Here is a 45,353-nt window from a genome sequence, read left to right as displayed (position 1 = left end):
CATCCCGAACTCGGAAGTGAAACGCAGCTGCGCCGATGGTAGTGTGGCATTGCCCATGCAAGAGTAGGTCACCGCCAGGGGCTTTATCCTAAAAACCCTCACCGTCTTCGGTGGGGGTTTTTTCTTGTGCGCCTGGGCGCACCCGCAACAGGTCACTGCCAGGGGCTTTATCCTAAAAACCCTCACCGTCTTCGGTGGGGGTTTTTTCTTTTTCGGGCTTGCCACATCGCGATGCCGATCAACCCGGAAATGCTTTATCAAGCCAGGCGGGAACAGGAATACCTTTCTCGCGCAGGAAGGTTGGATTGAACAGTTTCGCCTGATAACGCGTTCCCGCATCACTGAGCACAGTAACGATGGTGTGCCCTGGGCCCAATGCTTGAGCGAGACGGATCGCTCCAGCCAAATTCACACCACTAGAGCCGCCGACACACCACCCTTCCTCATGCAGTAGTTGGTGTAATAGCGGCACCGACTCCTGATCGGTAATTGACCAAGCTAAATCAATGGCAGCATCCTGGAAGTTCGTCGTGACTCGACTGGAACCGATGCCTTCACTGATCGAACTGCCTTCGGCGATCAGCTCGCCGCAGTTGATGTAATTGGCGAGCGCCGAACCGGCAGGATCGGAAAGTGCGATCTTCACCGCCGGGTTGCGCGCCTTCAACGCTCTTCCGACACCCGCGAGCGTGCCGCCGGTACCGGCGGAGCAAACAAAGCCATCGACCCTGCCTTGCGTCTGCTCCCAGATTTCAACGGCGGTAGTCGTCTCATGCCAGTCTCTATTAGCCGTGTTGTCGAACTGATTGCCGAACCACGCGCTACCCGTCTCGGCCTCGTTCAAACTTTCGCTGTAAGCGCGCGCGATGTGCACATAGTGGCGTGGATCCTTGAACGGAACCGCCGGCACCAGCCGCACCTCGGCGCCGGCTACACGCAGGGCGTCGATCTTCTCTCGGCTTTGTGTGTCCGGCATGAAAATCACTGATCGATAGCCACGGCTCGCCCCGATAAGGGCCAGCCCGATACCCGTGTTCCCCGCTGTCCCTTCCACGATCGTCCCGCCCGGCCGAAGCAGCCCACGACGTTCCGCATCTAGCACCAATCCCAGAGCGGTTCGATCCTTGATCGAGCCCCCGGGGTTGAGGAATTCAGCCTTGCCGAGCACCTCGCACCCGGTCAGTGCCGAAGCCTGGCGTAGGCGAAGCAACGGAGTCTGGCCAACTGCGGCGGAAAGGTCAGGTTTTACGATCATGGGGGCAGTTTGGAGTGAAATTGGCGTGAGAGTACCGGAGGGGCCGCTAGCCTGCCACTTATGGCCCTGGAATGCGTCTTGCACCATATGGCCATTTCACATAAGACAGCTAATACTCGGTTCTTTTGGGCTGTTTTTACGTTTAGACGTCTAAACGTCCATTGACGATGAAAAAAGGCGTGGGTATAGTCAACTCTACTCATCGAGACCGGCTGAGGGACAGGCCCACAGAAGCCGGGGCAACCTGCAGGATCAAACCTGCAACGGTGCCAACTCCTGCGGGGCGCTTAGGCGTCAACCGGTAGATGGGATGTCGTCAGTTCGTGTGTAGGCATGATTGACCCGACGACAACTCATCGCAGGTTCTCCGCAGGTCGATGTAAACGGAGAACCAAGATGCCGCACCTCGCCAATGCTTCCTCAGACGACCGCCACACTGCCGTGGTCGTATCACTGCACACACGACCCGCGCTCACTGAGCAGCGCAGCAGCCGTCGTCTGAATCTGCACCCCAAATACGGTAGCCGCGTCAGCGCAGTAGACGTGCGTTATCAATGGACCGGCGCTCCTGATGCACCCACGGTGGTTGTGCAAGGCGGTATTTCCGCAGATCGCTATGTCGCGCAGACAGAGCAGGGCGATGCCGGTTGGTGGTCAGAGCTGGTAGGTCACGGACAGGCGATCGATCTTGCGCATTGCCGTGTGCTAAGCATTGATTGGCTGACACCTGCCGATTTCGAAGAGTGCCCGCGCGCGATCTCCAGCGAAGACCAGGCCGATGCGCTCGCCGCTTTGGTCGATGCACTGGGCATCGGCCGTGTGGCGGCCTTTATCGGTTCGTCCTATGGTGCGATGACGGCGCTCGCGTTTGCTGCACGTCATCAAGACAAGGTGGAAAAACTTGTCCTGCTTGCCGGTGCCCATCGCGCCCACCCGCTGTCCACTGCGCAGCGCGCCATCCAGCGACAGATCTTGCGTTTGGGTCAGGCGTCCGGGCAGGTCGAGCAAGCACTTTCCCTGGCGCGCCAGCTGGCGATGACAACGTATCGCGGCAGCGAAGAATTCGCGCGTCGTTTTACGAGCACACCGGATTACCGCGAGGGCAGATTTCATTTTCCTGTAGAAGATTATCTTGAGCATGCAGGGCGTAGCTTTGTGAAGCGCTTCGATCTGGAACGTTTCCTTGCCCTGTCCGAATCCATCGATCTGCACGACATCGCGCCGGAAGCGGTTAGCGTGCCGGCCACGCTGATCGGTTTCCCTTCCGATCGCCTCGTGCCGCTGGCTGACTTGTGCGAGTTGCAGCGTCGCTTGCGTGGATCGGCCACGCTGGAAGTCATCGATTCGCCCTACGGTCACGATGCCTTCCTCAAAGAAACCCACCAATTGGCGCCGCTGCTGCGCCAGGCCATCTCTTGTCGTTGTGGAGCCTGAATCATGTGCGCTGATGTTGTGAATGAAACTGCTGCCAGCACCCGCGCCGTGCGCGCCGGTATCGAATCGGATACGCAACATGGTGCGGTGGTACCGCCGTTGCACTTGTCTACCAACTACAGCTTCACGGGGCTGGGTGGAAAGCGCGCGTACGACTATTCACGCAGCGGCAACCCCACGCGCGATCTACTCGGCAATGCATTGGCGGAACTGGAGCAGGGTGCCGGTGCGGTAGTGACGGCAAGTGGCATGGCCGCCGTGGCGCTGGCACTGGAGCTAGTCCCTGCAGGCTCGACCGTTCTCGCCGCGCACGACTGCTACGGTGGCACCTGGCGTCTGCTCGATGCTTGGGCAAAGAAGGGGCGCTTCAAGGTTCGCTTTGTCGACCTTACCGACAATCATGCATTCGCCGAAGGCTTGGCGGACAAGCCGTCGCTGGTGTGGATAGAGACACCTTCTAACCCACTGCTTCGTATTACCGATATTCGCCACGTGGCGCATGCTGCACACGCCATCGGTGCGCTGGTCGTGGTCGACAACACCTTCCTGTCTCCGGCGTTACAGCAGCCACTCACGCTGGGTGCGGATGTTGTAGTGCATTCGACCACCAAGTACATCAACGGCCACAGCGATGTGGTCGGCGGCGCTGTCGTAGCACGCGAGGCGGCCGTTGCCGAACAACTGAAGTGGTGGGCCAATTGTAACGGCCTCACTGGTGCACCTTTCGACAGCTTCCTTACCTTGCGTGGCCTACGCACGCTTGGTGTGCGTCTGCGCCAACATCAGGAGAATGCGGAACGCATTGCCGTGCTACTCGATCGTCATGCTGCCGTGCGCAAAGTCTATTACCCAGGCCTGGAGCATCACGTCGGCCATGCGTTGGCTGCACGCCAACAACAGGGCTTCGGTGCGATGTTGAGCTTCGAATTGCACGGTGACGTTGCACAGATCGAAGCTTTCGTCGACGGTCTGCATTATTTCTCGCTGGCCGAATCGCTCGGTGGCGTGGAAAGCCTCATCGCCCATCCGGCCTCGATGACGCATGCAGCGATGGCTCCGGAAGCGCGCCGCGCCGCAGGTATCGCCGATACGTTGCTGCGATTGTCGATCGGCATCGAAGACGCCGATGACTTGTCGCGCGACCTGGAGGCGGCGCTGCTACGCGCGCAGGCCGTAGCATCGAAACGTCGGGTGCTTGCATGAGCGCGGTGCTGGCCGAAGCACCCGCCGCCAAGTTGTCGTTTACGGCCAAGCCCGAAGTCGCGCTCGTCTTGCTCGGTACCGGGGTGGTCGGCGGCGCTTTCCTGAAGCTGCTGTGTACACCGGTGTCGGGCCGGCTACGCCTGGTGGGCGCTGCGAATTCCCGTAAGCAGCAGACTGATGCAGCGCAGCTTGCTGCACGTGACCTGCGTGACCGGCTTAAGCGCGAAGGTGCCGCCCGTGACGATGCGGCGTTGCTATCCGCGTTGGATGCTCACGGCGCGGCGCTGAAAGTGATCGTCGACGCCACCGCGTCGACCGAACTGTCGTCTCGACATTCGGAATGGTTGGCTCGCGGTTATCACGTTGTCACAGCGAACAAATCGTTGGCCGGCGGTCAGCTTTCTGGCTGGCGTGCGCTACAAGCGGCGCGCGCTGCAGGCGGTCGTTACGGTGATGCGGCGACCGTCGGCGCGGGCTTGCCGGTGCTCTCAACCCTGCGTCGCTTGTGCGATTGCGGCGACAGTTTGTTGACCCTTGAAGGTGTGTTTTCCGGCTCGCTCTCTTATCTGTTCAACCAGTACGACGGTAGTCGTCCGTTCTCCGCACTGCTGCGTGAGGCACGCAAGCTCGGCTATACGGAGCCCGATCCGCGCGCTGATCTTTCCGGTGAAGACGTGGCACGCAAGCTGTTGATCCTCGCCCGCAATGCCGGCTTTGCGCTGGGTAGTGATGAAGTGGCGGTAGAAAGCCTTGTGCCTGAAAGTCTGCGCGCCATTTCCGCCGAAGCATTTCTTGATCGTTTGGAAGAACTGGATGAACCATTGGCCGCACTGCACGAGGCAGCGCGCGCTCGTGGCCAGGTACTGCGCTTCCTGGCTCGACTCAATCAGCGCGGCCGCGCGCGTGTCGGATTGACGGAGGTACCGGTTACGCACCCTGCCGCACGCTTGTACGGCACGGACAACCAGTTCGCCTTGACCACCACGCGCTACCACACACAGCCACTGGTCATCCAAGGGCCCGGTGCAGGGCCGGAGGTCACTGCCCAGGCATTACTGGGGGACGTGCTGGCGTTGGAATGATGTTTCCCTGTCGAGCCAGCCAGCTCGCATCACTGGTTCGACACCATCAATGTTTGATCATGCGTTCTGCCGTCTCTTCGTCCGGTGGCACCAACGGCGCAGTCGGATCGGCAAGTGCTTCTCTTTCCGCGGCTTCGACCGATGGCGTGCGCCAGCCGGACTTCACACCCCAAACGTAGAACAAAAGTCCGAAGACCGCGACGATCGTCAGATCCCAGCCGTACGGCAGATAGTTGTGCCCCTTGAACTGCTCACTGCCCGCCCAGGAGAGCGCGGCAATCGTCGGAAGATACGTGATCAGCCACCATGCGCCACGCAGCTGACGACCAATGTCGTGCCAGTTGGCTTTTGCCTGGTAGTAGAGATAAACCGGCAAAGCGACGACCATCAGGAGAATGATTTCGCCGGTCAGCGGCCACGTGGCCCAGTAGAGCAACTCGGTCGCCATGATAAACGCGACGCCCGCCAGGATCGGCAAGCCTGCGATACGCAGCGGTCGGTGTAAATCCGGAGCCGTCCTGCGTAAGGTCATCGCGCTTACGGGGCCCGTCAGATAGGAGATCACCGTCGCGACGCCAATCACTGCCGCCAGCGAGTCCCAGCCGCGACCCCAATACAGAAAGAAATAAGCGACGAGCAGGTTGACCCACATGGCGGGCCGCGGAATTCCCCACTTGGGATGCAGCCGGCCGAGTATCTTCGGCAGCGTGCCATTGCGCTCCATCCCGTACAGCATACGCGCGGTGGTCGCTGTGTAAGTGATACCCGTGCCGCTTGGACTGATCACGGCGTCGGCGAACAGCAGCACGGCCAACCATTGCAGCCCAAGCAGCAGTGCAAGATCAGCGAACGGCGATGAGAAGTTGAGGCCATGCCAGCCGGCCTTGGCGAGCAGCTCGCGCGGCACGGCACCGATATAGGCGACCTGCAGAATCACGTATACGACCGTAGCGATCGCGATGGATCCGACCACGGCAAACGGAATGCTGCGGCCCGGATGGCGCGCATCCCCGGCCAGATTCACTGGACTCTGGAATCCGTTGAAGCTGAAAACGATGCCTGCAGTCGTTACGGCGGTCAGGATGGCCGGAAAATCGATGGCGTGCGCATCACCATGGATGCCGATCGAAAAGTTTTCGCGATGAAAGCCGCTCGCAATCAGGAGCAAGCCCGTTGCTGCCGGAACGATCAGCTTGAATGTCGTGATCGCCGTGTTGGAGTGCGCAAATAGCTTGACGCTCCAGAAGTTGAGCAGGAAATACACAAACACCAACGCGCCCGCGATCAACATCCCTGGCGCGGTCAGTTCGACATGGCCGTTGCCCAGTGGCGTGGACAAGCCATGTGCCCACTCCCATGGCCAGTGGTGCATGTATTGCACCGAGGCCACCGCTTCCACCGGAATCACCGAGACGATCGCAATCCAGTTCGCCCAGGCACCGATGAAACCCACCAGCGAACCGTGCGAGTAGTGGCTGTAGCGGACCATGCCCCCCGATTCGGGAAACATCGCCCCTAGCTCGGCATAGGTCAGTGCGATCGTCATGATGATCGCTGCGCCAAGCACCCAGGCCCAGACCGCCCCAGGACCGGCCAGACTGGACGCGCGTGCCGCGCCGAACAACCAGCCGGAGCCGATGATCGAGCCCAGGCCGGTCATCATCAGGGCGATGGGCCCGACGTCGCGGCGGATGGCGTTGGAAGAAGACATGAGAACTCCCTGAAGCAAGACGGATGGCTGCTGTATCCAGCACAAGCGGGCGATGATGACAGACCCACGCGGGCAGTGTCAGCCGCCAATAGTCCGATTCGACGTATAGGAATTCGCTTTCGACGGGCAGATAAATGAGTTGCATGGCCATATATCGCTTCATCCCGAATGAGAGATATATACTTAGGCAAACTGCCGCCTAGGGACCTGAGCAATGCCGGCCATCAGCTTCGAATTCTTCCCACCCAAAACCGATGAACAGCGCTCCCAGCTCGACCGGGCCGCGAAGGAATTGAAGGCGCTGAAGCCCGAATACGTGTCCGTGACCTTCGGCGCCGGGGGCTCCACGCTGAGCTACACCAGCGACACCGTGGCGCGCCTGCATCAGGAACACGGACTGGATGTTGCCCCGCACCTTTCCTGCATGGGTGGTACGCGCGCCGAGATCGCCGCCTTGCTCGACGCCTATCGCGCGGCAGGCTACCGGCGCATCGTGGCATTGCGCGGCGACCTGCCTTCGGGCATGGCCACGCCGGGTGACTTCCGCTACGCCGCCGAGCTGGTGCGCTTTATTCGCGAACACAGCGGCAATCACTTCCATATCGAAGTCGCGGCTTATCCGGAAATGCATCCGCAAGCCGAGGACGTCCATGCGGACCTGCGTCATTTCAAGACCAAGGTCGACGCTGGAGCGGATGGCGCGATCACGCAGTATTTCTTCAATGCCGATGCGTATTTTCGTTTCGTCGACGATGTGCGCAAAATGGGCGTAACGGTACCGGTGGTGCCCGGCATCATGCCGATCTCGAACTATGCCCAGCTCAAGCGTTTTTCCGACGCCTGCGGTGCCGAAGTGCCGCGCTGGATCGCCAAGCGCATGCAGGCTTACTACGACGATGTTGATTCGATTCGTGCCATGGGCGCAGAAGTGGTCGCGCAACTGTGTCGCCGTCTGCTGGAAGGCGGTGTACCCGGTTTGCATTTCTATACGCTGAATCGTGCGAAAGCGACTCGCGCGGTACTCGATCAGCTGCACTGATCCATTCGACATATCGGGCTATGCTTGCAGGATGCGTTTCATAGCCATCCTGCTGCTGTTCCTGCTACCGGTCGGCGCTGCTTGGGCGCAAGGCGATATTCATCGCTGCACGGGCGCGAACGGCGTTCCCGTTTTCACGGATCGAATCTGTTCCGACGTCAACGCTACGCCAGTCATGCCTGCGCCATCATCAAGCGCGCAGGCTCCGGTCGAACTTTCGCAACCTCCGCCGGTGCTTTGTGCCGCGGACATGGCGCATCTCAAGCAGGCGGTGATCGACGCTTTTGCCGCTCGCAACCCCAACCGCCTTGCCGGACTGATGCTGTGGGGCGACGATGGGGAGCAAGCAGTGGTGGCTGATATTCGCGTGCTGGGAAGGCTGATGGCGCACCCGTTGATCGATGTGAAGGTTGTGCCGGCTGACGACCCTCCCACGCCTTCAACCTCGGCCTTGCCCAGCCCAAAGACGGGGCAGGGTGAAGCATTGCTGGTACAGACCGAATCCGACGACGGCAGCGGGGCGACCCAAGAGACTCGATTCGAGGTGCTTCACCAGTCCGGCTGCCTCTGGTTGCAGCTCCAAAACTGAGCACTCCCAGGCGGTTGAAGCCTTCAGGCGGTATCATAGGCGGTCCCCAACGGAGAGCTCCCCATGGCCCAGCAGTACCCCGAATGGATCTGGCAGAACGGCGTCATCAAGCCGTGGAAGGACGCCACCGCACATGTGATGTCACACGCGCTGCATTATGGCTCGTCGGTGTTCGAGGGGATACGCAGTTATGCCACGCCGGAAGGCGCGGCTATTTTCCGTCTTACCGATCATCTCAAGCGCTTGTACCAGTCGGCCAAGATCTACGACATGGTGCTGCCGTATACGCACGACGATATCGCCACCGCCTGCCGCGACGTGATTCGCAAGAACGGCTTCAGCGCTGCGTATCTGCGTCCAGTTGCCTATCGTGGCCTGGGCGGTTTCGGTCTCTCCGCCGAAACACCGATCGATGTCGCAGTGGCCACCTGGCCAATGGGCCCCTATCTCGGACCGGAAGCACTTGATGTGGGCATCACCGCCTGCGTGTCGAGCTGGCAGCGTTTTGCGCCGAATACGATTCCCGCAGGTGCGAAGGCCGGCGGCAATTATCTTTCCGGGCAGTTGATCGCGCGCGAAGCGCGTCGTCTCGGTTTCGGCGAGGGCATCGCTTTGGCGGCCAGCGGCTTGCTTAGCGAAGGCGCCGGCGAAAACCTGTTCCTGGTGTTCGACGGTGTGCTGCACACCACGCCGGCGAGCGCGTCTATCCTGGCCGGCATCACCCGCGACACGTTGAAGGTGCTCGCGCGCGAAGACGGCATCGACGTGGTGGAGCGCGATATCCCACGCGAATACCTCTACCTCGCCGACGAGATTCTCATGTGCGGTACGGCTGCAGAAATCACGCCGATCCGCGAGATCGACGGCAAGCAGATCGGCAGCGGCAAGGCGGGTCCCGTCACACGCCGTCTGCAGCAGCTGTTTTTTGGTTTGTTCGACGGCAAGACGCAGGACAAGTGGGGCTGGTTGGAGCCGGTCTGAGCGTTCGCTGTCAATCGAACATGAAGAAGGGCGCAGCGATGCGCCCTTCTTCGTTTGTGGCTCCAAATGGCGTAAGCATGCAGCGGTGAGTCATGTAAGCCGTTTCGGCGTGCAGGTCCCGGCACTTGTGCCCGGTGCGCGCTGCCTCCATTGCGATATATCAGCCAAGGAGGAAACGCAGTGATCGATTTATACAAATTGCACTGGTCGCACTATGTGGAAAAGGTGCGTTGGGCGCTGGATTTCAAACGGCTGCCGTGGCGCGGCATCGACATCGTTGCGTTCACCAAGAAAGAAATGCAGCGCTTCGACTGTCCGCAAACAGTGCCGCTGATTCACGATACGGCTACCGGTGTGGCGATCAGCGATTCGTCGCCCATCATCCGATACCTTGACGAGACCTATCCAGAGCTCGCATTGCTTCCGAGCCATCCCGTCGAACGCGAGGCGGCCTGGCAATGGATGCTGCGGCTCGACTCCACGCTAGGGCTACACGCGCGCCGGCTGGGTTACACGCAAGTCATCATGGAGTGTCCAAACATTCTGTCGAAGCTATTCATGCCAAACGTCTGCGGCGGTTTGTTCACACGACCGGTATGGCGCGCTTTGGCGGCGCCGGTGCTCGGCACTATGTTGACCCTGCGCTTTCGCTTTCATCGTAACCGCGAGGACAGGGTGTATGAGGCGCTGGAAGCACAGTTGATACCGATCGCCGCACAACTCGAGCGCGATGGCTTCCTGGTGGGTGGCCGCTTCACCGCGGCAGACCTGACTCTTGCGTCGTTGTTGCGACCACTGCGCATCGTGCCTCACTTTGCGCACCATCCGCAGTTGCAGTCGTTGTTTGCATGGCAGGAACGCTTGTTCCGCGCGCACGATCGGGATGCGGCCTTTCCGTACGAAGAGCTGATCCAAGCACAGCGGCAACGTTGCGGAAGCATGCGCGGGCGGGTGAGCTGGATGCGGCCCAACACCAAGGTTGCAGTGGATACGGGCGAACAACGCACGCTTCAAGTGGCGCGGAATGACATCCACTCCATCAGTCGCTGGATGTTGCTGCCGGGGCTGCCTGCCTATTTGAAGCTTCGTTGGTTTGGGGGTGTATCGCGTGTACGCTACATGCCCGCAGCATTTGTATCGGGATGAGTTCCCACAAGAAAAAGGGCGCCGCAAGGCGCCCTTTTTCTTTGTGCGGAATGTCGCTAGATCATCCCCTCTCCGGAAGGGAGAGGGGATGATGAGGCTTAGTAGCGATAGTGATCCGGCTTGTACGGACCTTCCACCGGCACGCCAATGTAAGCGGCCTGTTCCGGGGTCAGCTTGGTCAGCTTCACGCCGATCTGCTCCAGGTGCAGGCGCGCCACTTCCTCATCCAGCTTCTTGGGCAGACGGTAGACCGTCTTCTTATACGTGTCCTTGTTCGTCCACAAATCGAGCTGCGCCAGCGTCTGGTTGGAGAAGCTGTTGGACATCACGAACGCCGGGTGGCCATGCGCGCAACCCAGGTTCACCAGGCGCCCTTCGGCCAGCATGTAGATGCTGCGACCGCTGGCAAAGGTGTAGCGATCCACCTGCGGCTTGATCGTTTCGCGGGTGACATCCTTGGCGTTGTTCAGACGATCGATCTGGATCTCGTTGTCGAAGTGGCCGATGTTGCACACCAGCGCGTTGTTCTTCATCGCGGCCATGTGCTCGAACGTGATGATGTCCTTGTTGCCGGTGGTGGTGACATAGATATCGGCAGTGCCCAAGGTTTCTTCGATCGTGGTGACCTGGAAGCCTTCCATCGCCGCCTGCAAGGCATTGATCGGATCGATCTCGGTGACGATCACGCGCGCGCCGAAGCCCTTCAGCGAATGCGCACAACCCTTACCCACGTCGCCATAACCGCACACCACGGCGACCTTGCCGGCCACCATCAGATCAGTGGCGCGCTTGATGCCGTCGGCCAGCGATTCGCGGCAGCCATACAGGTTATCGAACTTGCTCTTGGTCACCGAATCGTTGACGTTGATCGCCGGCACCAGCAGCTTGCCCGCTTCCATCATCTGGTAGAGGCGATGCACGCCGGTAGTGGTCTCTTCGGAGACACCCTTCCAATCGGCCGCGACTTTCTTCCAGAAACCCGGGCGCTCTTTGTGCACACGCTTGAGCAGATCCTTGATGACCTGTTCTTCGTGGTTGCCGCTGGGCGTGTTGACCCAGTTGTCGCCGTTTTCCAGATCGACACCCTTGTGTATGAGCAGGGTGGCATCACCGCCGTCGTCGACGATCAGCTCAGGACCCTTCATGCCCGGGTGGGTGAGCATGTCCAGCGTGCAGTCCCAGTACTCCTCGAGCGTCTCGCCTTTCCAGGCGAACACGGGAATGCCGGCGGCGGCGATGGCGGCGGCGCAGTCGTCCTGCGTCGAGAAGATGTTGCACGACGCCCAGCGCACCGACGCACCGAGCGCACTCAGCGTCTCGATCAGCACGGCGGTTTCTTTGGTCATGTGCAATGAACCGGACAGGCGCACACCCTTCAGCGGCTTGGCTTGCGCATAGCGCGCGCGAATCTGCATCAGGCCGGGCATTTCTTCTTCCGCCATGCGAATGCGGCGGCGGCCCAGCTCGGCCAGCGAAATATCGCGGACCTTATAGTCGTGCACAGAGGAATCTTGGGTGACAGCGTTCATTAGGGATGTTCTCCGAGTCTCATTGGGGAAATCCGGCGGGTGGCCGGATCGACGCAAATTCTTCGCGTCATGAGCGCCGTTGCAGTCGAAGCAACCACCGAGCCTGGCCGTTTTGATTGAAGAGTCTGCACAGGGATGTGCAGGCTCTTGCGGATGGATCCGCGTTCAATAAATACCGGTCGCAGCGCCCCTCGGCGGGCAGACCCCGATTCTAACGCCATACCCTCCCTTATGACGACTTGGAAAGGGCAAAATCCTCCAAATTGGGTAGGCTTAGAGGTTCCTCACCGGAGTCACCATGGAAGCCAGCCGCGATCCTGAATTCTTGCCCCACGACGGCCCATTGCGCGAAGACGTGCACCGCCTGGGCGCGATGGTGGGGCGCATGCTGGCCGAGCAGGGGGGCGAGGGCTTTTACCAGCGCGTTGAGCAGGTCCGCACCGCATCCATTCGCAGGCGACGCGAAGGACATACCGCGGACGATCTGGCCGAGTCGCTCGCGGGGCTGGATGCCGAAGCCGCCGAAGCGCTTGCCCGCGCATTCGCCGCGTATTTCCAGGCGGTGAACACCGCCGAGCGGGTGCATCGCATCCGCCGCCGCCGCGACTACCAGCGTGAAGGCGGTGCCGCGCAGCCGGAATCACTGCTCGATGTGCTGCAGCGATTGAAGGACCAGGGCGTCAGCGCCGACGAGTTGCTCGAATGGCTTTACCGTCTAAAGGTCGAGCCGGTGTTCACCGCGCATCCGACCGAAGCCATCCGTCGCTCGTTGCTCGAAAAAGAGCAGGCGATCGTGCGTGCCTTGATCGACAACTTCGATCCCACCCGCACGCCGCAAGAACGTAAAGAAGACGACGACCGCATCTTCATGGCCCTGTCAGCCGGATGGCAGACCGCAGAAGCATCGCCGGTCCGTCCCAGCGTGCAAGACGAGCATCATCACGTCGGCTTCTACCTCGCCAATCCCATCTACCGCATCGTGCCTGCATTTTACGAAGCACTCGCCGATGCCTTGCAGACGGTCTACGGCGTTGCGGTGCCATTGCCCCGTCTGCTCAGCTTCGCCACCTGGGTCGGCGGCGATATGGACGGCAATCCGAACGTCGGTGCCGAAACCATCGCCAACAGCCTGGCTACGCAACGCGCGCATGTGCTGGAGCACTACATCGCCGATGTCGACGGTCTTTCACGGCTGCTCAGCCAGACCGACGATCGTGTCAATTTCGACTCTGCGCTGCTGCAACGTTTAGCCGTCTATCGCGAGCAGTTTCCGCGCGCGGCGGCGAAAATTCGCCCTCGTCATGCCGACATGCCTTACCGCTGCCTGCTCACGCTGATTCGGGCGCGTCTCGAGGCCACGCTCGAAGAAGGTCACGACGAAGGCTATGCCTCCGCGGATGAGCTGCTCGACGATCTGCTGCTGATCGTGCACGGGTTGGTCGATCATCGCGGACTGAATGCAGGTGCCTATGCAGTGCGCCGCCTGATCTGGCGCGTGCGCACATTCGGCTTTCATCTGGCACGGTTGGATGTGCGGCAGGATTCGCGCGTGCACGACGATGCGCTCGCTGCACTGCTCGGCGACGAAAGCTGGGGATCGCGCCCGCCCGCCGAACGCATCGCAAGACTGCGGCCCTATGCCAGCGGCGAGCAGGCATTGTCGCAAGTCGACGATACACAGGCTGAATCCTTGCGCGCAGTCTTTGCCACGCTGAACGAATCCCGCGGTCATTACGGCAGCGATGCCATCGGCCTTTACATCATCAGCATGGCGCGTTCCGCCGCGGACGTGCTCGCCGTGCTGGCGCTAGCACGATATGGCAGTTTTGCAGCGCTTGCGCATGCATCGCAAAAAGGCGAAAGCGAAACAGCCGTCCCGTTGGATATCGCTCCACTATTCGAAACCGTCGATGACCTGAAGAATGCTCCCGATACGTTGCGCGCATTGCTGGATGACCCGGTCTATCGCATCCATCTTCGCGCGCGAGGCGATCGCCAATGGGTGATGCTGGGCTATTCGGACAGCGGTAAGGATGGCGGCACGCTGGCCTCACGCTGGGGCCTGCAGCGCGCGCAAGTGGAGCTGCTGGAAGTGGCGCAACAAGCTGGCATCAGCCTCGCGTTCTTCCACGGTCGCGGCGGGTCGGCTAGCCGCGGCGGCGCGCGCATCACTCCCGCACTGTTGTCCTCGCCGCGCGGCTCGGTAGCTGGTGTATTGCGCGTGACCGAACAAGGCGAAGTGATCCATCGCAAATATGGCATTCGCGCGTTGGCACTGCGCAACCTCGAACAAACCGTGGGTGCAGTATTGCGCGCGAGCCTTCGTCCGCGCGAAGATGAACCGCGCGAGGCAGATTGGCGCGACTACATGAATGCGCTGGCTTCCGATAGCCGGCGCGCTTACCGGGAGCTGGTCGACCGCGAAGGTTTCGTCGACTACTTCCGCGCCGCCACACCGATCGACGTGATCGAACAAATGGCGCTGGGTTCGCGCCCATCGCGTCGACGCAGCATGCGTGGCGTGGAAGATCTGCGCGCCATTCCCTGGGTGTTCGCCTGGACGCAATGTCGCTCCATCATCACCGGGTGGTACGGCCTGGGTGCCGCGCTCGAGCGTGCAGTAGCCAGTCGCGGCGAGGCGGCCTTGACGGACATGGCGCGCGACTGGCCGTTCTTCGCCAACGTGCTCGACGACGTTGAGATGGTGCTTGCCAAATGCGATCTCGATATCGCCGAGGCGTTCTCCAAGTTGGCCGGCCCGCTGCACGACAGCTTCTTTGCAATGATTCGCGACGAGTTCGCACGCACCCGTTATTGGCTGTTGCGCTTGAAGGGCAGCGAGGAGTTGCTGCGCGGCGATCCTCGCTTGTCGCTGTCGATTCGCTTGCGCAATCCCTACGTCGATCCGATGAGTCTGTTGCAGGTGGACCTGCTGCAGCGCTGGCGCGCCACCGACCGTAGCGACGAGCACCTATTGCGGGCGCTCGTCGCGTGCGTCAACGGTGTGGCGCAAGGTCTGCAGAACACGGGTTGAGGTTTAGCCGTCCAGTTCGGACCAACGAGCATAAGCAGCTTCGAGCTCGCCCTGTAGTTTGGCAAGCGCTTCGTTGGCCTTGATGATGGCGCCGCTGTCCTGCTGGAAGAAGGCTGGGTCGTTCATGGCTTCGCTGCGCGTAGCGATGTCGGTTTCCAGCTTTTCGATGCGCACGGGAAGCTCCTCCAGTTCGCGTGCTTCCTTGTAGCTTAGTTTGCGTTTTGGCTTTTGTGGTGCGCCGGCTGGTACAGTCGATTCGCGCGGTTGCATGGTCGCGCTTTCGGCCGTTCCGGTGGCGGTGCGCGGCGAGGATCTTTGCCGCAGCCAATCGCTATAGCCGCCCACGTATTCGCCGACCTGGCCGTCGCCTTCCAGCACTAGCGTGCTCGACACGACATTGTCGAGAAATTCGCGATCGTGCGAAACGAGCAGCAACGTGCCTTTGTATTCGGTCAACAGCTCTTCCAGCAGTTCCAGCGTCTCGACATCGAGATCGTTGGTGGGTTCGTCCATCACCAGCAGGTTGGATGGCTGCGCGAATAGCTTGGCCAGCAACAGACGGTTGCGTTCGCCGCCGGAGAGTCGCGTGATCGGCGCGCGTGCGCGTTCGGGCGAGAACAGGAAGTCCTGCAGGTAGCCGATGATGTGTTTGCGCTGACCGTTGAGTTCGATGTATTCGCGTCCCTCAGCCACGTTGTCCAACGCGTTGAGCGAATCGTTGAGTTGGGTGCGATGCTGGTCGAAATAGGCGATCTGCAATCCGGTGCCGAGCGTGACCTCGCCGCGTTGCGGTTTCAACTCGCCGAGCAGGATCTTCAACAGCGTGCTCTTGCCTGCACCGTTGGGACCGACGATGCCGACACGATCGCCGCGCATGATGGTGGTAGTGAGGTCGTCGATCAGCACGCGGCCGTCGTAGGACTGGTGCACGTGTTCGACGTCGATCACCTTCTTGCCCGACGCCTTGGCATCGGCCAGCGCCATCCTGGCATTGCCGCCCAATTCGCGTCGTTCGGCACGTTCGCGGCGCAATGCCTTCAATGCACGCACACGACCTTCGTTGCGAGTGCGGCGTGCCTTGATGCCTTGGCGGATCCACACTTCTTCTTGTGCCAGTTTTTTGTCGAACAGTGCGTTGGCCTGCGCTTCGGCATGCAGGCGCTCTTCACGGCGGCGCAGATAGTTGTCGTAATCGCCGGGCCAATCGGTGAGCTGGCCGCGATCGATTTCCACGATGCGTGTGGCAAGCGCACGCAGAAAGCTTCGATCATGCGTGACGAACACGATGCTGCCGGCGAACTGTTTGAGAAAACCTTCGAGCCAGCCGATGGCTTCGATATCCAGATGGTTGGTCGGTTCGTCGAGCAGCAGTACATCCGGTTTGCGCACCAGCGCTTGCGCCAGCAACACACGGCGCTTCATGCCGCCGGAAAGCGCGGCGAAATCGGTGTCGGCTGGCAATTCCAGTTTGGTGAGTACTTCGGTGACGCGGCGATCAAGATCCCAGCCATGCTGCGCCTCGATCTGATGTTGCACGTCGCCCAACGCATCGAAGTCGCCTTCGGCAAGCAGATGGTGATAACGCGCCAACAGATGACCGAGATCGCCCAGGCCATCGGCGACGACATCGAACACGCTGCCGGCCGTGCTCTGCGGCACCTCCTGCGCCATACGCGCCACGATCACGCCGTTTTGCACGCGGACTTCGCCATCGTCGGCATGCAGCTCGCCGGCGATCAACTTCATCAGGGTGGATTTGCCTTCGCCGTTGCGACCGACGATGCATACGCGCTCGTTCGCCTCGATCGACAGATCGACGTGTTCGAGCAGGAGGGGGCCGCCGATGCTGAAATCGACGCGTTGAAGTTGGATCAGGGACATGTGCGTATTCTAAGTGATGCGTCGAGGCGCTCGGCGCGCCGTGAACGGTTGTGTGCGGGCCCGCACATCGTTCATGTGTTTTCCGGTGTATTGGTTACACTAACGGGGTGCTTGAAATGACGTTCGGCAATGGATGTAACGTCAAACCGAGCATGTTTGATACAGCGGGGCATTGAAGCAAATCCTAAGGAAGGATACCGACCGCGCCGATAGCTATGGAGCGGGGGTGGAGGCGTTGTTCGAATCCAAGCTGTCCATCTGTGTAATTACGTAAAAATAACATAGACTTAGCCTAGTTACTTCAAGTATTGTCTGGTTGCGACTGCGGTACTCCAACGTCGCGTAACGCGTTGTCGTGCTGGGTGAAGGCGCAAGGAGACCGGTTTGGCCATCAATTCCATAAGGCTGAGGGGGGTGACCCGGCTGTTTGGTTTGCTCGCAGCGCTAGCGCTGGGCGGGCTCGTGAGTGTTGCACATGCCGGCTACGCGGCGATTGTGGTCAACGCGACGAACGGTCAGACGATCACCGAGGTCAACGCCGACCAGCAGAACCATCCGGCTTCGCTGGCCAAGATGATGACGCTCTACATCACGTTCCAGCAGCTGCAAAGCGGCCAGCTGAAGCTCGATCAGTCACTTCCCGTATCGGCCTGGGCCGCCTCCAAGTCGCCGACCAAGCTCGGCCTGCGTGCCGGACAGTCGATCTCGGTGCTCGATTGCATCCTGGGCATGGTCACCAAGTCGGCCAACGACGCGGCTACCGTGACGGCCGAACAGCTCGGCGGTTCGGAGGATCACTTCGCCGACATGATGAATGCCCAGGCCGTACGCCTCGGCATGACCCACACGCATTTCACCAACGCCACGGGCCTGCCTGACGAGGATGACGTGACGACGGCGCGCGACATGGTGACCCTGGCCATGGCGCTTTATCGCGATTTTCCGCAGTACACCCAGTATTTCGCCACCAAGGAATTCGTATTCCGCGGACGGCTCGTGCGAGGCCACAACAGTCTGATGAACCATTACCCGGGCATGGACGGGCTGAAAACCGGTTATACCCGCGCTTCTGGCTACAACCTTGCTTCCACGGCCGAACGGGATGGCCAGCGTCTTTTTAGTGTGGTCATGGGCGGCCGCACGGCGGCGGTACGCGACAGATTGATGGCGCGCCTGCTGGATGACGGTTTCTCCAATCAGCAGACACCCGCTGTGCTTGTCGCGCAGGCTGGCGTCAACGAAAGCCCAGGCACAGCACGCCGGTTGCTGGCGGCCCTGTCGCCTATCTCGACGGCCGATGCAGAAACGCTGCCGCCAGCGGCGCCGCATTGCCGCCATTGCCGCAAACGACACCCGGCAGCTGCCCACAAGACTTGTACTGCGCGTAAGAAAGGCACGGCAGCCTGTCCGGCCATCGCCAAGCGCCGTTCTAACAAGGACGAATAGTCGGTTACCTCGCAGCTATCGTTCGATGCTGCAAAAGAAAACGGGCCGCTTTCGCGGCCCGTCGTTTTTCTAGCAAGCAATAAGCGCGGCTTACTTCAGCTTGGCATCCGCGCGCAGTGCGTCGGCCTTGTCGGTCTTCTCCCAGGAGAACGCCGTGAAGGTCTTGCCGTCCGCACCCTTTACTTCATACGGAGTGCGGCCGAAGTGGCCGTAGCTGGCGGTCTGCTGGTACATCGGATGGATCAGGTCCAACATCTTGATGATGCCGTACGGACGAAGGTCGAAATGCTTGCGGATCAGTTTCTCGATCTTGTCGTCGCTGATCTTGCCGGTACCGAACGTGGTCACCGAGATCGAGGTCGGCTCGGCCACGCCGATGGCGTAGCTCACCTGCACTTCGCAGCGGTCGGCAATGCCGGCGGCCACGATGTTCTTGGCGACATAGCGCGCGGCGTAAGCAGCCGAACGATCCACCTTCGACGGATCCTTGCCCGAGAACGCGCCACCACCGTGACGGGCCCAGCCGCCGTAGGTGTCGACGATGATCTTGCGACCGGTCAGGCCGCAGTCGCCCACCGGACCGCCGATCACGAACTTGCCGGTCGGGTTGATGTGGAACTTGGTGCCCTTGTGCAGGAGCTTCGACGGCAGCACCGGCTTCAGGATGTGCTCGCGCACGGCCTCGACCAGATCCTTCTGCTTCACATCCGGATCGTGCTGGGTGGACAGCACCACCGCGTCGATCGCAGTCGCCACGCCATTTTCATAGCGCAGGGTGACCTGGCTCTTGGCGTCCGGGCGCAGCCACGGCAGCGGCGACTTCTTCGCCTTGCGCACCTTGGCCTGCTGCTCCACCAGACGGTGCGAGTAGTAGATCGCCGCCGGCATGAAATCCTTGGTTTCGTTCGTGGCATAGCCGAACATCAGGCCCTGGTCGCCAGCGCCTTGTTCTTCCGGCTTCTTGCGGTCCACGCCCTGGTTGATATCCGGCGACTGCTTGCCGATCAGGTTCAGCACGCCGCAGGTCTCGCCATCGAAGCCGACGTCGGATGAGTTGTAGCCGATATCGATGATGACCTTACGGGTCAGCGCTTCCAGGTCGATCCAGGCGCTGGTGGTGACTTCGCCGGCGACAATCGCCACGCCGGTCTTCACCATGGTTTCGCAAGCCACACGCGCCCGCGCATCCTGCGCAAGGATCGCGTCGAGGACGGCGTCGGAAATTTGGTCAGCGACTTTGTCCGGATGGCCTTCGGAGACCGATTCGGAGGTGAAGAGGTAATTGCTCATCGTGGCTTATATCCTTCTTTACGGATAAAGAGATGGAAGAGGGGAAAGGCGCATGATACACGCCCCTGGCCTCAGTTTCACCGCCAAGTCTGGCATATCCATGTGACGGTGAGGTCGGATTCAGCTGCGCAATTCAGGGACGGGGCAGCCGGACCGGGCAACGCCTGGTCCGGCCGGATATTCCGCGGGGCCGCAGGCCTCAGGCCAGCGTTCGCCGCACCGCCTTGGCCGCACCCACCATGGCGACGAGAGCCGGCTCGGTTTCCGCCCAGCCGCGCGTCTTCAAGCCGCAATCGGGGTTGACCCATAGCTGGCCCGGATCGAGCACCGCGAGCGCGCGTTCAAGCAGATTCACCATCTCCTCGTGCGACGGCACACGCGGCGAGTGGATGTCGTACACGCCGGGACCGATGCTACCCGGATAGCTGAACGCTTCGAACGCCTGCAGTAATTCCATGCGCGAGCGGCTGCTTTCGATCGAGATGACGTCCGCATCGAGCGCAGCGACGGCTTCGATGATGTCGTTGAACTCGCTGTAGCACATGTGCGTGTGTATCTGCGTCGTGTCGCTGGTTCCGCCAGCCGTGATGCGAAAGCAACGCACGGCCCAGTCGAGATACGCGGCATGTTCAGTGCGACGCATCGGCAGGCCTTCACGCAGTGCGGGTTCGTCGATCTGAATGACGCGGATGCCGGCCGCTTCCAGGTCGTGCACTTCATCGCGCAAGGCGAGGGCGAGTTGCAGACATACCTCTTCGCGCGACAAGTCATCGCGTACGAACGACCACTGCAGCACAGTCACTGGTCCGGTCAGCATGCCTTTCACCGGCTTGTGGGTGAGCGATTGTGCATAGCGCGACCAGCGCACCGTCATCGGTTTGGGGCGGGCGACGTCGCCCCAGATGATCGGTGGCTTTACGCAACGCGAGCCATAGCTCTGTACCCAGCCATGACGCGTGAAAGCGAAACCGTCGAGCTGCTCGCCGAAGTATTCCACCATGTCATTGCGTTCGGGCTCGCCATGCACCAGCACATCCAAGTCGATCGATTCCTGGAAGCGAATCACGCGCTCGATTTCCTCACGCAGCACCATCTCGTACGCATCATCGTCGATGCGACCAGCGCGGTGGTCGGCGCGCGCGCGTCGTAGCGATTCGGTTTGTGGAAACGAACCGATGGTGGTGGTAGGCAATGGCGGCAACGCGAGTGCGTTTGCCTGCACGCGGAGTCTGTGCGCGAGGCTGGATCGACGTAATGTCGCTTGCGAGCTCAATGCATGCATGCGCGCACGCACGTCCGGCCTTTTCACGCCAGGTGCGCGCTGGCGTTCGGCGCAATACATGGCCTGCTTATCCAAGGCATGCGTCGCATTGATGTCGCCGCCCAGTGCGTCGGCGTAGAGGCGCAGTTCTTCCAGTTTCTGCTGCGCGAAGGCCAATCCGTTGCGCAAATCACTCGGCAACGCGGATTCATGGGTCGCGTCGATCGGCACGTGTAGCAGCGAGCATGACGGTGCCAGCCAAAATCGATCGCTATGGCGTCGCGCGGGAATCTTTGCCAGCAATGGCCGTACTTGTGCGGGGTCGCTGCGCCAGATATTGCGCCCATCGATCACGCCAGCGCTCAGCACAACGTGTTCGGGAAGTGCCGACAAGACGGCATCGAGTTGTTCCGGTGCGCGCACCAGGTCGACATGCAAGCCATCGATCGGCAATCCTGCCACCAGTGAAAGATTGTCACCGAGGCTGCCGAAGTAGGTTGTCAAAAGGCGGCGCGGCGAAGGCCCGATGGCGAGCGCCGTATAAGCCGTTACATAAGCATGCTGTGTCGCGGCGTCCAGATCCTGGACGAGGCAAGGTTCGTCCAGCTGTACCCATGGCACGCCTGCTTGCGCTAGTTCCTCCAGCAACGCCACGTACGCCGGCAGCAGCGCATCGAGCAAGGTCAGCGCATCACTGCCGTCCACGGTTTTGGACAAACGCAGGAACGATATCGGCCCAAGCAGCACCGGGCGTGCATCCAGGTTTAGCGCCTGCGCTTCCATCCATTCTGCAAGTGGTTTGTTGTGAGTAAGCTGAAAGCGCTGGCGGGCGTGGAGCTCCGGCACTAGATAGTGGTAGTTGGTGTCGAACCACTTGGTCATCTCCAGCGCATGCAGCTCTCGGTTGCCACGAGCCATTGCGAAATAGCCGGCCAGTGGATCGCTGCGCAACAACGAACGGTAACGCTCAGGCACGGCGTCGAACAGCAACGCGGTATCGAGCACGTGGTCGTAGAGCGAAAAGTCGTTCACGGCCACCGTATCGATACCCGCGGTTTTGGCTTGTTGCCAATGTCGCTGCCGCAGTTCGCGCGCCGTGTCGAGCAAAGACGTGGCGTAGCCGTTGCGCCAGTAGGTTTCCAATGCGCGCTTCAACTCGCGGCGCTGGCCGATGCGCGGAAAGCCCAGATAGGTCGTGCGTGTCATGTGTATTCCTCTTGCCATGGAGAGCGAAAGAGGAACGAAGGGCGGCGCGCCGCCGGTGAGGGCCGGTGGCGTGAACCGTCGACCTTCGCCCCCGCGGGCGAACCGGTTTCACCACGGGCACACGACGCCACCACATCGAAGTGATGCGCGCCGGGTTCCCCCGCGGGATCCCAGGTCGGTCGAGCCGCTCGCATGTGCGGGCAGCTCGGCTGGGGCAGGTCTTCGGGCTCGTGGACTCGACGCCATGCGCGTCGCCTACTGTCCGTCGCTTCCCGGGTTACAAACCCAGTGCCGTTGACGGAGATCGTTTCCACATACCGCTGCGGGGCAGCGCCGGAATCCCACCGGCTTCCCTTTTAATTCCATCTCTTCATTCGCATGAAAAGATGAAAACCTTCAGCGCGGAGGAAATTAGCTCTCTGGACCGACTAAGTCAATGCGACGCCACCAGGCTGGCGGAGGGATGGGCGTGGATAAACGGCAGGGTGTCGGCCAGCGTTGGAGCATCGCCATGCAACGGCCGGGAGAGCGCAAACACCAACGCAATATGGCCCACGCCGGGATAAAGCTTTAGCGTGACCGGCTCGTGATGCGCTTGAAGTGCATGGGCGAGCGATATCGCATTGGAAGGGTCGACCTCGTGATCCGTCGTGCCCTGCAGCAGCAACATCGGCGGTTCCTCACCCCGCACGAAACGCACCGGCTGAGCGCGCGCCTGCGACGCTTCATCGCGACCAAACATGCCAAGCATGTCCTTATCGGACGGGTCGATCGGCATAAAGTCGTAACAGCCCGCCAATCCGATGAAGCCCGCCAGATCCTTCGGCCGCAAACCATAAGGCGCCAACCAAGAAGGATCGGTCGCCAGCAACGCGCCGATCTGCCCGCCCGCGGAATGGCCCATTACAAACAGATCGTTCGGATTGCCGCCCAGCTCACTCGCATGCTCGTGCGTCCACGCCACGGCTCGCGCAGCATCTTCCATAAAGCCGTCCATCTTCACTTGCGGGTATTTGCGGTAATCCGGAATCACCACCATCACACCATGCGAAGCGAATGCGGTACCGACGAAGCGATACCAGGCACGCTCGCCACGCACCCAGCTGCCGCCGTAAAAGAACACCACCACAGGCGCATGTTCCACGCCGACGGGCCGATACACATCCAGCTTTAACTGATGCGGTGCGTCGAACACGATGCCCTTTTGCGTGTCGATGCCAGCGCGGCGATCAGTGGTATTCAGCCCGGCGAACAGGCTGGCTTCGCAGCCGTTGAGTAGAAGAATTGTTCCCAACAAAACCACTTGGGACAAAAGCTTGCGCCAGCAGCTGTGGTGTCGCATGAAGGTTGTTGGCACACAAGCGAAGAAGTGCCGATGATGCCTAAATCGCCGCCGCAAGGGCTTGCGACGTACCATGACGCCCAGGCGTCGTCGCGCTAGCTCGGGATCAATGGCCACGGACATAACGAATCGCCCGTGGCCGAGTGGACTATTTATTGAGGAAGTTGGCCTATTCCGTGGCGCGCATAGACAAGTTTCCGCTAACGCGCGAAACCATGACTGCCCTGTTTGGTCGGCTCTTGCTGTTGCACGACGTGCTGCACTGGCGACTGTTGCACGTGCTTTTGCTGCATGGCCTGCTCCCACGCTTTGCTGCTCTGCTCGATAGGCGTATTAAGAGCCTTGACGGTAGGCACACCAACCATGCCGTCGAGCCGGTGCGCCTTACCCTCTTGATATCCCACCACACGGCTGGCATCGGCGTTGAGGTACACCGTATCAATGTGATCCAACCCCTTCTCGCGGGCGGCGACCGTCAAGGCGGCGGCAAGTTGGAGGCTGCGCCCATCGGGGATGCGCCCACCGCGTCAGCATGGTCTTCAACGTGCCATCCATCGGAGTAGCGAAGAAGACATAGGTCTTTGCGAGAGGAATTTGGGTTGTCGTGGTCGCGTAACGATTCACCGGCTTCCATTTGCCGTGGTAGTCAGGCGCAGATGGCGTTGCGCACCCTGTAACCAGCAAAACAGCTAAAGTGCAGATGCCTGCCTTGGCGCGAGATAAAGCTGATTCCATTCCGATTCCTTGCCCAACGGGCTACTTGTTGTGCTGCTTTTAACCCCATGCGACGGCGCGCTATCCGGAAGCCATACAAGCAGTAAACAGCTTGCTTGAGTTTCGAAAGGATTGGCATGTGGAAACATGCGGAGCCGTACGGCCAAATGCTGGTCCAAGATTGTCCACGCGGACTGTGGAAATAGCCTCAGAAAGGCGCTTTTCTTCGCGTGGTCCTTGTCCGACAACAATGAAGTCGAAATGATGTCGAATGCCGATTTTGACAAAGCTTAGGCTCGATGTCGCAAGGCAATTTCGCCTTCCGACAACTGCATGTTGTTCACCTAACTAGGATTCCCAGAGCAGCGATGAAGCGTCGAGGACGCACGCATGCAGTAAATAGGAATGGCAAGGATTTTTCCCGCGTCGCATTTGCATTGCTTGCAAACGACTGTGTGGATACGTGCTAAGGCTTGCCTGAGTTTGAAGTAAAAATCTGGTCGAAAAACGACATGTCCGTCGAATGCTTAATGCAGAGCGTTCAAGCCGCCTGGGTTTCGATCCAGGCATTCTCCTGGAAAGCATCGAAATAATGGCGGGTAAGCGCAAGCTGTTCCATAGCGCTTTCCGCACGATTGATCACGTGACGGAAAGCCGTGCTTTCGGGATGATCCTTCACGTACCAGCCTAGATGCTTGCGGGCAATGCGGACGCCGGCCTGCTCGCCATAAAACGCGTAGAGATGCTCAAGATGACCGAGCAGGATCTTCGCGATATCTGCGGGCGACGGCTCAGAAAGAAGTTCGCCGGTAGCGAGGTAGTGCGATATTTCGCGGAAGATCCAAGGGCGGCCTTGCGCACCGCGGCCGATCATCACCGCATCGGCACCTGTTACATCGAGCACGTGTTTGGCTTGTTGCGGCGTGACGATATCGCCATTGGCCAGCACAGGAATGCGCACGGCTGACTTCACCGCGGCAATGGTTTCGTATTCGGCTTCACCGTCGTATTTGTCGGCGCGCGTACGACCGTGCACGGCTAGTGCGGCGATGCCGCTGTCTTCGGCAATGCGTGCGATCGTCAGCGCGTTCTTGTGTTGCCGGTCCCAGCCGGTGCGGATTTTCAGCGTTACCGGTATGTCGACGGCATCCACGACGGCTTTCACGATGCGCGCGACCAACGGCTCATCTTGCAGCAGTGCGGAACCGGACCACACGTTGCACACCTTCTTGGCCGGGCAGCCCATGTTGATGTCGATGATCTGCGCGCCGTTGGCGACGTTGAAGCGTGCGGCTTCGGCCAGCATCGTGGGGTCGTAGCCGGCGATCTGTACGCTGATCGGTTCTGGTTCTCCTGCGTGATCCATGCGTTTGATCGATTTGCGTGTCTGCCACAAACGCGGATCGGCGGTGGTCATTTCGGACACGGCAAGGCCCGCACCCAGCCGCTTGCAGAGCAGGCGGAAAGGTTTGTCGGTGACGCCGGCCATCGGGGCTAGCACCACGGGCGGGTCAATGCGGTAGGGGCCGATTTGCATCCGGGCATTGTAACCGTTCACTGCCAGGACTCGTGTAAAGCGCCTGGGGCCGCATGGTGGCCTTAAAAAGCGTTCAGTGCGCCGGAAGATTCCGCAGCGTTTCCGGTTGATGCTTGTGCCGGAACAGGAGCACGAACAGCACGGCAATGATCAGTGAATAGGTGGCAAAGCTCATCCAGATGCCATGCCAGTCCAGGCTATGGTTGGCACGCGTGAAAAACCGATCGATGACGACGCCGCTGATCGAGCTGCCAAGCACCGCGCCGATGCCATTGGTCATCAGCATGAACAAACCTTGCGAGCTGGCACGGATCGCCGGGTCGCTTTGGCCTTCCACAAACAGCGAGCCGGAGATATTGAAGAAATCGAACGCCATGCCGTAGACGATGCAGGAGAGCACGATCATCCACAAACCCGGCCCGGGATTACCGAAGGCGAACAATCCAAAACGCAACGTCCACGCCAGCATGCTGACCAGCATCACCGTCTTGATGCCGAAGCGTTTGAGGAAGAATGGAATGGCCAGGATGAAAAGTGTTTCGGAGACCTGCGAAATCGACATGATAATGGCGGGGTAGCGCACCGCGACCAAATCCTTATAAGCATCGACTCTCGCGAAGTCCTGCAGGAACGTGTCGCCATAAGCGTTGGTCAATTGCAGGGAAGCGCCTAGCAACATCGCGAAGACGAAAAAGATCGCCATCTTGCTGTTCTTGAACAGAGCGAAGGACGTAAGGCCCAGCACGTCCAACCATGAACGGTGGTCTCTTCCTCGCAGGCGCGGCGGACAAGGCGGCAGGGTAAAGGCATACAGTCCAAGCACCAACGCGGCTGCAGCCGCGATATAGAACTGGCCGGTGGTGGTTTCCACATGCAGCAGACTCACCGTCCACATAGCGGCGATAAATCCCACCGTTCCCCACACGCGAATCGGCGGATATACGCGTACTACATCCACGCCGTCACGCTTCAAAGCGTTGTAAGCGACGGTAATTGCCAATGCGATAGTCGGCATGTAGCACATCATGTTGATCAGCATGACCCAGAACAACGTGCCTGGATCGTCGATCATAGGCACGATGCATAGCACCGCCGCGCCGGCGATGTGTAGACAACCATAAAGACGCTCCGCGCGAATCCACTTGTCGGCGATCACGCCCACGATCGAAGGCATAAACAGCGAGGCGATGCCCATGGTCGAGAAAATCGCACCGAACTGTTCGCCCGACCAATGCCGGTTCTGGAACCAATAGGCGCCGATGGTGATGAGCCAGGATCCCCAGACGAAGAACTGCAGGAAGTTCATCGCGATGAGTCGCAACTTCAGGCTCATGGACCGGCTTCTCGCATGTGCTATCCCCGTGTCAGGCCGGGGACAGTCCCTGGGCCAGAAAGCGAGGAGCAGCGTAGAGGAAGCTCTAGCTGACCGGCAAGGCGTACTAGTGCCTCGGTTGCGTCTCGCCGCTACACTGCCGGCTCATCCCCGGAGCGCCCACATGAGCCTGTTCATCACAATCGCGATCATCCAGATCATCGCCTTGGCGATCCCTGGGCCGGACTTCTTTTTCGTCTCACAGACCGCGATCAGCCGTTCTCGCTACGAAGCGATGGCCGGCGTGGTTGGCATCGCATTGGGCGTGGCCGTGTGGGCAGCCCTGGCGCTGCTCGGTTTGCAATTGCTGTTGCAGAAGCTGATCTGGCTGCAACGCCTGATCGCCATCGGTGGCGGACTTTATCTGTGCTGGATGGGTGTGCAGATGCTACGCGGTGCGTTCGCCAAGCCGGTTGATAGCGCGACGGAATCGCAGGCGGTGCAGACCACTTCGGGCGCAGGGCGTTCTTTGACGCGCGGGCTGTTTACCAACCTCGCCAATCCCAAGGCGGTGATCTATTTTGCCAGCATCTTTTCGGGGTTTGTCGGCGCAGGCGTGAGTCCCGCGGCCCGCTGGGGCTTGTGGGCGCTAGTGGTGATCGAAACGCTGTTGTGGTTTTCGTTCGTGGCGGTGTGCTTCGCGTTGCCGGTGATGCGTCGCGGCTATCTACGTATTCGGCGTTGGATCGACGGCTGCGCGGGTGCGGTGTTCATGCTGTTTGGGCTGCATCTGATCTTCTCGCAGCGCAGCGCCTGATCGTAAGTTAGGCTCGCAGCACCTGCATGACACGTTGACGCAATACCGGCAGCAGATCCGACTCAAACCACGGATTGCGTTTCAGCCATAGCTGATTGCGCGGGCTGGGATGTGGAAGTGGTAGCACGCCATGAGCAAGATGGCTGCGCCAGCCTTGCACAGTGTCGGTTAGCGTGCGACCGCGGTGTGCACCGAGTATGCCTGCCTGGGCGTACTGTCCAATGGCCAGCGTCAATTGCACTTGTGTAAGGCGCGGCAGCAGGCGGGGATGCCAGGTCGGTGCGCATTCCGGTCGCGGCGGAAGATCGCCGCCGCGGCTGCTGCCTGGAAAGCAAAATCCCATAGGCACAATCGCGATACGCGTCGCGTCGTAAAACGTAGCGCGATCGATGCCGAGCCAGGTGCGTAGGCGATCGCCGCTCACGTCATCGAAGGGAATGCCGCTTGCATGCACTTTGCGTCCGGGCGCTTGACTCACGATCAGCAGACGTGACGATGTGGTTGCCTGCACTACGGGTCGCGGCCCATCGGGAAGATGTGCAGCGCACAGGCGACAGGTACGGATCTCCGCCAACAACGGTTCCAGCGGATCGTGCCGACTCACGGCAGCAACTTGCCGGGATTCAGAATGCCATCCGGATCGAAAGCAGCCTTTACGCCATGCATCAAACTCAATGTGCTTGGCTGCAGTGCCAGCGACATGAATTCGCGTTTCACCAGGCCGATGCCGTGTTCGCCCGAGAGCGTTCCTTGCAATGAAATCACCAGCGCAAAGAAGTCGGCGAGACAGGCATGAGCACGCTCGCGTTCGGCGTCGTCGCGCGGAAGGAGATTCACATGCAGATTGCCGTTGCCGGCGTGACCGAACGTGACGATCAACACGTCATGCTTTTTGGACAGTTGACGGATGCCATCGACAAGCTCGGGCAAACGGCTTACTGGGACTACGACGTCTTCGTTGATCTTGTTCGGCGAGATCGTGCGTTGTGCGGGCGATAGCGCCTTGCGCGCCGACCACAGTGCCTGGGTTTCCTCAGCACTCTGTGCCACGCGTAATTCTTCCAGGCCATCGCCGCGTGCGGCGCGCGAAACGGCGTCTACTGCAGAAGCTAGGGTATCGGGTTCGCCGTCGACTTCGATCATCAACATGGCGCCGGCTAGCGGCACGCTATCGCCACCATGATCGTGCGCAAGCTTCAATGCGACGTCGTCGATGAACTCGAGTGCACAGGGTGTAACCGGTTGCGCCATGATGCGTGCCACGGCGTGTGCGGCACTGCTCACATCGCGATATGTGGCACGTAATGTGCGCAAGCCGGACGGTTTCGGCGTCAGCTTGAGCGTGGCTTCGGTGATCAGCGCGAGCGTGCCTTCCGAGCCGATCAGCAAGCGGGTGAGGTCATATCCCGTTGCGCCCTTGCTGGTGTAGGTGCCGCTGCGAAATCCTTCGCCAGTGCCTGCTACGGCGCGCAAGCCCAGCGTGTTCTCGCGAGGGCTACCGTATTTCACGGTGCGTGGGCCGGCCGAGTTGCAGGCCAGGTTGCCGCCGATACTGCACCACGGCGACGAGGTCGGGTCGGGTGGCCAGAAGAAACCGTGCGGCGCCAGCGCGCGCTGCAAATCACCGTTCAATACGCCGGGCTCGACTACCGCGAGACGATTGTCTGGATCGATGCGCAGGATGCGGTTCATGCGCTCGAAGCTCACCACGATGCCGCCATCGACCGGAACGGTAGCGCCGGTAGTGTTAGTGCCGCGGCCGCGCGCGATTATCGGTACACGATGCTCGCGGCAAGCGAGTACCAGCTTCTCGATCTGCGCATGCTCCTGCACAAACACCACGGCGTCGGGCAACGCATGGCGACGCGAGTTGTCGTAGGCGTAGGCAAGTCGTTCGGCGTCGTCGGTGGAGCACGCGTGGGCGCCGAAGATCGTGTGCAATGTGTCGAGCAGAGAGGCAGGGAGTTTCATTGCCGGCAGTATCCCACCACAAGACCTTCTTGCGTCAGGCAGCGTCGAAAGCGCTGCGCAGCCAGTTCATCTGTGCGCTGTCGGCTGGGCCGTCGTAGCTGACCACATCGAAGCGGCATGCCCGGTGCGCATGTTGCGGATGAGCAGCAAGCCAGAGTTCCGCAGTCTGCACCAGTTTGGCTTGCTTGGTGGCGGTAATCGAAGCGATGGCATCGCCGTGGCCAGCGCGCAGCCGATGGCGTACTTCGACGAACACCACCGCGTCGCCGTCGCGCATCACCAAATCAAGCTCGCCAAAGCGCGTGGTGTAGTTGCGGGCTAGCAGCTTGAGTCCGGCGTGTTCGAGCGCGCTGCACGCGCGCTGTTCGAATACGGCGCCTGCCGCACGCATCAACCGTTGGCCGGTTGTGCCGCCGGTGCCGATGTACCGTCGGTGGGCTTGGAGTCCGCCGGTGCGTTGTCCATCTGCAGGCTGCCGTTCATCGGGCGGGCTATGCCGTCCTGGAATTTCAGCCAGCTCATCACACGATTGATGTGTCCGAACGTATCGGCGGCCAGCTGGCCGGTGGCGCCCGGTAGATAGCTGCCAGGATGGTTGCGCAGCCAGTCGACATACGGCACCAAGCTCCATGCATCCATACCGAACGCGAACAACTGCGCGGTCGCACCGCGCGCGGAGGGTAATTGCGAGGCAATGCTTTGGTAATTGGGCAGACCAGTTTGCGCATCGAACAACCACGGTGCGTCGCAGAATTCGACACCTTCCAGATCGCGATCGGCGGTTGCGTTGTCGTTGCCGCTATAGACGTGCGATGTGGCGAACACCGGCAAGGTGATGCGCGCCACGCGCAACTGCGGCAGCAGCAGACGCGCTTGTTCGGAGCGCACGCTGATGAAGATGCCGGCATCGGTGCCGGCGCCACCCGCATTGAGCGCAGCGATGGCGCCGCCGTAATTGACGCCGTCTGACCCGACCTGTGCGTTGCCGGCAATCTGGCCGCCTTTCGCCAGCAGCTCGGCCTTGAAGGCAGCCGCCGAACGCTTGGCGAAATCATCGTTCGAAGTCACGACATAGGCATTGTGGATACCGCGCTCGATCATATGATCGGCGACCTGCGCACCTTCGTCCTCGGGCAACAGAGCGAATTCACTGGTGGTTCCGACAGGCAGACTTTTGTTTTCCGAACGGTTGAGCGCAAGCACGGGGACAGGCAGTGACGACTGGCCCAGCACGCCCATCACTTCGTTGCGCGTCAGCGGGCCGACCACCAACTGCGCGCCGTCGATGACTGCCTGGTTATAGGCCTTGATGGCGCTGGCCGCGTTGCCGCCACTGTCGTAGACGCGGATGGTCGCGCGCGGAGCATGCGTATCGGCTGCCTGGAAATAGGCCGCGAAAAAGCCATCGCGAACCGCCGAGGCGGCCCCCACCAAGCCATCGCTGTTGGGCAGCAGCAGTGCGATATGCGCAGGCATCTTGTAGCCTTCGCGCACGCTTGCGTTGCTGCCGGGCACCAGGGTGCCGACAGGCTGTTCGAGGTTGGGTTGCGCTTGCGCGACGATGACGCCGAGACGACCCAGCGCTTCATTGACCCACGGCAACATGGTGTCGCCCGGCTGCATGGCCGCTGAGCGTTGTTTGAGTGGCGTAACCCCGAGTCGCGCCAGCAGGGAGAGTGCCTGATCGCGGTTCTGCGAGCGGTCGATACCTTGCAAGAAGTTGTCCATCTCTACGCGAGTGCGTGCCGCGCCCCAGAGATCCCCGGTATCGGCCATGGCCTGTGCGCGCAGATTCAACAGGCGCGGTCGCAGATTTTCAGGCGCATTGATATCGGGTTGTGTCGTCAACTGCAGCGCGGCTGGCGCATTGTGTTGCTGCAGTGCTATCTCCGCACGCAGCAAGTCCAGGCGCAGCGGTTCGTCGTCCGTAAGATCTTTGCGTTGAATGCCCGCGACGATCGGTATGGCCCGGTTCAGCGCATTCTCTTGGCGATAGGCTTCGGCGGCGAGCAGGCTGTAATGATCGGCGCGACTTGGCGTTTGCGCGGCGAGCGCCAGATACGCTTGCGCGGCCCGGTCGAACTGCCCCTGGTCGGCCAGGGCGGCTGCGTTCTGCACCGCGGCGATCTCGGCTGGCGATCTCGGTACCGCCGAGGGTACGCAGGCACTCAATGCCAGTGAAATCAGCAGTCCAGACGCTGCAAGACGACACAGGCGCATGAATATTCCTCGATTCTTGTCGACAAGGGTGGTGGTTGCGCGATCATAGCCGATCGTATCGACACGTCGTCGCGAAAGGATATTCAGCATGTCAACAAACCAGGCCGGCTGCTTGTGGGTCGTGGCGACACCGATCGGTCATCGGGATGATATTTCCGCACGCGCCATAGAGACCCTGCGCAAAGTCACGGTAATTGCTGCGGAAGACACCCGGCATAGTCGCCCTCTTTTGCTGCAACACAATGTCGGTACACCGTTGATCGCCTTGCATGAACACAACGAACGTGAGGCCGTCGCAGCTATCGTGCGGCGACTGGAGCAAGGCGAATCGGTGGCGCTGATTTCCGATGCGGGCACGCCGCTGATCAGCGACCCGGGTTTTCGGCTCGTGCGTGCAGTGCGCGAAGCGGGTATCCCATGTGTGCCGGTGCCTGGGGCGTGCGCGGCGATTGCCGCGCTTTCCGTAGCTGGGTTGCCCAGCGACCGTTTCGTTTTTGAAGGATTTTTACCGCCCAAGTCAGCTGCTCGTCGCAGTCGACTGGAAGAACTTGCGAGCGATCCGCGTACGCTGATTTTTTACGAATCATCGCATCGTGTCGCGGAAAGTCTTGCCGACATGCGCGATGTCTTCGGTGCGGAGCGCGAAGCAGTGCTCGCGCGTGAACTCACCAAGATGTTCGAGACGGTCATCGGCGAACCGTTGGCACAATTGGTTGCGCGCGTCGTAGAAGATCCAAATCAGCAGCGCGGCGAATGCGTGATCCTGGTCGCCGGACGCGGTGAAGATGCAGATGCGAAGCTGGCCGAAGGGCAGCGCGTGTTTGCGATTTTGCGCGAGGAGTTGCCGCCGGCGAAAGCCGCCAAGTTGGCGGCGGCGATCACGGGAGCGCCGAGGAAGATGCTGTACGGAGAAAAGGGTGAAGGGTAAGGATGTCCTGCAGGTCACCTGCCGAGCGCCGCGGCCGCTATAATTCCCGATGGAGTCGGCCGGACAGTCGCGTCGCGCGCAAGCGCATCGAGGAAAGTCCGGGCTCCGCAGGGCAGAGTGCCAGGTAACTCCTGGGCAGCGTGAGCTGACGGCCAGTGCAACAGAAAGCAAACCGCCGATGGCCCGCAAGGGCACAGGTAAGGGTGAAACGGTGCGGTAAGAGCGCACCGCGCGCGGGGACAACGTCGCGTGGCACGGTAAACCCCACTCGGAGCAAGACCAAATAGGGGAACGATAACGCGGCCCGCGTTGTTCCCGGGTAGGTTGCTGGAGCCAGGCGGTGACGCCTGGCCGAGAGGAATGACTGTCGCGCCGCAAGGCGTACAGAACCCGGCTTATAGGCCGACTCCACCTCTTTCAGCCGTCGGCGGGGTCCATCTTCATGCACGAGATGGATGTCGTCGGAGGGTGGCGCCTCGCATGAACATCGGTTCATGCGGGGTCCGCCCGAAGGCTCGTGTGAGAGGCGCATTGCAACGGTTTTGTGAACAAAAAATCCACAGCGATCAAGCACCTCGGGCTGCTTCCTAGAAATCGCTGGAAATTTGGCCACACTATTGCCTTTCTCATTGATTCACAAGCAAAAATCCCTTGACAGTCTCAAGGGGCGAGACTATCGTGGATTCCTGTGTGAAATCGTGGGATTTCGTGGAGTTCACGGGCCGTGTTTCAGGGCGAGACCGCCATCACCGTCGATGACAAGGGCCGGCTGGCTATCCCGACTGCGTATCGGGAGCTGGTGGTGGGCGCCTGTGCTAATCGGCTGGTGATCACCTACAACCCCTTCGAGTCGGGCTGCCTCTGGCTGTTCCCGCACGCCGAATGGGAGCGGGTGCGCGACCAAGTGAACGCGTTGCCGAGCGTCAAGGCCGTACACCGCGCCTTGCAGATGAAGCTGGTCGGTGCGGCGGCGATGGTCGAACCGGACAGTGCGGTGCGGATTCTGTTGCCGGCCAGCCAGCGCATGGCAGCGGGCATCGAGAAAAAGGCGGTTTTGTTGGGCATGGGCAATAAGTTCGAGCTGTGGAGCGAACAGGCTCACCTGGCCAAGATCCGCCAGACCATCGGCGAAGACGAGATCAGCGACGACATGACGGACCTGCGGCTCTGACCGGTGACGGTTAGGCGCGGGGTGAATACGGACAGAGAGCGGGAGTGCGGCATGGCCGATCAGTTGCGGCACATCCCGGTGATGCTGAATGAGGCGGTGGAGGGTCTCGCCGTGCGGGAAGGCGGGCGTTATCTCGATGGCACGTTTGGACGCGGCGGTCACGCCCGCGCCGTGCTGTCGCGCCTCGGCCCCGACGGCCGGCTGTTGCTGATGGATCGCGATCCGCAGGCTATCGCCGCCGCGCAACAAGAATTCGCTGGCGATCCGCGCGTAGCGATTCGTCACGCCAATTTCTCCACGCTGGCGGAGTGGGACGAAACGGATGCAGGCCTCGATGGCGTGCTACTCGACCTAGGTGTCTCCTCTCCCCAGTTGGACGAGGCCGCACGCGGTTTCAGCTTCATGGCCGATGCGCCGCTGGATATGCGCATGGACACCACGCAAGATGAAAGCGCGGCGGACTTTCTGGCCCACGCCGACGAGCGCGACATGGCCGATGTGCTGTGGACCTTCGGCGAAGAACGTTTCAGCCGCAAGATTGCCCGCGCCATCGTCGAGCGTCGCGCCGAATCGCCGATCACCCGCACCGGCGAGCTGGCTGCGCTGATCGAGCGCGTGGTCGGTCGTCGCGAGCCGGGCAAGCATCCGGCCACGCGCAGTTTTCAGGCGCTGCGCATTCGGGTGAATGGCGAGCTCGATGCGCTGCAGCGTGGCCTTAACGGGGCGCTCGATCGCCTCAAAGTCGGTGGCCGTCTCTCGGTGATCAGCTTCCACTCGCTGGAAGATCGCGCCGTAAAGCTGTTTATCCGCGATCACTCCGGACGCGTGCAGGGCAGTCGCCGAGGCCCGCCGGTGGTCGCCGCGCCGGCGCGTCTGGCGGCCGTAGGCAAGGCGCAATTTCCGTCCGACGCCGAGCAGGCGGCGAATCCGCGCGCGCGCTCGGCCGTGCTGCGCGTGGCTGAAAAACTCGCCGAAGGGAACGCATCTGAAGGGGGGCTGGCATGAAGGCGATCGGCGTCTTCTGTCTGCTGCTACTGCTGGGTGCGGTCATGGTCAGTGCCATTGCGGTGGTCTGGACCCGGCACCAGAGCCGCGTGCTGTTCGTGCAACTCACTCAGCTGCAAGGACAGCGCGACGATCTGAATATCGAATACGGCCAGCTCGAACTGGAGCAGGCGACCTGGGCCGAGCCGCGCCGCATCGACAATGAGGCGCGCACCAAGCTCGGTATGTTCATGCCGCGTCCGCAGGACGTGCGGCTGGTGCAGCAATGAAGCCGCATCCGCGCATCCCGGCCAAGTCAGCTGCGCGCCGTCAGGGCGCCGGTCCCAGTGCGCGTCGACGCATGCTGCTGGTGATCGGTGTGCTTGGCGCCGCATCGGTAGGTTTGGTGGCGCGTGCGTTCGATTTGCAGGTGGTGCGCAAGCAGTTCTATCAGGATCAAGGCGATGCGCGCTTCCTGCGCGAGGTGCCGATCGCGGTGTCGCGCGGCACCATCTTCGATCGCAACGGTGAGCCCCTGGCCGTTTCCACACCCATGGTGTCCATCACGGCCGTGCCATCGGAAGTGCTGGACAACGCCGATCGCATTCCCGCGCTGGCGCAGGCGCTGGGCACCAATGCCGACGATCTGAAGGCGTATCTGGAGCAACGCTCCGATCGCGAGTTCGCTTACTTGCGTCGCCAGATGAGTCCGGACGCAGCGCAGGCGGTACTTGCGCTCGGCGTACCGGGCGTGAATGGGCAGCGCGAATTCAAGCGTTACTACCCGTCCGGCGAAGTGACGGCGCACGTGCTCGGCTTCACCAATATCGACGACCACGGTCAGGAAGGCCTCGAACTGGCGTTCGACAGTTGGTTGTCCGGCAAACCGGGCGCCAAGCGCGTGATCCGCGATCGCATGGGCCACATCGTGGAAGACGTCGAGCAGGTGCGTGCGCCGCAGCCTGGTCAGAACCTCACTCTCAGCATCGACCGGCGCATTCAGTTCCTCGCCTATAGCGAACTGAAAAAGCAGCTCGATGATTGTCAGGCCGATTCGGGCGAGATGGTGGTGCTCGATGTGCGTACCGGTGAAATTCTGGCAATGGTCAGCTTGCCGACGTACAACCCGAATGCCGTGACGGGAACGACCGGCTCGCAGCGCCGCAATCGCGCCGTGACGGACGTGGTCGAGCCGGGCTCGACGATGAAGCCGTTCACCTTGGCCGCCGCACTGTCGAGCGGCAAGTTCACGCCCACCGGTCCGGTGATCGATACCGGCAACGGTCATTGGATGTATTACGGCCATGACATCCGTGACGATGATCCCAACGGTTTGCTGACCCCGACCGGCGTGCTGACCAAGTCGAGCAACATCGGTGCCGCCAAGATCGCGCTGCAGCTCGATACGCAATATCTGTATGACTCATATCGCGCGTTCGGTTTCGGCGACAGCACCGGCAGCGGCTTTCCGGGCGAATCCTCCGGTCTGTTGAAGGTCGGCCATACCTGGCGTCCGCTGGAAAAGGCGATCATGGCCTTCGGCTACGGTCTCAACCTCACGCCGCTGCAGTTGGCCAACGCCTACGCCACCCTGGCGGACGGCGGCGTGATGCATTCACCCACGTTCATCAAGGACGGCGATAACTCTGGCAAGCAAATTGTCTCGCCGCAGATCGCGGGCAATCTGGTCACCATGCTGGAGACCGTCACTGCGCCGGGCGGTACGGCCACTCGCGCGCAGATCGCCAACTACAGCGTGGCTGGGAAGACGGGCACCGCTCATCTAGCGGCGCTCGGCGGCTATTCCAAGAACAACTACAACTCGCTATTTGCCGGCATTGTGCCGGCGACTGACCCGCGGCTGGTCGCGGTGGTGGTGATCAACAATCCCAAGAAAGGTTATTTCGGTGGTGCCGTCTCCGCGCCGGTGTTTCAGCGTGTGATGGATGGCGCACTGCGCCTGCTGGATGTACCGCCCGACAACATTGGCCGTTGGTATGTCGGCGGTCCCATACAGGCCGGCGGTGGACTGGCCGGCAACGCGCCGCCCCCCAATCCGCAGGACGATGCGGCGGCTGCCGAGGTGGCGGAACCATGAGCGGCCAGCGCCTCGACCACTTGCTGCAAGGCATCGCCGAAACAACGGCCATAGGGCCGATTGTCGTATCCGGGCTTGCTCTTGATTCGCGCCAGGTGCGCGCGGGAGATGCATTCTTCGCGCTGCGTGGTACGCGCGGGCACGGTATCGAATTCGTGACTGGCGCCGTGCAGCGCGGCGCCAGCGTCGTGTTGGCGGAAGCGCCACCGTGTGCGCTGGATGATCCCGGCGTACCTGTGCTGTGGATCGACGGTCTGCACACCTTTGTCGGTGAAATTGCTTCGCGCTTTTTCCAGCGGCCGTCCGAGTCGATGCGCGTGATCGGCGTCACCGGTACCAACGGCAAGACCTCAACCGTGCAGCTGCTGGCGCAGGCGTTGGAAAAGCTTGGTCATCGCGCCGCCACGATCGGCACGCTCGGAGCGGGTCTACATGGCCAGCTGCGTGAAGGCGAGCGCACCACGCCGGATGCCATCGCCGTGCAACGGTTGTTGGCTGAATTCCGCCAAGAAGGTGCCACGCATGTCGCGATGGAAGTGTCCTCGCACGCGCTAGAGCAAGGGCGCGTTGCCGCGACGGCGTTCGACGTGGCGGCGTTCACCAACCTCACGCGCGATCACCTTGATTATCACGGCAGCATGCAGGCCTACGGCGCGGCCAAGGCGAGGCTCTTCGCATGGCCCGGTCTTACTGCGGCGGTGATCAACACGGACGATGCGTTTGGTCGCGAACTCGCCGGCAAGCCGGCCCCTGGCGTGCAAGTCCTACGCCTGAGCAGCACCGGCGACGTACACGCCGAGATCGCCGCGAGCGATATCGTCACGTCCGCCGAAGGCGTTGCGTTCCAGTTGCGCACGCCCTGGGGCACGCGATCGATTCGCAGTCATCTGCTCGGGCGTTTCAATGTCGCGAACCTGCTCACCGTGGTCGGCTGCCTTGGCGCGCTGGGTGAATCGTTCGAGCGCATCGTGGATGCCGTCGAAGCGCTCGATCCGGTCAATGGTCGTATGAATCGCATCGGCGGCGTGCAAGGGCTGCCGCTGGTAGTGGTCGATTACGCGCACACGCCGGACGCACTGGAGCAGGCCCTGATGGCATTGCGCGCTCATTGTGCCGCGCGGCTGATTTGTGTCTTTGGCTGCGGTGGCGAGCGCGACGCGGGCAAACGTCCGCAGATGGGTGAAATCGCCGAACGGCTGGCGGATATCGCGATCGTCACCGATGACAATCCGCGCGGCGAGAATGGCGACCTCATCGTGTCGCAGATCCTGGCCGGCATGGTGAAACCGCTGGCGGCGACTGTGCTACGTGACCGCGAAGCAGCGATCCGTGCAGCGCTGGACATGGCGCGCCCAGGCGATGTGGTGCTCGTCGCGGGCAAGGGTCACGAGACCTATCAAGAAGGTGCCAGTGGCAAGCGCGCCTTTGACGATATGGCCGTGGCGCGCTCCATCCTGGAGGGACACGCATGATGCAGCTGAGCGCCATCGCCTTATGGACGCACGGACGCATGCTTGGTGTCGATGCTGGGATTGCCGGCGTTGCGATCGACTCACGCAAGGTCAAGCCCGGCGATCTGTTCGTCGCGTTCAAGGGCGAGCATGTGGACGGTCACGATTATCTCGCCGATGCAAAGACGCGCGGCGCAGCCGCCGCTTTGGTGGAGCGGCGCGTCGAGAGCGATTTGCCGCAGGTGCAGGTGGCCAACGCAGAGCTCGCATTGGGCGATCTCGCCAGCGCCGTGCGTGCGCAGCGTAATGCGCGCGTTATCGGCATTACCGGCTCCAATGGCAAGACCACCGTGAAGATGCTCACTGCGGCGATTCTTTCGCGGCACGGCCGCACGCATGTCAACACCGGCAGCTACAACAACGAGATTGGCTTGCCGCTGACCTTGCTGTGGATGCCGGAAGACACCGAATATGCGGTGCTCGAAATGGGTGCAGGCAAACCGGGCGATATCGACTATCTTGCTGCCATCGCACGGCCCGATATCGGCCTCGTGAATCTCATCGCGCCGGCTCATCTTGAGCGGATGGGTACGATCGAAATGGTGGCGGAAACCAAGGGCGCGCTTTACCGCGCATTGCCTGCCGACGGCGTGGCAGTGATCAATGCCGACGATGCGTTCGCGAGCTTTTTCAGCGGACTGGCCGGTGGGCGCCGGGTGTTGCGTTTCGCCCTGGACCACAAGGCGGATGTGGGCGCAGACATCGTGGAACAGCGCGTCGACGGCTCGCGTTTTGTGTTGAGTACGCCGCATGGTGACGCGGAAGTGTCGCTGCCGTTGCCCGGCCGCCACAACATCGCCAATGCCCTCGCGGCCAGCGCGATCGCGCTGGCGCTCGATGTGCCGCTGGACACGATCGTGGCTGGCCTTGAGCACGCGTCAGCGGTCGAAGGACGCCTGAAGCGCATCGCCATGCCTGACGGATGGACATTGATCGACGATAGCTACAACGCCAATCCGAGTTCGATGCACGCAGCTATCGACACGCTCGCCCTCGCCGAAGGCGAGCGCTGGCTGGTGCTTGGCGATATGGCCGAGTTGGGCGCAGATGCCCGTGCGCTACACGCCGGTGTGGGTCGTCATGCGCGCGAGCAGGGTATCCAAAAATTGTTCGCTGTGGGTCCGTTGAATGCGGCCGCCGTCGAGGCATTCGGAGCGGGTGGCGTGCATTTCGCAGACAAAGCGGCGTTGATCGACGCACTACGTGCGCAACTGCATGCCGGCGTTACTTGTCTGGTGAAGGGCTCGCACTCAGCGGGTATGGAACAAGTCGTCGCCGCGCTGAAGGGCGCGCGGCCAGGGGAGGGCGCACCTCATGCTGCTTGAACTAGCGGATTGGATGGCACGGCATTTCACCGCCCTGCATCTTTTTCAGTACATCACCTTCCGCACGATCATGGCGGCTTTGACCGCGCTGGCGATGTCGCTGCTGTTTGGTCCGGCATTGATCCGCAATCTGGCCGCGCTCAAAGCCGGGCAGGTGGTGCGCAAGGATGGTCCGCAAACACATTTGTCAAAAGCGGGTACGCCCACCATGGGCGGCGTGATGATCCTGCTTGCGGTGGCCGTCGCTACGTTGCTGTGGGCCGATCTCGCCAATCGCTATATCTGGCTGGTGCTTGCGGTGTTGCTGTGCTTCGGCGTGATCGGTTTCTACGACGACTATCGCAAGCTGGTGTTGAAGGACAGTCGCGGCTTGGCTTCGCGCTGGAAGTATTTCTGGCAATCGGTGTTCGGCGTCGGTGCGGCGTGGTTCCTGTATCACTCGGCGACGCTGCCGGCGGAGACTGCGCTGTTTGTACCGCTGTTCAAACATGTGGCGGTGCCATTGGGCGTGTTTTTCATCGTCATCGCGTATTTCATGATCGTTGGCTTCTCCAACGCCGTGAATCTCACCGATGGGCTGGATGGTCTCGCGATCATGCCGACGGTGCTGGTCTCCGGCGCGCTGGGCATCTTCGCGTACCTGGCCGGCAACAAGGTCTTTTCCGAATATCTCGGTATCCCGGCGATTCCGGGTGCAGGCGAGCTCGCTATTTTCTGCGGGGCACTATCAGGTGCGGGCCTGGGCTTCCTCTGGTTCAACACGTATCCCGCGCAGGTGTTCATGGGCGATGTCGGCGCGCTGGCGATTGGCGCTGCGTTGGCTGCCATCGCGGTGATCGTGCGCCAGGAAATCGTGTTGCTGATCATGGGCGGCGTGTTCGTGATGGAAACCGTCTCGGTGATGCTGCAGGTCGCCAGCTTCAAGATGACCGGCAAGCGCATCTTCCGCATGGCGCCGATCCACCATCACTTCGAATTGAAAGGCTGGCCCGAGCCACGGGTCATCGTGCGTTTCTGGATCATCAGCGTCGTGCTGGTGCTTATCGGTCTTGCAACGTTGAAGGTACGTTGATGTTTGGTTTCGGCACATCGCAGGCAAAGCGGCGGCAGGGCCCGCGCGGCAAGTTCGACTTGCCGCTGCTGGTGGCCCTGGTCGGCCTTGCCTGTCTTGGTGTCGTGATGGTGGCGTCGAGTTCGATCGCGGTGGCCGATAGCTCGCACAAAGGCGAGTTCTATTTCCTCAAGCACCATCTGATGTATCTCGGGTTGGGCGTCGTTGCGGCCGGCATGGCGATGCGCACCGAATTGAAGGAAGTGGAAAAGCACGCATTCTTCCTGATGCTGGTGGCCTTCATCATGTTGCTGGCGGTATTCGTGCCGCATTTCGGCATGAAGCTCAATGGCGCACGGCGCTGGATCAATCTTCTCGTTACCACCTTCCAGCCGGTAGAGGCGGTCAAGCTGATCCTGGTGGTGTATATCGCCAGCTATCTGGTGCGTCATCGCGAAAGCATCGAGACCCGCTTTCTCGGATTGATCAAGCCGATTGCCGTATCGGGCATCATCGTGCTGCTTCTGCTCGCGCAGCCCGACTTCGGTTCGGCCACGTTGGTCATTGCCGTGACCATTGCCATGGTCTGGCTTGGCGGCGCGCGGCCGATCTTTCTGTTCCTGATGGGCTTGCCGTTGATGCCGCTGCTGGCGATTGCAGCGACCAGCGAAAGCTATCGCATGAAGCGGCTTACCTCGTTCATGGATCCGTGGAAGGATCCGTTCAACGATGGCTTTCAGCTCACTCAATCGCTCATGGCGATCGGCCGCGGTGAGTGGACCGGCGTAGGTTTGGGTTCGAGCGTGCTGAAGCTGTCGTACCTGCCCGAGGCGCATACGGATTTCATTTTTGCGGTGATCGGCGAGGAACTGGGCCTGTTCGGCATCGTTGCCGTGATAGGCATGTTCGCGCTAGCGGTCTGGCGCGGCCTGCATATGGGCTTGAAAGGCGTGGAAGTAGGGCAGCGCTTCGCCGGTTACATCGCCTTCGGCATTTCGCTGATGATCGGTTTGCAGACCATGGTGTCGGTAGGCGTGAATCTCGGTGCGCTGCCGACCAAGGGTCTGACGCTGCCGCTGATCAGCTACGGCGGCTCCTCGATAGTGTTGACGTGCGCGATGGCGGGCGTGCTGTTGCGCGCGACGTTCGAAATCAACCGCGCACTGGATGCACGCCATATGGCGACACGCCTGCCGGCCACCGCCGTGCCCGACGCGAATGCAGAGACGACGCGCGAGCGCGAGGCGGTGGCGGCATGAGCACGCAGGCGCCCGTGCTGATCATGGCTGGCGGAACTGGCGGCCACATTTTCCCAGGCCTGGCGGTGGCCGAGACCTTGCGTGCGCAAGGTGTACCCGTCGTTTGGCTCGGCGCTGCCGGCGGCATGGAAACCAAAGTGGTGCCGGCGCATGGCATCGAGCTGCATACAGTTGCCGTGGGCGGTCTGCGCGGCAAAGGTTTGAGGACGCGTCTGCTGGCACCGTGGATGTTGTTGCGCGCCTTGTTGTCATCAGTTGCCGTGCTTCATCGCTTGAAGCCGCGCAGCGTGCTGTCGATGGGCGGCTATGTGGCAGGCCCCGGCGGAGTCGCGGCGCGTTTGCTGCGCCGTCCGCTGCTTGTGCATGAGCAGAACCGAGTGGCCGGTTTCACCAATCGCAAGCTCGCAGCGCATGCGCGGCGTGTGATGGCTGGGTTTGTCGATAGCCTGCCGAATGCTGAGTGGGTAGGTAATCCGGTGCGCGCCGCGATCGCGTCGCTGCCGTCGCCTGCGCAACGCATGGGCGAGCGCAGCGGTAAGCCGCGGTTGCTGGTGCTGGGAGGCAGTCTGGGTGCGCGCGCGTTGAACCTATCCGTTCCGCAGGCGCTTGCAAATTTGCCGACCGATCAGCGGCCCGACGTGCTGCACCAATGCGGCAACCGGGGCATCGACGAAGCACGCAAGGCGTATGCCGATGCGGGCGTGGAAGCGCGCATCGTGCCGTTTATCGAGGACATGGCCGGCACGTACGCGTGGGCCGATCTGGCGGTATGTCGTGCCGGTGCGTTGACGCTGGCGGAACTGACCGCGTGTGGATTGGGCGCGGTGCTGGTGCCGTTTCCGCATGCGGTCGACGACCACCAGACGCGCAACGCCGAAGCGCTGGTCGCTGCCGGTGCGGCTGAATTGATACAGGAGCGCGATCTGAATACGAAAGACCTGGCGCAGCGGTTGAACGCGTTGCTTGGCAATCGCACAGTAATGCTTGCGATGGCCGAGGCTGCACGCACGCTGGCCAAGCCGAATGCAGCGGCAGACATTGCTCGCGCTTGCGTGGAGGTGGCCGCATGACGCCACGTCGACTGCTCGCACACGAAGATTTGATGAGCACCTTCCGCCGTGTGCACTTCATCGGCATCGGCGGTGTCGGCATGAGCGGTATTGCCGAAGTGCTGCATAACCTCGGTTACGCGGTATCCGGTTCGGATCGCAGCGAGTCGCCAACGGCACAGCGGTTGCGTCAGCTTGGCATCGATGTGCGTATCGGTCATCTCGCCGCGCACATCGGTGACGCCGATGTCGTGGTCACGTCGAGCGCGATCAAACAAGACAACCCGGAACTGGTCGCCGCCCGCGAAGCGCGCATTCCCGTGATCCCGCGCGCGGAAATGCTCGGCGAGCTGATGCGCTTCCGCCGCGGCATCGCCATCGCCGGCACGCACGGCAAAACCACCACCACCAGCCTGGCTGCCAGTGTGCTGGCGGAGGCGAATTACGATCCCACGTTTGTGATCGGCGGCCAGCTCAACGCGGCCGGTGCGAATGCGCGCTTGGGCACGGGGCAATATCTCGTGGCCGAGGCGGACGAGTCGGATGGTTCGTTCTTGCTGTTGTCGCCGGTTATCGCGGTGGTGACGAATATCGATGCGGATCACCTAGAAAACTACCAGGGCGACTTCGCGCTGGTGCGCAAGGCCTTCAGCGATTTTCTGCATCGCTTGCCGTTCTACGGCCTGGCCGTGCTGTGCGTGGACGATCCGGAAGTGGCGGAGCTGGCCAAGATCACCGCGCGCCGCGTGATGACTTACGGTATCGACACTGAGAACGCGGATGTGCGCGCCACGAATGTAGTGCAACGCGGTTTCGAAATGCACTTCGATCTGTTGTTGCCCGGTGTTACGAAGGCGATTCCGGTCGTGCTCAACTTGCCCGGGCGACACAACGTGCTCAATGCGCTGGCGGCGGCATCGATCGGCTGGCAGCTGGGCGTGGAAGCAGCATCGATTGCGCACGCGCTGGCTCATTTCGAAGGTGTGGGCCGCCGTTTCCATCGCCGCGGCGATATCGCACTGGACGACGGCAAAGTGATGCTGATTGATGACTACGGTCATCACCCGCGCGAACTCGCGGCAGTGTTTGCGGCAGCGCGCGGCGGTTGGCCGGAGCGTCGCCTGGTCGTGGGCTTCCAGCCGCATCGCTATAGCCGTACGCGCGACTTGCTCGACGACTTCGCGAATGTGTTGGCCGAAGCCGATGTGCTGGTGCTGACCGAGGTCTACCCGGCCGGCGAAGCGCCGATCGCCGGTGCGGACGGTCGCGCCCTGGCGCGCGCGGTGCGCGCGCGCGGCAAGGTCGATCCGGTACTGATCGCGCATCCCCGCGAATTGAAAGACACCCTGCCGGCGCTGTTGCGCGACGGCGATCTGCTGCTGCTGCTCGGTGCCGGCGACATCGGCACGGCAGCCGTGGAGCTGGCGCATGCCGGTCATTTGAGGACGAGCGAGTGATGAAGATTCAGGACCCCGCCCAGTTTGGTCGTGTCGCCGTAGTGATGGGCGGAAGCTCGGCCGAGCGCGAGGTATCGCTTGATTCCGGCCGCAACGTACTGGCTGCGCTGAAAGCGCAGGGTGTCGACGCGCATGCGATCGACGGCATTCCGGCGTTGCTGGACGCGCTGCGCGCCGGGCATTTCGCGCGCGTCTTCAACATCCTGCACGGTCAGCATGGCGGTGGCGAAGACGGAGTGCTGCAAGGTGCGTTGGAGTCGCTGAATGTGCCGTACACCGGTTCGGGCGTGCTGGGCTCTGCGTTGTCGATGGACAAGACGCGCTCCAAGCGCGTATGGCAATCGCTGGGTCTGCCGACACCGAAGTTCGTCGCGCTTCCGCGCGGCGCCGACGTGCACGCGGCGGCGAAGGAGATCGGTTTTCCGCTGATTGTGAAGCCGGCTTGCGAAGGCTCCAGTGTCGGCATCACCCGCGTCTTCGAAGAGAAGGATCTCGATGCCGCTGTGACGCTGGCCGAAAA

At 61.4% G+C, this 45,353-nt stretch carries 36 protein-coding genes, 1 rRNA gene, 1 other RNA gene and 3 riboswitches (1 of these 41 cut by a window edge); of the genes, 24 read left to right on the top strand and 14 right to left on the bottom strand.

What is annotated here, in order from left to right:
- Positions 1 to 80: ribosomal RNA gene (rrf, locus tag QQL64_RS18265) — 5S ribosomal RNA — on the top strand; the annotation flags it as partial.
- Between the two features lie 158 nt (positions 81 to 238).
- Here the strand turns inward: rrf and QQL64_RS11790 are convergent.
- Positions 239 to 1,255: a cysteine synthase A gene (locus QQL64_RS11790; RefSeq protein ID WP_284399586.1), complete on the bottom strand. Its 1,017-nt coding sequence runs from the start codon at positions 1,253 to 1,255 to the stop codon at positions 239 to 241.
- Positions 1,256 to 1,451: 196 nt separating this feature from the next.
- Positions 1,452 to 1,567, top strand: a riboswitch (SAM riboswitch).
- An 84-nt stretch (positions 1,568 to 1,651) separates the two neighbouring features.
- Between QQL64_RS11790 and metX the strand changes: the two genes are divergently transcribed.
- From metX to QQL64_RS11775, 3 genes are read left to right on the top strand one after another with little or no spacing between them, the layout of a single operon-like run.
- Positions 1,652 to 2,689 carry a homoserine O-succinyltransferase MetX gene (metX, locus tag QQL64_RS11785; RefSeq protein WP_284399584.1) on the top strand — a complete coding sequence of 346 codons (1,038 nt, stop codon included), beginning with the start codon at positions 1,652 to 1,654 and terminating at the stop codon, positions 2,687 to 2,689.
- Positions 2,690 to 2,692: 3 nt separating this feature from the next.
- Positions 2,693 to 3,892, top strand: a complete 1,200-nt coding sequence (gene metB / locus QQL64_RS11780) for a cystathionine gamma-synthase (RefSeq protein ID WP_284399582.1) — start codon at positions 2,693 to 2,695, stop codon at positions 3,890 to 3,892.
- Entirely contained in the window at positions 3,889 to 4,974 is a 1,086-nt protein-coding gene (locus tag QQL64_RS11775) for a homoserine dehydrogenase family protein (protein WP_284399580.1), read from the top strand. The genes metB and QQL64_RS11775 overlap by 4 nt, the downstream gene beginning before the upstream one ends.
- 46 nt (positions 4,975 to 5,020) lie before the next feature.
- Here QQL64_RS11775 and QQL64_RS11770 read toward each other — a convergent pair whose 3' ends face one another.
- Positions 5,021 to 6,685 carry an APC family permease gene (locus tag QQL64_RS11770; protein ID WP_284399578.1) on the bottom strand — a complete coding sequence of 555 codons (1,665 nt, stop codon included), beginning with the start codon at positions 6,683 to 6,685 and terminating at the stop codon, positions 5,021 to 5,023.
- 214 nt (positions 6,686 to 6,899) lie between these two features.
- On the opposite strand from QQL64_RS11770, the gene metF reads away from it, so the two are divergent.
- The 4 genes from metF (at position 6,900) to QQL64_RS11750 (ending at position 10,440) form a co-directional block, all read left to right on the top strand.
- Positions 6,900 to 7,724 carry a methylenetetrahydrofolate reductase [NAD(P)H] gene (metF, locus tag QQL64_RS11765; protein ID WP_284399575.1) on the top strand — a complete coding sequence of 275 codons (825 nt, stop codon included), beginning with the start codon at positions 6,900 to 6,902 and terminating at the stop codon, positions 7,722 to 7,724.
- A 31-nt stretch (positions 7,725 to 7,755) separates the two neighbouring features.
- A complete protein-coding gene (locus QQL64_RS11760) occupies positions 7,756 to 8,313 on the top strand; it encodes a DUF4124 domain-containing protein (RefSeq protein WP_284399572.1) in 558 nt (185 codons plus the stop codon).
- Positions 8,314 to 8,376: 63 nt separating this feature from the next.
- On the top strand, positions 8,377 to 9,294 hold the full coding sequence (locus QQL64_RS11755) for a branched-chain amino acid transaminase (protein ID WP_284399570.1): 918 nt from the start codon (positions 8,377 to 8,379) through the stop codon (positions 9,292 to 9,294).
- Positions 9,295 to 9,474: 180 nt separating this feature from the next.
- The gene (locus QQL64_RS11750) at positions 9,475 to 10,440 is read left to right on the top strand and encodes a glutathione S-transferase family protein (RefSeq protein ID WP_284399566.1); all 966 of its coding nucleotides are present in this window, start codon (positions 9,475 to 9,477) and stop codon (positions 10,438 to 10,440) included.
- A gap of 98 nt (positions 10,441 to 10,538) precedes the next feature.
- Here the strand turns inward: QQL64_RS11750 and ahcY are convergent, their stop codons facing one another.
- The gene (gene ahcY / locus QQL64_RS11745) at positions 10,539 to 11,969 is read right to left on the bottom strand and encodes an adenosylhomocysteinase (RefSeq protein WP_284399563.1); all 1,431 of its coding nucleotides are present in this window, start codon (positions 11,967 to 11,969) and stop codon (positions 10,539 to 10,541) included.
- Positions 11,970 to 12,033: 64 nt separating this feature from the next.
- Positions 12,034 to 12,168, bottom strand: a riboswitch (S-adenosyl-L-homocysteine riboswitch).
- A 99-nt stretch (positions 12,169 to 12,267) separates the two neighbouring features.
- On the opposite strand from ahcY, the gene ppc reads away from it, so the two are divergent.
- Positions 12,268 to 15,003, top strand: coding sequence for a phosphoenolpyruvate carboxylase (gene ppc, locus QQL64_RS11740; protein ID WP_284399560.1), 2,736 nt, complete (start codon positions 12,268 to 12,270; stop codon positions 15,001 to 15,003).
- Positions 15,004 to 15,006: 3 nt separating this feature from the next.
- Here the strand turns inward: ppc and QQL64_RS11735 are convergent, their stop codons facing one another.
- Positions 15,007 to 16,884: an ATP-binding cassette domain-containing protein gene (locus QQL64_RS11735; RefSeq protein WP_284399557.1), complete on the bottom strand. Its 1,878-nt coding sequence runs from the start codon at positions 16,882 to 16,884 to the stop codon at positions 15,007 to 15,009.
- A gap of 414 nt (positions 16,885 to 17,298) precedes the next feature.
- On the opposite strand from QQL64_RS11735, the gene QQL64_RS11730 reads away from it, so the two are divergent.
- A complete protein-coding gene (locus tag QQL64_RS11730) occupies positions 17,299 to 18,330 on the top strand; it encodes a D-alanyl-D-alanine carboxypeptidase family protein (RefSeq protein ID WP_284399555.1) in 1,032 nt (343 codons plus the stop codon).
- 90 nt (positions 18,331 to 18,420) lie between these two features.
- On the opposite strand, the gene metK is transcribed toward QQL64_RS11730, so the two are convergent.
- From metK to QQL64_RS11700, 6 genes are all read right to left on the bottom strand, one after another.
- On the bottom strand, positions 18,421 to 19,620 hold the full coding sequence (gene metK, locus QQL64_RS11725; protein WP_284399553.1) for a methionine adenosyltransferase: 1,200 nt from the start codon (positions 19,618 to 19,620) through the stop codon (positions 18,421 to 18,423).
- Between the two features lie 199 nt (positions 19,621 to 19,819).
- Positions 19,820 to 22,087 (bottom strand): 5-methyltetrahydropteroyltriglutamate--homocysteine S-methyltransferase, encoded by a 2,268-nt coding sequence (metE, locus tag QQL64_RS11720; protein WP_284399550.1) that lies wholly within the window; start codon positions 22,085 to 22,087, stop codon positions 19,820 to 19,822.
- A gap of 196 nt (positions 22,088 to 22,283) precedes the next feature.
- A riboswitch (cobalamin riboswitch) is annotated at positions 22,284 to 22,501 on the bottom strand.
- Positions 22,502 to 22,520: 19 nt separating this feature from the next.
- Entirely contained in the window at positions 22,521 to 23,390 is an 870-nt protein-coding gene (locus tag QQL64_RS11715; protein WP_345782648.1) for an alpha/beta hydrolase, read from the bottom strand.
- Positions 23,391 to 23,629: 239 nt separating this feature from the next.
- Complete coding sequence (locus tag QQL64_RS11710) at positions 23,630 to 23,908, bottom strand: XVIPCD domain-containing protein (protein WP_345782642.1); 279 nt, start codon at positions 23,906 to 23,908, stop codon at positions 23,630 to 23,632.
- A 776-nt stretch (positions 23,909 to 24,684) separates the two neighbouring features.
- On the bottom strand, positions 24,685 to 25,680 hold the full coding sequence (gene dusB, locus QQL64_RS11705) for a tRNA dihydrouridine synthase DusB (protein ID WP_284399780.1): 996 nt from the start codon (positions 25,678 to 25,680) through the stop codon (positions 24,685 to 24,687).
- 73 nt (positions 25,681 to 25,753) lie between these two features.
- Positions 25,754 to 27,013 carry a nucleoside permease gene (locus QQL64_RS11700; protein ID WP_284399544.1) on the bottom strand — a complete coding sequence of 420 codons (1,260 nt, stop codon included), beginning with the start codon at positions 27,011 to 27,013 and terminating at the stop codon, positions 25,754 to 25,756.
- Between the two features lie 163 nt (positions 27,014 to 27,176).
- Here QQL64_RS11700 and rhtC point away from each other — a divergent pair, with 163 nt between their 5' ends.
- Positions 27,177 to 27,809, top strand: a complete 633-nt coding sequence (gene rhtC / locus QQL64_RS11695) for a threonine export protein RhtC (protein ID WP_284399541.1) — start codon at positions 27,177 to 27,179, stop codon at positions 27,807 to 27,809.
- 7 nt (positions 27,810 to 27,816) lie between these two features.
- Here the strand turns inward: rhtC and QQL64_RS11690 are convergent, their stop codons facing one another.
- The 4 genes from QQL64_RS11690 to QQL64_RS11675 are packed head-to-tail and all read right to left on the bottom strand — an operon-like array spanning position 27,817 to position 32,090.
- A complete protein-coding gene (locus QQL64_RS11690) occupies positions 27,817 to 28,413 on the bottom strand; it encodes a uracil-DNA glycosylase family protein (protein WP_284399538.1) in 597 nt (198 codons plus the stop codon).
- Complete coding sequence (locus tag QQL64_RS11685; RefSeq protein WP_284399536.1) at positions 28,410 to 29,780, bottom strand: FAD-binding oxidoreductase; 1,371 nt, start codon at positions 29,778 to 29,780, stop codon at positions 28,410 to 28,412. The genes QQL64_RS11690 and QQL64_RS11685 overlap by 4 nt, the downstream gene beginning before the upstream one ends.
- Before the next feature lie 34 nt (positions 29,781 to 29,814).
- Positions 29,815 to 30,171, bottom strand: coding sequence for a YraN family protein (locus QQL64_RS11680; RefSeq protein ID WP_284399533.1), 357 nt, complete (start codon positions 30,169 to 30,171; stop codon positions 29,815 to 29,817).
- A complete protein-coding gene (locus QQL64_RS11675; protein WP_345782641.1) occupies positions 30,171 to 32,090 on the bottom strand; it encodes a penicillin-binding protein activator in 1,920 nt (639 codons plus the stop codon). The genes QQL64_RS11680 and QQL64_RS11675 overlap by 1 nt, the downstream gene beginning before the upstream one ends.
- Here QQL64_RS11675 and rsmI point away from each other — a divergent pair.
- The 13 genes from rsmI to QQL64_RS11610 all read left to right on the top strand — a co-directional run.
- Positions 32,089 to 32,928, top strand: coding sequence for a 16S rRNA (cytidine(1402)-2'-O)-methyltransferase (gene rsmI, locus QQL64_RS11670; protein ID WP_284399530.1), 840 nt, complete (start codon positions 32,089 to 32,091; stop codon positions 32,926 to 32,928). The two genes, QQL64_RS11675 and rsmI, sit on opposite strands and share 2 nt — an antisense overlap.
- Positions 32,929 to 32,979: 51 nt before the next feature.
- An RNA gene (gene rnpB / locus QQL64_RS11665) (RNase P RNA component class A) lies at positions 32,980 to 33,342 on the top strand.
- A gap of 310 nt (positions 33,343 to 33,652) precedes the next feature.
- Positions 33,653 to 34,099 (top strand): division/cell wall cluster transcriptional repressor MraZ, encoded by a 447-nt coding sequence (gene mraZ / locus QQL64_RS11660; RefSeq protein ID WP_284399527.1) that lies wholly within the window; start codon positions 33,653 to 33,655, stop codon positions 34,097 to 34,099.
- 51 nt (positions 34,100 to 34,150) lie between these two features.
- Entirely contained in the window at positions 34,151 to 35,104 is a 954-nt protein-coding gene (rsmH, locus tag QQL64_RS11655; protein WP_284399525.1) for a 16S rRNA (cytosine(1402)-N(4))-methyltransferase RsmH, read from the top strand.
- A complete protein-coding gene (gene ftsL, locus QQL64_RS11650) occupies positions 35,101 to 35,373 on the top strand; it encodes a cell division protein FtsL (protein WP_284399522.1) in 273 nt (90 codons plus the stop codon). The genes rsmH and ftsL overlap by 4 nt, the downstream gene beginning before the upstream one ends.
- Positions 35,370 to 37,181: a peptidoglycan D,D-transpeptidase FtsI family protein gene (locus QQL64_RS11645; RefSeq protein ID WP_284399520.1), complete on the top strand. Its 1,812-nt coding sequence runs from the start codon at positions 35,370 to 35,372 to the stop codon at positions 37,179 to 37,181. The genes ftsL and QQL64_RS11645 overlap by 4 nt, the downstream gene beginning before the upstream one ends.
- On the top strand, positions 37,178 to 38,653 hold the full coding sequence (locus QQL64_RS11640) for a UDP-N-acetylmuramoyl-L-alanyl-D-glutamate--2,6-diaminopimelate ligase (RefSeq protein WP_284399518.1): 1,476 nt from the start codon (positions 37,178 to 37,180) through the stop codon (positions 38,651 to 38,653). Before QQL64_RS11645 ends, QQL64_RS11640 begins: the two co-directional genes overlap by 4 nt.
- Positions 38,650 to 40,017: a UDP-N-acetylmuramoyl-tripeptide--D-alanyl-D-alanine ligase gene (locus tag QQL64_RS11635; protein ID WP_284399515.1), complete on the top strand. Its 1,368-nt coding sequence runs from the start codon at positions 38,650 to 38,652 to the stop codon at positions 40,015 to 40,017. The genes QQL64_RS11640 and QQL64_RS11635 overlap by 4 nt, the downstream gene beginning before the upstream one ends.
- The gene (gene mraY / locus QQL64_RS11630) at positions 40,007 to 41,089 is read left to right on the top strand and encodes a phospho-N-acetylmuramoyl-pentapeptide-transferase (RefSeq protein ID WP_284399514.1); all 1,083 of its coding nucleotides are present in this window, start codon (positions 40,007 to 40,009) and stop codon (positions 41,087 to 41,089) included. The genes QQL64_RS11635 and mraY overlap by 11 nt, the downstream gene beginning before the upstream one ends.
- Positions 41,089 to 42,327: a putative lipid II flippase FtsW gene (gene ftsW, locus QQL64_RS11625; RefSeq protein WP_284399511.1), complete on the top strand. Its 1,239-nt coding sequence runs from the start codon at positions 41,089 to 41,091 to the stop codon at positions 42,325 to 42,327. Before mraY ends, ftsW begins: the two co-directional genes overlap by 1 nt.
- The gene (gene murG, locus QQL64_RS11620) at positions 42,324 to 43,397 is read left to right on the top strand and encodes an undecaprenyldiphospho-muramoylpentapeptide beta-N-acetylglucosaminyltransferase (RefSeq protein ID WP_284399510.1); all 1,074 of its coding nucleotides are present in this window, start codon (positions 42,324 to 42,326) and stop codon (positions 43,395 to 43,397) included. The genes ftsW and murG overlap by 4 nt, the downstream gene beginning before the upstream one ends.
- Positions 43,394 to 44,833 carry a UDP-N-acetylmuramate--L-alanine ligase gene (gene murC / locus QQL64_RS11615; protein ID WP_284399507.1) on the top strand — a complete coding sequence of 480 codons (1,440 nt, stop codon included), beginning with the start codon at positions 43,394 to 43,396 and terminating at the stop codon, positions 44,831 to 44,833. The genes murG and murC overlap by 4 nt, the downstream gene beginning before the upstream one ends.
- On the top strand, positions 44,833 to 45,353 hold the 5' portion of the coding sequence (locus tag QQL64_RS11610) for a D-alanine--D-alanine ligase (RefSeq protein WP_284399505.1). The gene runs 415 nt beyond the window's last position; only the first 521 of its 936 coding nucleotides appear in the window; its start codon is at positions 44,833 to 44,835; the stop codon falls past the right edge of the window. Before murC ends, QQL64_RS11610 begins: the two co-directional genes overlap by 1 nt.

Origin of the sequence: Dyella lipolytica (assembly GCF_030160075.1) — a bacterium.
GTDB lineage: Bacteria > Pseudomonadota > Gammaproteobacteria > Xanthomonadales > Rhodanobacteraceae > Dyella_B > Dyella_B lipolytica.
The sequence above is the reverse complement of the archived record's forward strand: the minus strand, read 5'-3'. Positions and strand labels throughout refer to the sequence as shown.

Bases quoted from the DNA above. Each gene is read 5' to 3' on its own strand.
- ftsW (WP_284399511.1), top strand. From the start codon at position 41,089: ATGTTTGGTTTCGGCACATCGCAGGCAAAGCGGCGGCAGGGCCCGCGC.
- QQL64_RS11760 (WP_284399572.1), top strand. From the start codon at position 7,756: ATGCGTTTCATAGCCATCCTGCTGCTGTTCCTGCTACCGGTCGGCGCT.
- rsmH (WP_284399525.1), top strand. From the start codon at position 34,151: ATGGCCGATCAGTTGCGGCACATCCCGGTGATGCTGAATGAGGCGGTG.
- QQL64_RS11770 (WP_284399578.1), bottom strand. From the start codon at position 6,685: ATGTCTTCTTCCAACGCCATCCGCCGCGACGTCGGGCCCATCGCCCTG.
- ahcY (WP_284399563.1), bottom strand. From the start codon at position 11,969: ATGAACGCTGTCACCCAAGATTCCTCTGTGCACGACTATAAGGTCCGC.
- QQL64_RS11735 (WP_284399557.1), bottom strand. From the start codon at position 16,884: ATGTCCCTGATCCAACTTCAACGCGTCGATTTCAGCATCGGCGGCCCC.
- QQL64_RS11635 (WP_284399515.1), top strand. From the start codon at position 38,650: ATGATGCAGCTGAGCGCCATCGCCTTATGGACGCACGGACGCATGCTT.
- QQL64_RS11790 (WP_284399586.1), bottom strand. From the start codon at position 1,255: ATGATCGTAAAACCTGACCTTTCCGCCGCAGTTGGCCAGACTCCGTTG.
- QQL64_RS11775 (WP_284399580.1), top strand. From the start codon at position 3,889: ATGAGCGCGGTGCTGGCCGAAGCACCCGCCGCCAAGTTGTCGTTTACG.
- QQL64_RS11685 (WP_284399536.1), bottom strand. From the start codon at position 29,780: ATGAAACTCCCTGCCTCTCTGCTCGACACATTGCACACGATCTTCGGC.
- QQL64_RS11680 (WP_284399533.1), bottom strand. From the start codon at position 30,171: ATGCGTGCGGCAGGCGCCGTATTCGAACAGCGCGCGTGCAGCGCGCTC.
- ppc (WP_284399560.1), top strand. From the start codon at position 12,268: ATGGAAGCCAGCCGCGATCCTGAATTCTTGCCCCACGACGGCCCATTG.
- QQL64_RS11755 (WP_284399570.1), top strand. From the start codon at position 8,377: ATGGCCCAGCAGTACCCCGAATGGATCTGGCAGAACGGCGTCATCAAG.
- murC (WP_284399507.1), top strand. From the start codon at position 43,394: ATGACGCCACGTCGACTGCTCGCACACGAAGATTTGATGAGCACCTTC.
- QQL64_RS11640 (WP_284399518.1), top strand. From the start codon at position 37,178: ATGAGCGGCCAGCGCCTCGACCACTTGCTGCAAGGCATCGCCGAAACA.
- metE (WP_284399550.1), bottom strand. From the start codon at position 22,087: ATGACACGCACGACCTATCTGGGCTTTCCGCGCATCGGCCAGCGCCGC.
- rsmI (WP_284399530.1), top strand. From the start codon at position 32,089: ATGTCAACAAACCAGGCCGGCTGCTTGTGGGTCGTGGCGACACCGATC.
- murG (WP_284399510.1), top strand. From the start codon at position 42,324: ATGAGCACGCAGGCGCCCGTGCTGATCATGGCTGGCGGAACTGGCGGC.
- rhtC (WP_284399541.1), top strand. From the start codon at position 27,177: ATGAGCCTGTTCATCACAATCGCGATCATCCAGATCATCGCCTTGGCG.
- metB (WP_284399582.1), top strand. From the start codon at position 2,693: ATGTGCGCTGATGTTGTGAATGAAACTGCTGCCAGCACCCGCGCCGTG.
- metK (WP_284399553.1), bottom strand. From the start codon at position 19,620: ATGAGCAATTACCTCTTCACCTCCGAATCGGTCTCCGAAGGCCATCCG.
- metF (WP_284399575.1), top strand. From the start codon at position 6,900: ATGCCGGCCATCAGCTTCGAATTCTTCCCACCCAAAACCGATGAACAG.
- QQL64_RS11700 (WP_284399544.1), bottom strand. From the start codon at position 27,013: ATGAGCCTGAAGTTGCGACTCATCGCGATGAACTTCCTGCAGTTCTTC.
- mraY (WP_284399514.1), top strand. From the start codon at position 40,007: ATGCTGCTTGAACTAGCGGATTGGATGGCACGGCATTTCACCGCCCTG.
- metX (WP_284399584.1), top strand. From the start codon at position 1,652: ATGCCGCACCTCGCCAATGCTTCCTCAGACGACCGCCACACTGCCGTG.
- QQL64_RS11675 (WP_345782641.1), bottom strand. From the start codon at position 32,090: ATGCTGAATATCCTTTCGCGACGACGTGTCGATACGATCGGCTATGAT.
- QQL64_RS11645 (WP_284399520.1), top strand. From the start codon at position 35,370: ATGAAGCCGCATCCGCGCATCCCGGCCAAGTCAGCTGCGCGCCGTCAG.
- dusB (WP_284399780.1), bottom strand. From the start codon at position 25,680: ATGCAAATCGGCCCCTACCGCATTGACCCGCCCGTGGTGCTAGCCCCG.
- ftsL (WP_284399522.1), top strand. From the start codon at position 35,101: ATGAAGGCGATCGGCGTCTTCTGTCTGCTGCTACTGCTGGGTGCGGTC.